This window comes from Rhodococcoides kyotonense (genome assembly GCF_001645385.1).
Lineage (GTDB): Bacteria > Actinomycetota > Actinomycetes > Mycobacteriales > Mycobacteriaceae > Rhodococcoides > Rhodococcoides kyotonensis_B.
Map to the genome: position 1 here is coordinate 1 of NZ_LVHI01000022.1, position 56,321 is coordinate 56,321.

At 64.6% G+C, this 56,321-nt stretch carries 56 protein-coding genes and 2 pseudogenes (1 of these 58 running past the window's edge); 17 read left to right on the forward strand and 41 right to left on the reverse strand.

Going from position 1 to position 56,321, the window contains the following annotated elements; genetic code table 11:
* Positions 1–293 precede the first annotated feature (293 nt).
* The 3 genes from A3K89_RS15640 to A3K89_RS15650 all read right to left on the reverse strand — a co-directional run bounded on the left by A3K89_RS15640 (position 294) and on the right by A3K89_RS15650 (position 1,288).
* Entirely contained in the window at positions 294–665 is a 372-nt protein-coding gene (locus A3K89_RS15640; RefSeq protein ID WP_367946710.1) for a histone-like nucleoid-structuring protein Lsr2, read from the reverse strand.
* Positions 666–771: 106 nt separating this feature from the next.
* On the reverse strand, positions 772–1,029 hold the full coding sequence (locus tag A3K89_RS15645) for a Txe/YoeB family addiction module toxin (RefSeq protein ID WP_017836491.1): 258 nt from the start codon (positions 1,027–1,029) through the stop codon (positions 772–774).
* A 1-nt stretch (position 1,030) separates the two neighbouring features.
* Complete coding sequence (locus A3K89_RS15650) at positions 1,031–1,288, reverse strand: type II toxin-antitoxin system Phd/YefM family antitoxin (RefSeq protein ID WP_068427642.1); 258 nt, start codon at positions 1,286–1,288, stop codon at positions 1,031–1,033.
* Positions 1,289–1,619: 331 nt separating this feature from the next.
* On the opposite strand from A3K89_RS15650, the gene A3K89_RS15655 reads away from it, so the two are divergent.
* Both A3K89_RS15655 and A3K89_RS25815 read left to right on the forward strand, forming a co-directional pair.
* On the forward strand, positions 1,620–3,368 hold the full coding sequence (locus tag A3K89_RS15655) for a hypothetical protein (RefSeq protein WP_068427644.1): 1,749 nt from the start codon (positions 1,620–1,622) through the stop codon (positions 3,366–3,368).
* 166 nt (positions 3,369–3,534) lie between these two features.
* Positions 3,535–4,260, forward strand: a complete 726-nt coding sequence (locus A3K89_RS25815; RefSeq protein ID WP_068427646.1) for an NYN domain-containing protein — start codon at positions 3,535–3,537, stop codon at positions 4,258–4,260.
* Positions 4,261–4,480: 220 nt separating this feature from the next.
* Here the strand turns inward: A3K89_RS25815 and A3K89_RS15665 are convergent, their stop codons facing one another.
* Positions 4,481–5,263 (reverse strand): ParA family protein, encoded by a 783-nt coding sequence (locus A3K89_RS15665; protein ID WP_068427649.1) that lies wholly within the window; start codon positions 5,261–5,263, stop codon positions 4,481–4,483.
* Positions 5,264–5,570: 307 nt separating this feature from the next.
* On the opposite strand from A3K89_RS15665, the gene A3K89_RS15670 reads away from it, so the two are divergent.
* A complete protein-coding gene (locus tag A3K89_RS15670) occupies positions 5,571–5,945 on the forward strand; it encodes a hypothetical protein (RefSeq protein ID WP_254303552.1) in 375 nt (124 codons plus the stop codon).
* A gap of 194 nt (positions 5,946–6,139) precedes the next feature.
* Positions 6,140–6,586 (forward strand): hypothetical protein, encoded by a 447-nt coding sequence (locus tag A3K89_RS15675; RefSeq protein ID WP_068427651.1) that lies wholly within the window; start codon positions 6,140–6,142, stop codon positions 6,584–6,586.
* 203 nt (positions 6,587–6,789) lie between these two features.
* On the opposite strand, the gene A3K89_RS15680 is transcribed toward A3K89_RS15675, so the two are convergent.
* From A3K89_RS15680 to A3K89_RS15700, 5 genes are read right to left on the reverse strand one after another with little or no spacing between them, the layout of a single operon-like run.
* Complete coding sequence (locus tag A3K89_RS15680) at positions 6,790–9,732, reverse strand: type I restriction endonuclease subunit R (RefSeq protein WP_068427653.1); 2,943 nt, start codon at positions 9,730–9,732, stop codon at positions 6,790–6,792.
* On the reverse strand, positions 9,732–10,877 hold the full coding sequence (locus A3K89_RS15685) for a restriction endonuclease subunit S (protein ID WP_068427654.1): 1,146 nt from the start codon (positions 10,875–10,877) through the stop codon (positions 9,732–9,734). Before A3K89_RS15685 ends, A3K89_RS15680 begins: the two co-directional genes overlap by 1 nt.
* A complete protein-coding gene (locus A3K89_RS15690; RefSeq protein ID WP_068427656.1) occupies positions 10,874–12,403 on the reverse strand; it encodes a type I restriction-modification system subunit M in 1,530 nt (509 codons plus the stop codon). Before A3K89_RS15690 ends, A3K89_RS15685 begins: the two co-directional genes overlap by 4 nt.
* Positions 12,400–13,167 carry an N-6 DNA methylase gene (locus A3K89_RS15695; protein WP_084423834.1) on the reverse strand — a complete coding sequence of 256 codons (768 nt, stop codon included), beginning with the start codon at positions 13,165–13,167 and terminating at the stop codon, positions 12,400–12,402. The genes A3K89_RS15690 and A3K89_RS15695 overlap by 4 nt, the downstream gene beginning before the upstream one ends.
* A 1-nt stretch (position 13,168) precedes the next feature.
* Positions 13,169–14,176, reverse strand: a complete 1,008-nt coding sequence (locus tag A3K89_RS15700; protein WP_024476678.1) for a zinc-binding alcohol dehydrogenase family protein — start codon at positions 14,174–14,176, stop codon at positions 13,169–13,171.
* 71 nt (positions 14,177–14,247) lie between these two features.
* Here A3K89_RS15700 and A3K89_RS15705 point away from each other — a divergent pair, with 71 nt between their 5' ends.
* Complete coding sequence (locus A3K89_RS15705; protein WP_024476679.1) at positions 14,248–14,598, forward strand: winged helix-turn-helix transcriptional regulator; 351 nt, start codon at positions 14,248–14,250, stop codon at positions 14,596–14,598.
* 734 nt (positions 14,599–15,332) lie between these two features.
* Positions 15,333–15,455 carry a hypothetical protein gene (locus A3K89_RS26605; RefSeq protein WP_005054939.1) on the forward strand — a complete coding sequence of 41 codons (123 nt, stop codon included), beginning with the start codon at positions 15,333–15,335 and terminating at the stop codon, positions 15,453–15,455.
* Positions 15,456–15,635: 180 nt separating this feature from the next.
* On the opposite strand, the gene A3K89_RS15710 is transcribed toward A3K89_RS26605, so the two are convergent.
* The 3 genes from A3K89_RS15710 to A3K89_RS25490 form a co-directional block, all read right to left on the reverse strand.
* Complete coding sequence (locus tag A3K89_RS15710) at positions 15,636–16,550, reverse strand: alpha/beta fold hydrolase (protein WP_024476680.1); 915 nt, start codon at positions 16,548–16,550, stop codon at positions 15,636–15,638.
* A gap of 16 nt (positions 16,551–16,566) precedes the next feature.
* On the reverse strand, positions 16,567–17,289 hold the full coding sequence (locus A3K89_RS15715) for an alpha/beta fold hydrolase (RefSeq protein WP_024476681.1): 723 nt from the start codon (positions 17,287–17,289) through the stop codon (positions 16,567–16,569).
* A 161-nt stretch (positions 17,290–17,450) separates the two neighbouring features.
* Positions 17,451–17,900: an IclR family transcriptional regulator gene (locus tag A3K89_RS25490; RefSeq protein ID WP_084423838.1), complete on the reverse strand. Its 450-nt coding sequence runs from the start codon at positions 17,898–17,900 to the stop codon at positions 17,451–17,453.
* Here A3K89_RS25490 and A3K89_RS26785 point away from each other — a divergent pair.
* Complete coding sequence (locus A3K89_RS26785) at positions 17,782–18,231, forward strand: aldo/keto reductase (RefSeq protein WP_024476682.1); 450 nt, start codon at positions 17,782–17,784, stop codon at positions 18,229–18,231. The two genes, A3K89_RS25490 and A3K89_RS26785, sit on opposite strands and share 119 nt — an antisense overlap.
* A gap of 49 nt (positions 18,232–18,280) precedes the next feature.
* Positions 18,281–18,463 carry a hypothetical protein gene (locus A3K89_RS26615; protein WP_168212703.1) on the forward strand — a complete coding sequence of 61 codons (183 nt, stop codon included), beginning with the start codon at positions 18,281–18,283 and terminating at the stop codon, positions 18,461–18,463.
* A 154-nt stretch (positions 18,464–18,617) separates the two neighbouring features.
* Here A3K89_RS26615 and A3K89_RS26730 read toward each other — a convergent pair whose 3' ends face one another.
* The 5 genes from A3K89_RS26730 to A3K89_RS15750 form a co-directional block, all read right to left on the reverse strand.
* Positions 18,618–19,196 (reverse strand): relaxase domain-containing protein, encoded by a 579-nt coding sequence (locus tag A3K89_RS26730; RefSeq protein WP_174524654.1) that lies wholly within the window; start codon positions 19,194–19,196, stop codon positions 18,618–18,620.
* Positions 19,088–19,405, reverse strand: coding sequence for a type II toxin-antitoxin system RelE/ParE family toxin (locus A3K89_RS15735; RefSeq protein WP_024476684.1), 318 nt, complete (start codon positions 19,403–19,405; stop codon positions 19,088–19,090). Before A3K89_RS15735 ends, A3K89_RS26730 begins: the two co-directional genes overlap by 109 nt.
* Positions 19,402–19,638 carry an addiction module protein gene (locus tag A3K89_RS15740; protein ID WP_024476685.1) on the reverse strand — a complete coding sequence of 79 codons (237 nt, stop codon included), beginning with the start codon at positions 19,636–19,638 and terminating at the stop codon, positions 19,402–19,404. The genes A3K89_RS15735 and A3K89_RS15740 overlap by 4 nt, the downstream gene beginning before the upstream one ends.
* 103 nt (positions 19,639–19,741) lie before the next feature.
* The gene (gene mobF, locus A3K89_RS15745) at positions 19,742–23,197 is read right to left on the reverse strand and encodes a MobF family relaxase (RefSeq protein WP_024476686.1); all 3,456 of its coding nucleotides are present in this window, start codon (positions 23,195–23,197) and stop codon (positions 19,742–19,744) included.
* 227 nt (positions 23,198–23,424) lie between these two features.
* Positions 23,425–24,009: a TetR family transcriptional regulator gene (locus A3K89_RS15750; protein WP_024476687.1), complete on the reverse strand. Its 585-nt coding sequence runs from the start codon at positions 24,007–24,009 to the stop codon at positions 23,425–23,427.
* A 174-nt stretch (positions 24,010–24,183) separates the two neighbouring features.
* On the opposite strand from A3K89_RS15750, the gene A3K89_RS15755 reads away from it, so the two are divergent.
* From A3K89_RS15755 to A3K89_RS15775, 6 genes are all read left to right on the forward strand, one after another.
* Positions 24,184–25,074: an MFS transporter gene (locus A3K89_RS15755; RefSeq protein WP_197425748.1), complete on the forward strand. Its 891-nt coding sequence runs from the start codon at positions 24,184–24,186 to the stop codon at positions 25,072–25,074.
* Positions 25,075–25,104: 30 nt separating this feature from the next.
* Positions 25,105–25,332: a hypothetical protein gene (locus A3K89_RS26400; RefSeq protein WP_197425747.1), complete on the forward strand. Its 228-nt coding sequence runs from the start codon at positions 25,105–25,107 to the stop codon at positions 25,330–25,332.
* A complete protein-coding gene (locus tag A3K89_RS15760; protein WP_024476688.1) occupies positions 25,329–26,018 on the forward strand; it encodes an NAD(P)-dependent oxidoreductase in 690 nt (229 codons plus the stop codon). The genes A3K89_RS26400 and A3K89_RS15760 overlap by 4 nt, the downstream gene beginning before the upstream one ends.
* Positions 26,011–26,922, forward strand: coding sequence for a helix-turn-helix transcriptional regulator (locus tag A3K89_RS15765; protein WP_217266265.1), 912 nt, complete (start codon positions 26,011–26,013; stop codon positions 26,920–26,922). Before A3K89_RS15760 ends, A3K89_RS15765 begins: the two co-directional genes overlap by 8 nt.
* A gap of 503 nt (positions 26,923–27,425) precedes the next feature.
* Entirely contained in the window at positions 27,426–28,157 is a 732-nt protein-coding gene (locus tag A3K89_RS15770) for a helix-turn-helix transcriptional regulator (protein ID WP_051317669.1), read from the forward strand.
* Between the two features lie 682 nt (positions 28,158–28,839).
* Positions 28,840–29,808 (forward strand): IS481 family transposase, encoded by a 969-nt coding sequence (locus A3K89_RS15775; RefSeq protein ID WP_101852925.1) that lies wholly within the window; start codon positions 28,840–28,842, stop codon positions 29,806–29,808.
* A 230-nt stretch (positions 29,809–30,038) separates the two neighbouring features.
* Here the strand turns inward: A3K89_RS15775 and A3K89_RS15780 are convergent, their stop codons facing one another.
* The 4 genes from A3K89_RS15780 to A3K89_RS15795 form a co-directional block, all read right to left on the reverse strand.
* Positions 30,039–31,646, reverse strand: coding sequence for a recombinase family protein (locus A3K89_RS15780; protein WP_024476692.1), 1,608 nt, complete (start codon positions 31,644–31,646; stop codon positions 30,039–30,041).
* A 43-nt stretch (positions 31,647–31,689) separates the two neighbouring features.
* Complete coding sequence (locus A3K89_RS15785) at positions 31,690–32,649, reverse strand: class I SAM-dependent DNA methyltransferase (RefSeq protein ID WP_254303548.1); 960 nt, start codon at positions 32,647–32,649, stop codon at positions 31,690–31,692.
* Positions 32,650–32,774: 125 nt separating this feature from the next.
* The gene (locus tag A3K89_RS15790; protein ID WP_068427662.1) at positions 32,775–34,724 is read right to left on the reverse strand and encodes an N-6 DNA methylase; all 1,950 of its coding nucleotides are present in this window, start codon (positions 34,722–34,724) and stop codon (positions 32,775–32,777) included.
* Positions 34,721–35,251: an NYN domain-containing protein gene (locus A3K89_RS15795; protein ID WP_068427664.1), complete on the reverse strand. Its 531-nt coding sequence runs from the start codon at positions 35,249–35,251 to the stop codon at positions 34,721–34,723. The genes A3K89_RS15790 and A3K89_RS15795 overlap by 4 nt, the downstream gene beginning before the upstream one ends.
* A 249-nt stretch (positions 35,252–35,500) precedes the next feature.
* Between A3K89_RS15795 and A3K89_RS25505 the strand changes: the two genes are divergently transcribed.
* Positions 35,501–36,277 carry a recombinase family protein gene (locus A3K89_RS25505; RefSeq protein ID WP_020171242.1) on the forward strand — a complete coding sequence of 259 codons (777 nt, stop codon included), beginning with the start codon at positions 35,501–35,503 and terminating at the stop codon, positions 36,275–36,277.
* 368 nt (positions 36,278–36,645) lie between these two features.
* Here the strand turns inward: A3K89_RS25505 and pcaDC are convergent, their stop codons facing one another.
* Genes pcaDC through pcaH form a run of 4 tightly spaced genes read right to left on the reverse strand, consistent with a single transcriptional unit; the run spans position 36,646 to position 40,425 of the window.
* Positions 36,646–37,845, reverse strand: a complete 1,200-nt coding sequence (pcaDC, locus tag A3K89_RS15805) for a bifunctional 3-oxoadipate enol-lactonase/4-carboxymuconolactone decarboxylase PcaDC (RefSeq protein WP_016895384.1) — start codon at positions 37,843–37,845, stop codon at positions 36,646–36,648.
* Positions 37,842–39,086 (reverse strand): lyase family protein, encoded by a 1,245-nt coding sequence (locus tag A3K89_RS15810; RefSeq protein WP_016895385.1) that lies wholly within the window; start codon positions 39,084–39,086, stop codon positions 37,842–37,844. Before A3K89_RS15810 ends, pcaDC begins: the two co-directional genes overlap by 4 nt.
* Before the next feature lie 5 nt (positions 39,087–39,091).
* Positions 39,092–39,661: a protocatechuate 3,4-dioxygenase subunit alpha gene (pcaG, locus tag A3K89_RS15815; RefSeq protein ID WP_006898355.1), complete on the reverse strand. Its 570-nt coding sequence runs from the start codon at positions 39,659–39,661 to the stop codon at positions 39,092–39,094.
* Positions 39,658–40,425: a protocatechuate 3,4-dioxygenase subunit beta gene (pcaH, locus tag A3K89_RS15820; protein WP_006898356.1), complete on the reverse strand. Its 768-nt coding sequence runs from the start codon at positions 40,423–40,425 to the stop codon at positions 39,658–39,660. Before pcaH ends, pcaG begins: the two co-directional genes overlap by 4 nt.
* Before the next feature lie 69 nt (positions 40,426–40,494).
* Between pcaH and A3K89_RS15825 the strand changes: the two genes are divergently transcribed.
* Positions 40,495–41,250: an IclR family transcriptional regulator gene (locus A3K89_RS15825; protein WP_016895386.1), complete on the forward strand. Its 756-nt coding sequence runs from the start codon at positions 40,495–40,497 to the stop codon at positions 41,248–41,250.
* Between the two features lie 383 nt (positions 41,251–41,633).
* The gene (locus A3K89_RS15830; protein WP_327037082.1) at positions 41,634–42,692 is read left to right on the forward strand and encodes an MFS transporter; all 1,059 of its coding nucleotides are present in this window, start codon (positions 41,634–41,636) and stop codon (positions 42,690–42,692) included.
* Between the two features lie 98 nt (positions 42,693–42,790).
* On the opposite strand, the pseudogene A3K89_RS15835 reads toward A3K89_RS15830, so the two are convergent.
* From A3K89_RS15835 to A3K89_RS15905, 16 genes and pseudogenes are all read right to left on the reverse strand, one after another.
* Positions 42,791–44,194 (reverse strand): annotated as a pseudogene (locus tag A3K89_RS15835) (IS1380 family transposase).
* A gap of 292 nt (positions 44,195–44,486) precedes the next feature.
* Positions 44,487–45,287 (reverse strand): IclR family transcriptional regulator, encoded by an 801-nt coding sequence (locus A3K89_RS15840; protein WP_068427666.1) that lies wholly within the window; start codon positions 45,285–45,287, stop codon positions 44,487–44,489.
* 46 nt (positions 45,288–45,333) lie between these two features.
* On the reverse strand, positions 45,334–46,083 hold the full coding sequence (locus A3K89_RS15845) for a class II aldolase/adducin family protein (protein ID WP_006897053.1): 750 nt from the start codon (positions 46,081–46,083) through the stop codon (positions 45,334–45,336).
* The gene (locus A3K89_RS15850) at positions 46,080–47,315 is read right to left on the reverse strand and encodes an NAD(P)/FAD-dependent oxidoreductase (protein WP_068427668.1); all 1,236 of its coding nucleotides are present in this window, start codon (positions 47,313–47,315) and stop codon (positions 46,080–46,082) included. Before A3K89_RS15850 ends, A3K89_RS15845 begins: the two co-directional genes overlap by 4 nt.
* Entirely contained in the window at positions 47,312–47,509 is a 198-nt protein-coding gene (locus A3K89_RS15855) for a ferredoxin (protein WP_006897055.1), read from the reverse strand. Before A3K89_RS15855 ends, A3K89_RS15850 begins: the two co-directional genes overlap by 4 nt.
* 48 nt (positions 47,510–47,557) lie before the next feature.
* Positions 47,558–47,863 carry a hypothetical protein gene (locus tag A3K89_RS15860; protein WP_006897056.1) on the reverse strand — a complete coding sequence of 102 codons (306 nt, stop codon included), beginning with the start codon at positions 47,861–47,863 and terminating at the stop codon, positions 47,558–47,560.
* Complete coding sequence (locus tag A3K89_RS15865; protein WP_006897057.1) at positions 47,860–48,471, reverse strand: 3-phenylpropionate/cinnamic acid dioxygenase subunit beta; 612 nt, start codon at positions 48,469–48,471, stop codon at positions 47,860–47,862. Before A3K89_RS15865 ends, A3K89_RS15860 begins: the two co-directional genes overlap by 4 nt.
* Positions 48,472–48,473: 2 nt before the next feature.
* Positions 48,474–49,937: an aromatic-ring-hydroxylating dioxygenase subunit alpha gene (locus A3K89_RS15870; protein WP_006897058.1), complete on the reverse strand. Its 1,464-nt coding sequence runs from the start codon at positions 49,935–49,937 to the stop codon at positions 48,474–48,476.
* 138 nt (positions 49,938–50,075) lie between these two features.
* A complete protein-coding gene (locus A3K89_RS15875) occupies positions 50,076–50,942 on the reverse strand; it encodes an aldo/keto reductase (RefSeq protein WP_006897059.1) in 867 nt (288 codons plus the stop codon).
* A gap of 75 nt (positions 50,943–51,017) precedes the next feature.
* A complete protein-coding gene (locus tag A3K89_RS26405) occupies positions 51,018–51,536 on the reverse strand; it encodes an MFS transporter (RefSeq protein WP_254303550.1) in 519 nt (172 codons plus the stop codon).
* Between the two features lie 145 nt (positions 51,537–51,681).
* Positions 51,682–52,152, reverse strand: a pseudogene (locus A3K89_RS26410) (MFS transporter); the annotation flags it as partial.
* 105 nt (positions 52,153–52,257) lie between these two features.
* On the reverse strand, positions 52,258–52,914 hold the full coding sequence (locus A3K89_RS15885; RefSeq protein ID WP_174551438.1) for an N-carbamoylsarcosine amidohydrolase: 657 nt from the start codon (positions 52,912–52,914) through the stop codon (positions 52,258–52,260).
* A 51-nt stretch (positions 52,915–52,965) separates the two neighbouring features.
* Entirely contained in the window at positions 52,966–53,766 is an 801-nt protein-coding gene (locus tag A3K89_RS15890) for an ABC transporter permease (protein WP_068427672.1), read from the reverse strand.
* Positions 53,763–54,554, reverse strand: a complete 792-nt coding sequence (locus tag A3K89_RS15895; protein WP_084423836.1) for an ABC transporter permease — start codon at positions 54,552–54,554, stop codon at positions 53,763–53,765. Before A3K89_RS15895 ends, A3K89_RS15890 begins: the two co-directional genes overlap by 4 nt.
* A complete protein-coding gene (locus A3K89_RS15900; RefSeq protein WP_254303551.1) occupies positions 54,554–55,381 on the reverse strand; it encodes an ABC transporter ATP-binding protein in 828 nt (275 codons plus the stop codon). Before A3K89_RS15900 ends, A3K89_RS15895 begins: the two co-directional genes overlap by 1 nt.
* Positions 55,378–56,321, reverse strand: the 3' portion of a protein-coding gene (locus A3K89_RS15905; protein ID WP_084423840.1) for an ABC transporter substrate-binding protein. Its footprint extends 61 nt past the window's final position; only the last 944 of its 1,005 coding nucleotides appear in the window; its start codon lies beyond the right edge, outside the window — the gene reads right to left on this strand; it ends in the stop codon at positions 55,378–55,380. The genes A3K89_RS15900 and A3K89_RS15905 overlap by 4 nt, the downstream gene beginning before the upstream one ends.

Here is a 56,321-nt window from a genome sequence, read left to right on the forward strand (position 1 = left end):
ACACCGCGGCCCGGCGCGGCCACCAAACAATCCGTCCCTGGCCGAGCTAGCATCGGCATCGCTACAGGTAGCTGCCTCGGAAACTGCGTTCAGGAACGCAGCCATCGGGGTGGGGTTCGAGTTCGCACTTCCTGCGACTCGCAACAGACGACTTGTCATAAGATAAGTTATCGGCGTTAACATATTTGCTCGCAGGAGCGTTTTTCTGGCGCGATATCCGCTCAGGGCAGGTTTTGGAAGCGGCTGCCCTGAGCGGGTTTGGCGATTACTTCTGGGGGCGCCGGGCTGTCGGCCTAGTTTGCCGCTGCGTATGCGTCGGCCACGTCCGCGGGAATCCGTCCGCGGTCGGAGACGTCGTAGCCATTGTTGCGGGCCCACTCGCGTATCGCTTTGGTGTTTCCGGACGGGGCCGCAGTTTTGCGGGCGGTCTTGGCCTTGCTTCCGGTCGCCCGATGGCCGGCCTGGATGTACGGCGCTACGGCCTCGCGGAATGCCTCGGCGTTGTCATCGCTGAGGTCGATGGCGTACTCCTTGCCTTCAAAGGCAAAAGAAATAGTGTTCGACGTCTCGCCCAGGTCGGTTCCGTCGAGATCGTCGATGAATCTCACCTGAAATTGCTGAGCCATTGCTTCCCCCTGTTGTGATGCCTGTACTTGCAGGGTCACAGTATGTATGAAGCGGATAAATGACGCGCAATAACATTCTTTGACGCTTCATGCCACAGGCCTTTTGGGGGCTGTATTCCGGTCGCATGCGGCGTGGGCAGCAAGGTCATCCGTAGTGGTAGCGGCAGGTGGCGATACGGACTTCGGTTTCGGTGACTTTGTAGACGAGTCGGTGCTCGTCGGTGATGCGTCTGGACCAGTATCCGGCGAAGTCGTATTTGAGGGGTTCGGGTTTGCCGATCCCTTCGTTGCCGTTGCGTGTGATGTCTTGCAGGAGCAGGTTGATGCGTTTGAGGATCTTGCGATCTTGTTGTTGCCACCAGAGGTAGTCCTGCCAGGCGTTGTCGTCCCAGACGAGTAGCACGTCAGTCGGCGTCGAGTAGATCGCGGGCTTGGCCGCGGCCGGACTCGAGCCGCTCCATCGCATCGAGCAGGCGGCGGGCGTTGGCTGGCGAGCGCATGAGGTGGGCGGTCTCGCGCAGGGACTCGTAGTCGTCGAGGGAGACCATGACCACCGGTTCGTGGCCGGCGCGGGTGATGATGACCTCTTCGCGGTCGTTGGTGACCCCGTCGAGGACCTCGGCGTAGCGCGCCCGGGAATCGGTGTAACTCATGGTTTTCATGTCGAACCTCCTGTACATAAAAGCGTACAGATTGGGGATGGGTGGGGCAACTAGCCCATGTTCGGCGGGGATCGTCGGTGCGCGTTCAGGCAACCCGACGAAAGTGCTGCGTACGTGGCCGCTGACTGTCCGCATTGGAGGGCGGTACGCCCGTCGTTAATCCGGTGGTCGCGGTGGTGGCCCGGCTCGTGTGGGGACTGGTTGGGAAGTACGGGTCGCGGATGTTGTGTCCGCCGCCAGCGTCTGTGTGATCGGTCTGGATCGGGGCGTGTGGCGGGGGCATTGCGCGGCTTGTGTGGGGCCAAGGTCATTCGAGTCAAGGAGTCATGTCATGGGGTTGTTGGAATGGTGGCGGGCGGGCCGGTCACGGCGTGAGGCCAAGCGGCAGTTCAGTGACGACGGGGTGTTGTTCGCCGTTGCTAAAGCCAAGGCTGAGGAGCTGCAGAAAGCTCGGAAGCTGCGGGTGGATGCGGGTCACAGCGTGCCCGGCCATGACGATGAAGGCCTGCAACAACTCGAAGCGTTGCTGGGATCCGGAGTTACCGAGGCCCGCAGTGCTGCTGTTGCCCCGCATGTGGCGTCGTTGAACGATCTAGCGGAGCAGCATCGCCGGCATGGTGATGCCGCCCAGGCCGCGGCGGAAAATGTCGAGTTGTTGCAGTCACGGGAGATGGTCGTAACCGTGGCGACCCCGAAACGGACCAAACGGCATGAGACGTTCGCGCAGTCACCGGATCTCAGTGGAGACACTCGCCCCGTTCCGGCGCTGCGGAGCGAGCACGAAGCGCTGTCGTCAAGGATCGACCAGGACCTTAAACGAGGTCAGGGGGGTCGGCATCGCTCGGGCGTGCTGCGGTGGATGAAGATCGCGGCATTCCTGCTGGTGTTCGTCGATGTGTTGGCGATCGCGATGATCCTCATCCCGGTTGAGAACACCACCCTTGATCCTGAGGCGTATGCCGACGGTGGGTGGATCATTCAGCTGCCCCGCCTGCTGACAGCGTTTGCGCTGTCGGCGTTGGTGGCTGGTGCGATCGCGGTGTGGTCACACCTGGTGGGAGAGATGACGTGGGCGGCGATCAACACGCCCGCGTTCGAGCCCGATGGTGGTGCGACGACATCGGCCAGTGAGAACCCGGACGAGGAAACCTCCCAGGATGTTTCTGCTCAGTCGTCGGAGCTGCCGGTGGTGGAGCGGTTGAAGTCGGTGGTTGTGGCCCATCCCGTGCTGGCACTTGGATGGGTCGGGGTGCTGGGGATGTCGGTCCTGACGGGGGTGACGATGTGCGCACGGCTTGGGCATGCGGTCACCAATGCCGTGGGCGTGGGTACCGCTGCCGGGGTGTGTCTTGCCGCACTGATCGGGGCGATGGCCGCTGCCGCCCCGGTGTGTGTGGCGGTGGTGAACTCTCGGGGCCCGTCACCGGAGGTGCTGCGGCGTAACGCGTTGGCCCAGGCGATCGCCGAGATCGATCGTCAGGTCGAGAGCGCGCACCAGAAATATACCGCTGAGACTTTGGCGATGGAATCGGTGTTGGACAAGGCTTACCGCAAGTTTCTCGATGCTGAGGATGCTGATCGGCGGGCAGCCTTGCCGGCGGCTCAGGCGATCCTGCGGCTAAGAACCGAGTACGGGTACGCCGGTGACCAGTACTCCGTGCTGCAGGTCGCGCCCCGCATCGACGCCACCTTGCTCCCGGAGGAGGGCGAGCCGCAAGATCCGGCCAAGCAGGATCCGGTCGAGCGGGTCAGGTCCCGGATCCTTGGTGGTGTTCCGCTGTTCGATACCGAAGCCCTGGCCCGGTGCCGGCACGTGATCGAGCAGATGGCTGCCCGCAAGGTGACCGACCTCGACGCCAAGAAACCCCACCAGCCAGCCCAACCCGAAACCGAAGCCGAAGCCCAGAGTGAGAGCGAGGGCGAGGGTGCCGCTGCACCCGAGGTCGACGGCATGCTCGCCCCGGACAGTCCAGCGATACCGGACCTGGACGGCCACAACAGCGACCGCACCTACCACGGTGATGGTGACCGCGGTGTCGATGAGGCCGACCTGCCAGACCGCGTCATCCACGCCGTCTAACCACACCACCGATCGTGTTGGGCCCCGGGCATCACAGTGATGCCCGGGGCCCAACACATACGCCCGGGACACCGGTGTGGGGATCGGTTGATACACGAAAGCCCTTACGAGGAACACACCTCCCCCAAGGGCATCCGTGAGATCCACTCGACGAGGAGGACATGAGATGCACATTCACTCCGATCAACCGACCTCTGCGGCCATGCCGACCGCGTCGCTGGGAACCGACGCGAAGCATCTGCTGACCTTAATCGCTTCGAATCAGACGCGCCCAGCTACGACCCGGCGTGAGGAGGCGCCAAGTGCAGGCTGGTACGACCGCCCCCGGACCCTGCATCTGGTGGACTTGGAGAATCTTCTCGCTGGACGGGTCGACGCGGGCTCGGTTACCGAGCTTTGGGCCGAGTACCAGTTCGTGACCGGGATGCGCGATGACGACCACGTGATCGTGTCAGTGGCTCAGCGTAACGCCGTCGCGTCGTTCTTCTCCCTGCCTTCAGCGATACAGCGGGTCATCGGATCTAACGCACCAGACGGCGCTGACCACGCGTTGCTCGACAGCATCGACATTGCCTGGACCGCACGCCGCTTCGGGCAGGTGATGGTTGCTACCGGGGACGGGATCTTCACCCCCATCGCTTCCCGCTTACGCGCTCAGGGATTACAGATGGTGCAGGTTATCGGTGGAGGCACGCCAGCAACCAGCCTCTACCGGCAGTGCACGACACAGCTGTACCTAACCAACGCCCAACATCGGGCCCGGCGCCGGCGCCCGATCCGATGCTGCTCAAGACTGTTGATTCCTGATCAGCAGTCTCGAGACTCCAAGTACTCGACGATTGCGATGTCGGTGATAGATGCGATGCTTATAGAGCGGTCGCCTGTCTCGTAGCGAAGCTTGTCGACAGCGCGGAGTAGCCGCGCTTTCGTTGATGGGCGCAGCCGGACATTGTGCTGCTCCGTCAGTCGCTCCTCCCCTCGCCCAGCTGGCTGGGTTGGCTGTGGGGAGGGAAGCGGCACGGCAGCGGCCGGTGTGGTGGCCGGGGTAGGCCGCTCTGGCAAGTCTGCTGCGGGGTGGGCAGCTCGTCGGATTGCGGGTTCACGCTGGACGCTCATGCTGCGTTTCCTTCGAATTCGATCGCCAGCTCGGAAAGTAGATCTGTGTAAGCCACCTGGAGAGCCAATGCCTTGCCGCCAGTAAACTTGTGGATCGGCGTGTGAGTGCTATGTGCGTCCTGTCGGGCGGTAAGTTCCGGAATGGCGGTCTTCGCGACCAGTTCTCCGTAAGTGCTACGCAACTCGCGTTCGCGGAATTGGTGCTCCCCGGTGGCCCGTTTACGGCTAAGGACGATTTTTTCCATTACGAGCCGGGGGTTCGGTCGTCTCTGAACATTGCGGATCGTTTCCTGAAGGTTCTCGATCCCCCGGACGCTGTCGATGGTCGGCTCGGTCACAGCAATGACCCCGTCGACTGCGCACAGCACGGCAAAGAGCAACTTCCCCAGTGACGGTGGACAATCGAAGAGGACCGCGTCGTAGGGCGAGAGGTCGAGCCCCTCGAATGCGATGTCGAGGCGGAAGATCAAATCGTTGGCGCCGTCTGATTCGATGTTGGCTAGTGCTTCGTTGGACGGGATGAGGTCAACCCTGTCCCATGGAGTTGCGATGACGGCGTCGGCCGCAGATCCCGAAGCTGTTCGGTTCATGAGGTCGAACGTGGTCATCATGCCGTCCGTGATTTCGACACCGAGTCCCGTGGTGGAGTTCCCTTGGGGATCGACGTCCACAATCAGAACGTTGCGCCCTTGAGCGCTCAGCGCACTAGCCAGCCCGAGCGTCGTTGCAGTTTTGCCGACGCCGCCCTTCTGATTACAGAGCGCTAACTTTCGGATCATGTAGGTTCCTCTCGAAGTGGATGCCAGCCAGAGGTAGCCGCTAGTTTGGCTGGCCATGTATGTGCACTGAGGTACTCGTTGGTAGCTAGTGCTGCATCTCTAGCTACGTTACCTCTCATAGTTATCTGTGCAACGGAAACTCGCAAAGCTCACGTAACTATACGTGCCAGGCTAGCTAGCAGTGCTAGCAATGCGCGCATTGCTACAGTAGCTAACTGCGGCTCGACTGACAGTCCTCCACCACGGCGAAGGCCACGGAAATGCGCATACCAGCACTAACCGCGATTGATTGGGTCTGGTGTCATTGATGATGGCGGTTGCCGGCAGCGTGATGGTGGGGGTGTGGACGTTCGCCGTGTTGATGGTCGTGCTGGTCAGAGCTGCCGTCCCGCCTCGGCACGCCGCGCAGAATCGCGAGGGCTTCTCGTGGTTCTGGGTGTTCTTCCCGATGGCGGTGCTCTTGGTGGCCGGGTCGCTCCACATGTGGCTACCGGGGATCAGTGCGGCCAGTGCCTGGACGATGTACATGTCGCTGGCGGACCGGGGCAGCGGCCTACAGTTTTTGAGTGACGAGCAGCTGTGGCAGCTCCAAGCTTTTCTGCTGGGGCGGTGGATCCTGCCAATCGCCGCGCTAGTCCTGGTGGGACTGTCAGTGTGGTCGTGGCGCCGCGGACACATCTGAGTAGCGACCTAGTGACGCCGTGGGGGAGTGAGACGGGGTGCGGATTGTCGGAACGCGACTTATCGGCACTTTGGACCCGGGGCGCGTGGCCCTGGGCTGGCGTATCATTTTGCGCACTGACCCGCTGTGTCGCCTCGGCGAGTTGTCCACGGCTAGTTAGCCGCATTCCACCGACGAATAGAGGGTCGTACCCCATGCAGAAATTCACTCGCGTAACGATCGCCGCGGCGGCAACTTGCACTCTCGCCTTCGCGGCCATCGCGCCAGCGAGCGCAGCGCCGCAGGACGTGCAGTTCTCGGCGACCGCAGACCGCAACGATGTGACGTTGCAGTTCGACAATCAGTCAGAGCAGAGCATTCAATGCGTCTGGGTTGCCAAGCGGGACACCGCACCGGAGTACGTGTACTCGTCCTTCATCAATGTCCAGCCGGGCACCCTGGGCACGAGCGCACAAGCCATGGCGGACGGCGACTACACCTTCACGTGGAAGTGCACGGCCCTTGTCCCCGAGTCCGAGCCGCAGGAATCCTGGGGCACTCCCGGGATGCTGGTACGAGTGACAGCGGATCCGTTCCACCTGGCGGTCAATCCCCCGCTCACCGGAGCGTTCGGATCCCTCGGATCTCTCTTCGGCAGCTAGTCCAGCATCAGGCTGGACGTGGCCGTTCCAGTGCCCTCGCAGTGACCCGCTGCGAGGGCACTTCGACTTGGGGGCCACGTTTTAGATCCGGCCGACCTTGACGATAGGTCGAGTAGGTTGTCCCAGGTGCTCTGGGCGGGGGTCGATTCTTCCCGTTTGACCTGCACATTTGACGTAATTTCACATTATCGGCGGACGCAGTCTCAGTAGTACTCGCGGACGTAGGAGTACGCCTTGTCGAAGACGTCAGCATCGCGGATCTTGAACTTGATGTAGAGCGTCCGCCGAAGCGCCTTCTGGACCTCTCGCTCTCCTTCGTGCGTGCCCTGCCAACCGGTGAACCTCGTAGCGCGCACGACTTCGTCGATCTCGTGGACGACGTTTTCGACGATGATCGGAGTCTCTTCTGTCTTGACCGCCTCGAATAGCTCGGTGAGAGCGGCTTTGCCCAGTTCCTCGGGAGGTAGTTTCTCGATCTCGTTCTCCGCCGCCACGGTGTCCTTGGCCAGCTCGAGGAGCTCACGCAGGAAGTCGAGATTCGCCTGCTGGAGGTCGGAGTACTTCTCACGCAAGGCGTTGAGCCGCTTGCCGAGCGCGACGAACTTCGGGTTGCCTCGATGCTTTGCGATTCGGGCGGTGATGGCCTTCGCGATCTCCTCGGCGTCGATGTCGCTTCTGTGTCCGCTGAGGTAGTCCTCGATGGTGTCGGCGTTGAGGACAATCGTCTCGGTCTTTGCCGGGATCTCGACCTGGATGTTGGAGTTGATGATCTCGAGAGTCTTTGGCCCGAGCGCGATCCACCGCAGCCGGCCAGTGTTGTCCGGCGGCTTCACCGACCGATAGACATCGGTGAGCCACACGAAGTCCGCACGGTAGGGGTTCACCACCGGACGAGGGCTCAGGGCCTCGAATAGTTGCGAAACGACGCTGTAGGCGCCCGCGAACTCGTCTTTCGTCTCATCGTCCGCCAGGGCCTGCTGCGCCGCGATGAGGCCCTCGTATCCGTGGATAGTGCGGTCCACACCGGGGAAGAACCCAAGGGCGTCACGCATGGCCGGTTCGATCTGGCCTTCGAGCTCATCGAGATTGGTGATGACCCGCCGGACACTCTTCTCATCGAAGTCCAGTGACTTCATCGTGTCGTCGAAGACACCGAGATAGTCGACGATGAGGCCGTGTGTCTTCCGCGGCGGGTACACGCGGTTCGTGCGACAGATGGCCTGGAGCAGCGTGTGCTCCTTAAGTGTCTTGTCCAAGTACTGGCAGTACAGGATCGGCGCGTCGAACCCGGTGAGCAGCTTCGCGGTGACGATCAGAATCTTGAGCGGGTCAGACGGGTCGTTGAACCGGTCGACGATCACCTTCTGCTCGTCCGGAGTCGGCTCCCACTTGGCCCACTCGGGATTGCTGTCCCGGCTCTTGGACATGACGATCGTCGAAATCTCAGGGTCGAGAATCTTGTCGAGGGCGGTCTTGTAGGCGACGCACGCTTCCTTGTCGTAGGCGACGACCTGTGCCTTAAAGCCCTCCGGCTCCACCTTGGTGGTGAAGTGCTCTGCGATGTCCTCGGCGATCATCCGGATCCGGTTCGGGGCCTTGATGAGCCGCTCAATACTTGCGGCCCGCTTGGACAGGTCTGCACGCTCCTTCTCGGACAGATCCTCCGAGTCGGCCAGCTCCGCGAACGCTGTGTCGATGGCATCCTGGTCGATCTTCATCGACGAGGGACGGACCTCGAAATGCAGCGGCAGGGTCGCGCCGTCACGGATCGAGTCCTGGAACGAATACTTCGACAGGTACCCGCCCTCGTCACCGGGATGCCCGAACAGGGCGAAAGTATTGCGGTCACGCTTATTGATCGGGGTACCGGTGAGTCCGAAGCGGAAAGCGTTCGGAAGTGCCGTGCGCAGCCGGGCACCGAGGTCGCCCTCCTGGGTGCGGTGTGCTTCGTCGACCAGAGCGATGATGTTGTGCCTGTCATCCCACACATCCGGCGGTGTGGCATCGACCTTAACGTCCTGGAACTTCTGGATCGTCGTGACGATGATCTTGCGTGCGCCGGCCCGCAACAGCTCCTGGAGCTCCACACGGGAGTCGGTGGACACTAGCCCGGCCACATCGGAGGCGTTGAACGTGCCGGTGATCTGGGTGTCCAGGTCGGTGCGGTCGACGATGATCAGGATCGTTGGGTTCTTGGCCTCGGGCAATGACTTGAGCTTGAGCGAGGCGAACAGCATGAGCAGTGACTTGCCCGACCCCTGGAAGTGCCAGATCAGGCCGGTCTTCACCGTGCCCTCACGAACCCGCTCAACGATGGCGTTCGCGCCCTGGAACTGTTGGAACCGGGCGATGACCTTGATCTTGCGATGTTTCTTGTCGGTGGCGAACGTGGTGAAGAAGCGGAGGAACTCCAGCACCGACACTGGGTTCAGCAGACCTCGTACAGCCTCCTGCACCGCCGCGATGCCCGACTTGGGGCGGTCACCGGCGGCGGTCTCGTCTCGCCAGGGACCCCACTTCTCAATGGGCATGCCCACCGACCCGTAGCGCAGCCCCCTGCCTTCGGTGGCGAACACGAAGACGTTCGGCACGAAAAACGGTGCGACGGTCTGCTCGTAGTCATCATGGATCTGAGCCGCCCCATCCATCCACGACTCGGAGGGCCGTGTCGGATTCTTCGCCTCCCCGACGACGAGGGGGAAGCCGTTGCACCAGATGACGAGATCGAACCGCTTGCTCACCTGGTTACGGCTGAACGTCACCTCGGTCGAGACGATCCACTCGTTCGCCGCCGGGTCGTCGAAGTCGAAGAACCGGATGGTGGCGTGCTCACCGTCCTCACCCAAGGGCAAAGACTTGCCCTCCAACAACCACGACATGAACTCCTCGTTCTGCGTGATCGGATGAGGGTTCTGCCGTGCCTCCCTGATGATGCCGTTGAGCGGATACAGCACCTGCTCTGCCTTCTCCGGATCGGCGGCGATGTCCGGGTTCAACCGGGTCAGCGCAGCACGCACCGACCCGGTGAGCAACACGTCCCCGGTCTCACGGTCCAGGTCAGTCCCAGCGATAAACGTCGCGCCGAGTTTGACGACCTCGTCCCTGACCAGGTCGCGAACGGTGTTGGCCTCGGTGAAGGTGGACATCACGAGTCTCCGAAAATCGAGGACAGGAGGGAAGTACGTAGCGCTCGCAGGTGATCTAATTCGGCCTTCTGCGCGTCAGTTGATTTATCTATTGTTTCGACTCTCTCGGCGGCGAACAGCTGGTCGACAATAGAAATATCGGGAAAGGGCTCAGATATTACGATTTTCTTCGATAGGTTTTTTTGTGCAGCCCCTGCTCCACGTTCGCGTAGCTCGGACTGCCGGGACCGTAACCAGAAGTACAAGAAACGAGAATCAGCCTTTTCTCGGTCCGCTACAAGCGCCAATACTGCCTGGTTGGTAGCCATAGGGGTGGCGAGTCGGCCCACCTGGCCTCGGGTCTTACCATCGCCGTACATAGCGACTACCGTTGCTCCTTCTGGGGCCAGCCACGCTGCAGAAGAACTCAGACCAGTATCTGATATTAACTCTTCGGTGCTGGTGATCCGACCGCCTACAACTTCTCCGGACTTTAACCACGGGATGTTGCCCAGGTAGTTCTCTTGGTTGGACCGACGCGGTGTGCCTCCACTCTTAGCAACAGACAGCACATCGCTTAGTTCTACGTACCCATCAGCACTCACATCCATTGCCAGAGCCTGGCATGGGATAGATGCTTCGATGATCAGACGAACGCTCTGTGAATGCCTCTCCACCGCCCATAGCAGGTCGACGATGCGCTTCTGCTGGTCTAGGGGCGGCAGGTCGAACTCGAACTTGGCAAGGTCACGCCAGTTCGTGCGTGGTGAGAGTGAACCTGCGGAGGTACCGACGGCTCTCTCGAAGAAGGGGTCCGACTGCACGATGAAGGGGAGCAGTTCGGGCAGGAGCTTCCCTGGGATCGCCTCGAAGGTCAGGATGTCCCCCGAACAAATGGCGTCGAACTCCGCGTATGCGACCTTGCGCTGGTACGCCCTTCGCTTGCCGAACAGGGTCTGGCCCGGCGTGACTCGGCGGGTGAAGGTCGTGCCAGCTTCGAGAGAGCCCCACCGGAGGATGGCGAGTTCGCCGGGGTCGAGATGTTCCATGGCGATGACGCGGTCGATTCCGTCCGACGCGGGATCGGAGGACTTGGTGTTGACATTCTTGACGACGTCACCGAACTTCACGCGCTTCCAGGTGGTTTTGTCTAGGTCGAGAATCATGCCTCCACCTCGTTTTCCTTCGCGGTCTCGACGGCGACCCGGAGCATGTCGAGAACGTCGTTGATCGTCTCGTCTGCGGACTGGGACGCCTCGCGCCATCTCGTGACGGCGTCAGTCACGTTCACGGTCTCGAAATCGCCGACAGTTGCGCCGTTGGTGGCGCTGCCGGGCACGTACAGCGGGATCGACAGGCTGTAGTCCATGGCTTTGATCGTGTCGAGATCCACCACTGCGGCGAACCCCTCGATGTCCGCAAAGCCTCTGTAGGCGTCGAGGATCTTCTTCTGATGTGCCACGCGGAGGAACGATTGGGCCTGCTCGCGTGACACCTCGTTGACCGCGTTGATGAACAGGATCTTGCCTGCGTGGTTTTCCGGCTTGTTGGTACGCAGCGTGATGACCACAGCCTCCATCGGACTGTTGTAGAACAGGCCCGCGCCCAGGCCGAGCACACATTCGACGAGGTTGGACTTGATGAGCTTCTTCCGCAACGCGGCTTCCTCGCGGCGGAACAGCACACCGTGTGGGAACAGGATTGCCGCACGCCCGGACTTGGAATCGAGGCTGGCCGCGATGTGCTGGAAGAAGGCGTAGTCGGCGCGGCCCTGCGGGGGAGTGCCCCAAATGTTCCGACCGTAGGGGTCGGAGGCGAACGCTCCCCGATTCCAGTCCTTGATGGAGTACGGCGGGTTCGCAAGCACCACGTCGAAACGCTGGAGCTTGCCGTCGGCGTCGAGGAGTTTGGGTTCAGCCAGGGTGTCGCCGTGCTCGATGCGACCGTCGACGATCCCGTGGAGGAATAGGTTCATCCGTGCGATGGCGGAGGTTCCGAAATTGCGCTCCTGACCATACAGCCGCAGGTTTCGCCATTCCTTCCCTTGACGTTTAAGTTCGGCGGCAGCGGAAATGAGCATCCCGCCGGTTCCGCAGGTCGGGTCATAGACCGACTCCCCAGATTCCGGTTCCAGCATCTGGGTCATCAGGTGGACCAGGGTGCGATTGGTGTAGAACTCCTGCGCGGTGTGGCCGGAGTCATCGGCGAACTTCTTGATCAGGTACTCGTACCCGTTGCCCAGTTCGTCCTCGGGCAGGTTGGCGATTGACAACGTGCGGGAGGAGAAGTGCTCGATCAGCTCGGAGATTGTCGAATCCGGGAGTAGGTTCTTGTTCCCCCAGTCGCCATCCCCGAAGACGCCCGGCAGGGTGTCCGGGTTAGCATTCTCGATCCTGCGCATAGCGGTGCGTAGGACGGTCCCGATATTCGTGGTGACCTGGCGGATGTCGCTCCAGTGGCAGCCGTCCGGCACGACGAATCGGTGGTTCTCCGGTAGTGCTGCCAACTCCTCGTCACCGTAGTCGGACATGGCCTCGGCGAACTCCTCGTCATAGACATCGGAGATCCGCTTGAGGAACACCAGCGGAAAGATGTACTGCTTGTAGTCCCCGGCGTCGATGAGTCCTCGCAGGATGATCGCGGCGTCCCACAGATAGCTCTCCAGCTCACGCTGGGTGATGCGGGTGCTCATGCCGAAACCTCCTTGTCGATGTCGTCGGGGGACAGACCCCACTGGGCGAGCTGATCTTCTAGTTCGGCGCGTGTCTGGGCAGCCCGCTCATGCGCCGCTTCGAGTCTCGCCAGGGCATCGGCCAGCGAGACCTCATCGCGGCCCATGTCGGCCTGGACGTACAGCGGGATGTTGAGGTTGTAGTTGTTGGCCTTGATCTCGTCGATGGTGGCGACCTTGGCGAGGTTCTCCACGTCTTCGTAGTCGCGGTAGGCGGTGAGGATCGTCTCGGCGTGTTTCGCCTCGAAGGTGTTCTGGTTCCGGCCCCGTCGGTAGAGTTTCTCGCCATTGATGAACAGCACTTGGTCTCGCTGTTTCTCGTCCTTCTGATTGCGCAGGACGAGGATGCACGCCGCTAGTCCGGTGCCGTAAAAGAGGTTCGGTCCTAGACCGATGACGGCTTCCACCTTCCGAGAGTTCAGGACGTGGGTGCGGATCTTGGCTTCAGTCCCCTGGCGGAACAGTGCGCCCTGCGGGAGGACGACGGCGATCCGGCCCGCATCAGGTGTTGCGGACGTGATCATGTGCTGCACCCACGCCCAGTCCGCGTATCCCGTCGGCGGGACACCGCCGAGCTTGTTGCGCCCCCACTTGTCGTCTGCCCACTGATCGTGGCCCCACTTCTTCAGTGAGAACGGCGGGTTGGCGACGACGCAGTCGAACTGGGCTAGCCGAGGTTCTGCAAACGCACTCGCCTGTGAACATGCGCGTGCGCGCGGTTTCAGTCTACTCCCATCTGTGGACGGTGACCTTGCCGACTGTGCGGCCGTTCTCGACCAACTCGTGCGCCTCGCGGAGTGTGGTCGGTGAGATCGGCGCGAGTGTCGTTGTGGCCGTGGTGCGTATGCGGCCCTGATCTACAAGGTCAGCGACAGTGTTCAGGAGCTGGTGCTGTTCAATCATGTCCGGGGTCTGCCTGAGCGGGCGGGTGAACATCAGTTCCCAGTGCCAAGCGATGCTCTTGCCCTTGAGCGGGAACACGTCGCGCGGACCGTCGTCAATGGCGACAATATGCCCGAACGCTCGAACGATCCGCGCATAGGTTTCGATCTGCCCCGCGGAATGCGCGGTGAACAGCCAGTCCACGCCATCCTGCGCGACGGCGAGCACCTGCTCAGCCAGGTCGTCGCGGTGGTTCACCACATGCTCCGCGCCCAGGTTGCGCACCCAGGCGGAGCGTTCATCGTCGGAGGCGGTGGCGATCACGGTGACGTTCGGCAGGAGCGCGTCGGCCAGTGCCAGCATGATCGATCCGACTCCGCCGGTCGCGCCGATCACCAGCAGGGTGCCGGTCGAGTCCTCGGTAAGGGCGAGCCGCTCGAACAGGGTCTCCCAGGCGGTGATCGCCGTCAGCGGCAGCGCAGCAGCGTCGGCAAACGACAGCACCTGCGGCTTGCGCCCCGTAATCCGCTCATCCACAACATGCAGGCGCTGGTTCGTACCTGGCCGGTCGATGCTGCCCGCGTAGTACACCTCGTCACCCGGAGCGAACAGCGTCACCGCTGAGCCGACCTCGCGCACCGTACCGGCGGCGTCGAAGCCGAGCACCTTGAACCCGTTCGCAGGAGCGCCTTCCCGCAGTTTCACATCGACCGGGTTCACCGAGACCGCCTCGACCTCGACCAACAAGTCATGCGGTCCAAGTTCGGGCACCTCGACCTCGCGGGCGGTCAGCGCCTCGGGGTCGGTGGCGGGGAGGTTCTTCTCGTATCCGATCGCAGTCGTAGCCGTCATGCCAATTATGGTTCCCCAGACCTACTGGTTACCGTCAAGGCAACCTAGTACCCATCGGATACCATGAACGTATGAGTCAGACCGTGGATGAGTGCGACCGGAACGACGTGTACGCGGCCATGTGTCCGTGCCGCGACATGCTCGACCTGCTCGCCAACAAGTGGAGCGCCCTGGCCATCGGTGCGCTCGAAGACGGGCCGCAACGCAACGGGCAACTCAAACGACGCTTGGAAGGCGTCAGCCCCAAGGTGCTGTCCCAGACCCTCAAGCGTCTCGAAGACCACGGCCTGCTCACTCGCACCGTCTACCCCGAGGTTCCCGCTCGCGTGGAGTACGAACTTACTGACCTCGGACACAGCGCAGCCGCCCCGTTGAAGCATCTGCGCGACTGGGTTGAACACAACGTCGGAACCGACCAGTAGCGACCCCCTCGGCGCTACATCGAGCCAGGAGTCCCGGCCTCCGCGTAATACCGCGTCAACACAGACGAGGCGTCGCGGTCGCCGTCACCGGACACGACAGAGTTCAGCAGGTACCGGTACCCGTCACCGGTCGTCATCACCCTAATTGATAACGTCACACCTAGAAGGTGCGAAGTAACCGACGCGCGAGCACAGGAGCGCTTCTGTCATTTCGAAGGCGAGACTTCGCGCGATTGGGATTCGCCGGGCCATCCTTCTTCTCTTTCGTCGAACGTCACCGCAACACCGTGTCGCTGGGGTTCGTGAAATCTTCTTCCGGAAGCGAAACCCAGGTACTGCGCCATGAGGAACTCGCCGCAGCGATGCACAGGCGTTCGACAGTTCGGTCGCACGAACCGATCGTTTGTTAACGGACGGCACTGTACGTCGATCGAAAGTCGCGCCGACACCCCCTGCGAATTCGCGTCGCGGGATAGTTTGCCAGGATCCGGCGATCAGCGTGGTGCGCATCAAGGAGGTGCGCAGCGGCCTCAGCACGAGGAGCCTGCCCGCGAGGCCGACCACCCCGCCCCTAGGAACGGTAGGAGTGCGACGTCGGGGCGAGCTGGGGGCCACCCCCCGAGACCGAAAGTAGCACCGCAGCGACGATAAGCGCCACGCCAACCAGGGTGGTCGTCAGCTCCCCGACCAACGAACCGATCCATCCGCGTTCCTGGAGGTCTCGGAACATCCTTATGCTCAGCCCGAACGTTCCGTTCGAGCTGCGAACCGATCGTCTCGATGCGTCGTGGCAGACGCCTCAGCTGTCCACCGATGACCTGGAGTTGCACGCGGCCGTCGGCGAACATCTCCCTTGAGTCCATCGCCAGACGTATGAAATGAGGAGTTCGAGCAAGGGCCCGATCGACCAAGTCGTAGTCGGCAACGAGCTGGCACAGCGTTCCCTCGAGTGACACGAAGGAAACGACTGGCGTTCTCCTCCGCTGTTGGGGACGTCGGGTCGGCTGAAATAATGGCCGGGACGATACGGTGGCGAGTCAGAGCGCCGTGATCCACCGCGCGATCTCGTCAGCGAGCTCGTCGCTATTGTCTTCGACCATCAGCATGTGGCCGTTCCCAGCGAGAACAGGCAGTTCGGACGACCAGAAGGTGACGGCGGCGCCCTGATCGGTGAGCCAGGCCACGATGTCCTGATCCAGCTGCGAGGGGTGGTCGGTATCGGCTCCACCCGTGAAGACGAGAATCGGCTTGTTCGTGAACGCGTCGGTCGGCCCGATCCTCATTTGGCTCCCACCGATGTTCTGACGCTGATAAAGCATCCGGGCCGGGATCGGCCGAAGGGTGCGGCGGAACACCTCGATGCACTCGCGGGGGAACCGCCGGCTGGGTCCGATGGCCTTGTCGTTCACGAAGGCGCTTGTGGGTTCCCAGAAACCCATCTTCGGGATGGTCCAGTCGATGGCCGCTCCACGGATGGAGACCTCCTGGTCGGACTCCCTCACGATCTCGGGCACCGCCTGTACATTTCCAGGCGGGCCCGGAGCGACGGCTACGAGCCCGTCGATGAGATCGCCATGCGTCTCTAGGAGGCGGAAGCCAATCGGACCTGCCATCGAGTGCACGACCAGCACGACGTTCCGGCCGAGACCAGAGAGGAACACGCCCATCCCTCGGCACACGCTCTCATAGTCCAGCCGCGCAGACGCCGCACGATCATCGACGTGTTGGGCCGCCTCATAGGACAACCCCAGCCAGTCCACCACCAGCACACCGTAGCCAAGCGATACCAATCGTGCCGCCCAGCCCTGTCGGCCGTCGGGCGTCTCGAGATAGCACTCCTTCGAGACACCACCCCCGTGCACGAGGACGATCCACCGAGCAGGCGCACCCGACGGCGCCAGTTCGGTGTACGAGATCGGCGCGACGTCGTCTGGGCGTGAAATCGAATCCATAGCTTCCCCAGGCCTGTTAGGCAATGACGGCGTCGAGGGCCCGTGCGAGCCTCTCCGGATGCGTGAGCATCACCAAATGGCTTCCGTCGATCTCGATCGTGCGCGGACTATCAAGCCGCCCGGCCGCGGCCTGGTAGATCTCAGCGGGAACGGCCTGGTCCTGAGCGAGGAACACATAACTTGACGGGATGCTGCTCGCCCAGAACTGGTCGAGGCGGATCGGCTCATTGGACCAGCCTGCCGGCGTTGGGACGAGCCTCGGCTCGAGCGCGGCGAGCTGCTGCTGCTCGAACGGGGACATGTCCTGCATAGACGCGGCCCAGAGCTCAGGCGGCATGACGATGGTGTTGTCGTCGGACTGACTCGCAAGCGCCTTCATCGCTGCGACCAACGGATCGGGGAGCACGTCGTTAATGGTCTCGCCGTCGCGCAGCACCCAGGCGTCGACGAAGACGACCCGGCCGATGCGCTCGGGCATCGCCTCAGCGACGAGTTGGATGAGCGGACCTCCGCCGCTATGACCGACGAGCACGATGTCGAGCTGGGTGAGCTCTCTTACCTGATCGATCAGATCGCGCGCCATCATGCTCATCGTGACGCCGGAGCGGTCCACGTCACCGTCTTCGAGACCGCGCAGCGTCGGCGCGATCACCTCGTGCCCCATTCTGCGCAATTCGTCGGCGACGCCGTCCCACGCCCAGCCGCCTACCCATCCGCCGTGCACCAGTACGATCTGCATTGATCATCCTCTTCGCATATTTATCTGCTGAGCAGAACTTGTTCCTAACTAGAAGACACAATAGCTTGCGCGGCGCCAACAGTCCAGCATGGCTCGAGCTCTCTTCAGAACGCGCCGAACGACCCCTGCACCAGGTCGCAGGGGAAAGAGACGACGAGCCTTCAGGAGGTCAGGTCGGCCAGACGTACGGCTGCCTCATCGAGGAGTGCGACGAGGGTCTTCACCTTGCGGGGAGGCAAGCGGAACACCGGGGCAGATGCGTTGATCGCCAACCGCAGCCCGCTCGCCGAGGGAACGGCCACGGCCACCGAGGCCACGCCCTCCTCGCTCTCCTCCCGGTTCGTTGCATAGCCCTGCTTCGCGACAAGATCCAGTTGTGCGAGGAGCTCGGTCTTGGTACGGATCGACTGCGGAGTCACCTGTGAGAGTTGCTCGTCGGGGTAGAGACGGTCCAATTGTTCTCGCGGGAGCTGCGCCAGGAGAACCTTTCCCGTGGAGGTGCAATGGGCCGGCATCTCCTTGCCCAACCGTGAAGCGACTCGCACCGCCGTCGTCGGTTCCGCGACCGGGGTCGTGCCCGACGTGAACCAGATCCAGCTCAGCCCCGACATCGCCCGTACCGTTCCTCGACGCGCGCACGAGGTGCTCGGTATCGTGACCGAGAGCTGGAGCCCGCTCGGCCGCGGGCCCGAGCTGCGGGAGAACCCGACGATCGTGCAGATCGCGGCGGACGTCGGACGAACGGCGGCACAGGTGGTGCTCCGCTGGCACGTGCAGCAGGGCCTCGTGCCGGTGCCGAGATCGTCAGACCCCAAACGCCTGGTCGAGAACCTCTCGGTCTTCGACTTCCGCCTTAGCACCGACCAGATGGCCACGCTTGCGTCCCTCGACAACGGCGAAGCCGCCGCGCGGGACTCTGACCTGCCCGAGAACGGTCATTAGTCCACCAAGAACACCAAAATCGTCACCGATCTGGTAAATTCAGCGCGCTCTGGAGACGCAGCAGAACGCCTCGCGCGGCTCCTGGACATTCGACTACACGCAGGACCGGCTCTCCGCCATCATGCGCTGCACACACGACCGCTGCCTCGAGACCGCCGACGAATACGGCTCGCCAGGCTTGCCCGGTGGACTTCGGCGACTGCGCGAAGCAACTGACCGGCGGCGAAGGTGATGGCTCGAACGTAGGCGCGATCTGCCTTGCTCGCCTCACCTTCGGCTCGCTCGACAGCCGCGTCCAAACCATCGCGAAGTCGCGTGCACTGCAGATGGCGGCGAGGGAGAGAGTAAGTTCTGCAGTGTGCCCGATCGGGAACAGGGGGTGGGCTTTAGTACCCCTGCCCGAATTCGCGAAGTCTGGGCCACAGATCGCCGCCGACGACGCCGAAGACCCCTACGTCCGCCAGCATGCCGCCGAAGCCCTGCTTGAGATCAACGAAGACCGGAAAGTCAACGGCCGCTACCTCGCCGTCAAGACCCGACAGAACCTCGCCCGCCTCACCGACTTCGCCGAACACACCCGTCGGTTTCCCTGCCTCTTCCGCCTCGATCAACGCCACCTGTGCACCCCTATCAGCGGGAGCGAGGGTCTCGGGAAGCTTCTCAAGCCGACGGGCAACTCGCTCGGCAGTGCTTGCGAATCGGCGGTACGGACGACCCAACTGTTCGCTCGTGTTGGGGTCCTGGCCGTGCCCCATGAGACGGCGGAGCTGCTCCTCGCTGACCTCACCACCGGGTTCGACGGCGCCAGAAATGTACGCGAGACCCGATCCGAGCCATGAGCCCGGCGGCGTGCTGTTCAGTCGTTCAGCCGGTGGAGCCAGTAGCCGGGTTCGCGGCGCTCGTGGGCGTAGGCGAGGATCAGGATCGTGTCCGGCTCCACCGTGTAGACGATGCGGTACGGGTATCCGCGAACGGCCTTGCTGCGGATCACGGTGCCATCGTCAGCGGTCGTGAATGGTGGGGCGGCGTTCGGCCATTGGTCGAGGTCTTTCCGGGCTTGCCTTGCTCGGTCGATGAGCGCAAGGCCGATCCCTGGCTCCTGGTCTTCGTACCAGCGCACGGCGGCGTCGAACTCCGCGACGGCCTCGGGGTGCTCTCGCTGGGCCAAGGTCATGCGGTGAGCAAGGCGCGCAAACGCTCGTAGTGCTCGTCGGCATCCACCAGATCGACCGCACCCTCACGCACCTCGGCCAGTCGCCGGGTAGCCTCGGCACGCCAGGCTGCATCGACCTCGCTCTCGTCGTCTGCATCATGGAGGCTTTCGAGCAGGGCGTTAGCGACGACCGCGCGCTGATCGGCGTCGAGCGCGAGGCCGTCTCGGATCAGAGTTGCGGTGTCGGGTGTCATGTATTCAAGTGTACGTCGAACGGCCGACAATCGCGCTGGGCGTCTGTGGCTCGGGTTGCGGGGCTGCTGTGAACGTCACGCCGACGCGACGTGCTGCTGATGCTCATAGGCCGCGTGCTGGCCCGTCATGTCGCGGGTCGTTGCGCCGCGGGTCGCGTTCGGTCGGCTCGCGGAGTTGCCGTTCGCGTTCGGCGAGTGCTTGCTGCCTTGCTTCGTGCTCGGCGCGGGTGGTTTCGATCCGTGCGGCGGCGTCGCGGATCGGTAGCGCGCGGAGGTAGTCGGCCTCGGCTCGGAGCGCGGTGGCTTGCTGGTGCGCCTGTCCTGCTTGCTGTGCTGGGTTCGGCAGTCGCATCCCGACCCGGTGGCGCATCACCGCCTGCGGCCCGTACTCGCTGACCAGCAACGCCCGGCGTTCCTGCTCGTGCCGCTGCCGCAACTCGTCACGGTCGGCTCGCGCGGCCTCGACGTGCTGGGCGGCGTCGATCACGCGGGGATCGGCCTCGGCGCGACGCTCGGCCTGTCGTGCCGCCCACTCGGGCAGGGTGTCGGTGGTGCGGGGTGGTTCGCCCCATGTTTCGCGCACCCGTGCCCGAACCGTCCGGGTGTGCTCGCTCGTCTGGCGGTGCTCCGCGCGGGCCTTGCGCCTGCCGAGCCTGCCGACGGTGGCGAGTCGGCTGCTTGCGGCGGCCTCGCGCTCGACAGCATCGAGATAGGTGGTGCCGTCTGCCTCGGCCTGCACCGTCAACGGTTCCGCGATTTCGGCACGGATGCGCGCCGCCTCGTCCTCGGCGTGGCGGAGCACGTCGGCGTGCTCGTCGTCCTCGGTCTTGTGTGTTGCGCGCTGGGCGTCGAACCTGGCAGCGGTCTGCTCCCAGCGTTCCGCCGCACGTTCGGCTCGTTCGGCTTCGGCGGTGAGGCGGGCGAGTTCTTCGGTGATGAGCTGCACGGGGCCATCGCTGACGAGGCCTTGCACGGCGTCGATGGCTTGGGCGGTGGCGTGGTCGAGGCCACGGTCTGCCGGGTCGCGTTCCATCGCCTCAACGAACCGCGCCCGCGCATCCGCCATATCAGCGGCGACGACGTGGAGTTGGTTCTGTTGGCGGCCTCTCGTCATGCCGACGTAGACGCCTGCCGCGCTCGTCGCCTCCGACAAGGCCGTGTGGGAGGCATCGACGGTTGCGCCTTGGACGCCGTAGGCGGTCGCGGCATACGACAGGTGCGCCCACTCGCTCACGTACTCGGCGGGGAGGGCGACGGTGCGGCTGTGCTTGCCTCCGCCGCTGACTTCGCGGGCGTAGACGCTGCCCTCGTCGGTCACATGCTGCACGATCCATTGCTGCCGGTTTGCCACGCCGAGGTCGCTGCTGTTCTTCCGGGTCTGGATCAGGTCGCCAGCGCCGATGCTCAGCCCGTCGCTGCCGGTCGTCGTCATAGTGTCGTCGACCTCGCCGCGCTCGACCCGCCCGGCGCGGATGTGCTCGTTCAGCTCGGTGGCCTCGTCGTTGGTGGCGACGGTGATCGCTTCGCCGTCGTGGGCGTGGGCGGTGATGTGCTCGCGGGCCGCTTCCTCGTCGGCATGCAAGGTCACGAGGCCCATCGTGGCGAGTCGGTCGAACACGTCGCCGGGGTGCTCCCGGTCACGCATGACCAACGTCAACGCCGCATACTCGGCATCGGTGAACCTGTGGAGTTCGGTCATGTCGTAGGTACGGCCACGAATCTGGGCGGCCATGTCGAGCACCCCGCCGCGCCCGACCGCCGGGAGCTGCGCCCGGTCGCCCACGAACGCGACCGACGCGCCTGCCTCGGCGGTGACGGTCAGCAGAGCGAGGGCGGTGTCCTGGTCGAGCATCCCCGCTTCGTCCACGATCACCCGCTCACCCCGCGACAGCACGGCGTCGTTTGGTGGGCCGGTGTAGATGTTCCCGGTTGCAGGGTCGGTGTCGCCGGGTGCGAGGCGTGTCCATACGCCGTCCTCGTTCCACCGCCACCCATGCGCATACACGAGCGCCGCGACGGAGGTTGCGGGCACGCCGAGTTCTTCGTGGGCGACCTGCGCCGCACGCAACGTCGGCGCAACCACCCGCGAGGATCGCCCGTGCTCGGCTGCAACCTCGATGGCGACGCCGAGCATGGTGGTCTTGCCTGCGCCCGCCGCGCCCTCGACAATCACGAGCGGGTTGGTCGAGGCGACGGCAGCGGCGGCCACGGTCTGCCCGGTGTCGAGTCCGGCGGCTTGCGCAGCGTCGGTCACGTCGGGGTGCTTCGGCTCCCGTTCCGGCGTCGCGGCGGTGAGTTGGTCGCGGAGTGCGGTCTCGGCGGCGACGACGCCAAGGCTGGTGAGGTGGGCGACGTGCTCGGGTTGCACCATGCCCGGCGGCAGCACCGAGAAACAATCCGAGGCGGCGAGTCCGGTGGCGAGGTCGATGAACTCGCGCAACTCCGCCGGGGTCGCTTGCACGCCTGCCTCGGTGGTGATGCGGGTGACGTGCTCTCGCACGGTGTGCGGTGTCCAGGTCGATGCAGCCGCCGCGCAGCGATCCAGCGCACGACTGGCGACCTGTTGCACGCTGAGGTCATCCAGCGATGCCGGCGCAACGGTGTCGGGGTGCTGCAAGCTCTCGGGGTGGTAGCCGGCGTCTCGGAGTTCCTGCTGCCACCACTGCTCGTTCTTCAAGTCCGCCGGTTTCTTGCCGGGCCGCTGGAACGCCCACGCCGCGTCCTGCATCCGAGCGGTCAACACCGGGCCGGGCGTCTCGCCGGGATGCTTCGCTTGCCACTCGGCCTCCATGCGTTCCAGGTTGCGTCTGATCTGCGCCGACCGCTTCGACATGACGGCGTTGAACGGCTCCAACTCCACAACCTCACCGCTTACGGGGTCGAGGGTCAGGCCATGCTCGGAGAGCGTGGCGGCGAGCTGGGGGTGCGCGGCGATCACCGCCGTACCGAGAGCACGGATCGCGCCCTGCTGCTGGAACAACGCCGCCGTGGTCAGCGCCCGCCACTTCCCGCCCGCCCACACCCTCGTGCCAATCTGGAAATGGATATGCCGGTGCGGATCACCCGCACGACTCGTCTTGTGCGTGATCGCGACGGTCTGCATGTGCTCGACCGGCAGCACCTCCTGCGCGCCGCGCGGCCCCGCCAACGTGACCGAATGCTGACCAAGGAAGTGCTGAATCTCCCGCGCCGCATCCCGCTGCGTCGCGTCCAACGCCTCGGACACGTCCGGGTGGAGTGCGGCGGCGACCGACAGGCTCTTCGGCGCGTTGATCGTCATCTCCGCGAACAACGGCGACCCCCGACGCACCTTGCCCGGCTTGCGCGGGGTACCCATCGACTCCCCGGTGTCCGGGTTCACCCAATCGACCCAGGCTTCGTACTCATCCGCCGACAGCGACCGAGCAGCGGTGACCTCGCCGGTCGCGTCGATCACGGCGTACTCGGCCACGGCCTGGTCTGCGCCGAGGTAGTACTCGTCAGCGCGGGAGCGGTCGGCCTCGACATAGGCGCGCGCGGCAGCACCGCTGCCGTGGAACAGCTTCACTCCACCCTTCACTCTGGCCTCCCTCACGAGTCGTCTCGTGAGAGAGGTGCGCACTACGGCCCCGCCGTAAAATACGTGCCTCACTGAGATAGGGGGCAGATGACTGATGGAGCCGAGCGTCAGCGCGAGAGCGTCGCACAGAGTGTCGCTGGCAAGAGTTGGCGTCACAAAGTTCGAGGGAACTTTCGGAGTTCGGTTCGATGAAGTGACTAGTCTTCTCGGCGAACTTCGTGACCTGATTACTGCCCGATGAGTCTTCGGGCAGCGGTGACGACGGAGGCACGGCGGCGTGCGTGTTCGGCGTCGCTCTCGGCTCCGGTGATCATGCGGGCGACCTGCGGTACCGCTGACCACCATCCGGCGAGTGAGAGCACGAGGAACATCAGGTGGTCGGCGTCGAGGTCGCTCGTTACTGTGCCCTTGGCCTGTCCGTCGGTCATGGCGGCGACTTTGTATCCGTAGTATTCGCGCCGCTCGGCCTCGTCGGGTACTTCGGTGTCGAAGACGAGCCCTTCCCAGCGCATGAGCCTGCCGAGTTCGGGGTGCTCGCGGTGGTAGTCGTAGACGCGCCCGGCGTAGTCGCCCACGTCCTCGGTTGCGAATGATTCGACGGGCACGTCGCGGGCTACCTTCGCCAGTTCCTCGCGCAGTACGGTGGCGAAAAGTCTGTCCTTGCCCCCGAAGTGCGTGTAGACGCGCTCCTTGTTCACCCCGGCGGCCTTGGCGATGCGCTCGATGGTCGTGCCGTGCGGCCCGTGCGCGGCGAACTCGGCCACCGCCGCGTCGAGGATGCGGCGCTTCCTGCCCTCAACATCCCAGCCCATCGTTCCCACCTCCCGTCTCGTGCGGTAAACCCAACGCTCACGTTGCGTCTTCGCGGTTAGCCTACTACAGTCAAATCCAACGGAAACGTTGGATTTGGAGTGGTGGTGTCTGCGAACTCGACGGAACAGATAGCGGGAGCAGGCGAGGCGCGCGAGCACCCGGCAGGGAACGGCGTGGTCGTGCTGCTCGTGGTCACGGCGCTGCTGGTGCTCACGCAGTTGTACGCGGCAATCCCGCTGATCGCCCCGATCGGTGCGGAACTCGGCTCTGATGTGACGTTCGCGCTCTCGACGGTGTTCAGCGTGTGCTATGCGGTCGGGTTCCTGATCTGGGGGCCGTTGGCCGATCAGTACGGGCGGAAGCGGATCATGCTCATCGGCCTGGTGTATCTCACCGTCGCGACCATCGCCTGCGGCTTCGCCTCCACGGTGCCGATGCTTGCTGCGCTGCGCGGGGTGCAGGGGGTGATGGCGTCGAGTTTCGCGCCGGTTGCGCTCGCGTATCTGGCCGAAGCGACCCCGCTGAAGCGTCGGGCAACGGCGATCGGGGCCATGTCGACGGCATTCCTCGTTGCCGGGATCGCAGGCCAAGTACTCGCCTCCGCGCTCAGCCTGACGTTGGGCTGGCAGTGGGTGTTCATCCTCTCCGGCATCATGCTCGGCCTCGGCATGATCGGCGTCGCCGTGCTCGTCACCGAGCCGCACAGTCGCAGAGACGATGCGAGCCTGGTGCGTCGCTTCGCCGTAGTCGGGAGGGTCGCCACACGCCCCTCGGTGCTGCTACTGAGCCTCGCGCACCTAACGCTGCTGTTGTCGTTCGTCGGCATGTACACCGGCCTCGGCCCGCACCTGACCGACCTCTGCCTGGACTCATCGCAGGTGATCTGGCTCCGCCTCGTCGGGCTGCCGGGCATGTTCGCCTCCCTCTTCGCGGGCGCTATTGCGAAGCGTCTCGGCGGCGCGGGGGTTGCACGTGCCGGGTTCGCCCTCGCCGCGATTGGGCTGCTGATCGAAGCCGCACTCTCGGCATCCCTCGCGGGCACGGCGCTGGCGAGTCTCGTGTGAGTCACTGGGGTCGCGCTCGCGGTGCCCGCGATGATCACCCTGTTCGGCGAGACCGCCGCCCCGAACCGGGCCGGTGGGATGGCGCTCAACGGATTCGTGCTGTTCCTCGGTGCCAGCGTCGGCCCACTCACTGCCTACCTGGGCTTGGACTTCCCGATCCTGCTCGTCAGTCTCGCCGCGCTCATGGTGCTCGCCGTCGCCAGCCTCACCGGGTTCGCCCGACTCACCCGCACGCCCGCTTCGGAGGTACCTGTATGACTCGCATCCTGATTCTCGGCGCGACCGGGCGCACCGGAGCCGCCATCCTCGCTCATCTCCCCGCAGGCATCGAGGCGACCGCTGCGCTGCGCGATCCGGCAGACACCACGCGGCTCGCCAAGACTGCTGCATCGCTGACCTCCACGGTCGTGAACATCGCTGAGAACGCCAGTCTCACGCAAGCAATGCACGGCATCGACGTCGTCATGAACGCGATCCGACTGCGTGAGGACATCGCCCCGACCGAACTCGTGGCCGTACATGATCGACTCATCGAGGCAAGCACCAAGGCCAACGGCGCTCCGGCCCGGATCGTCACGGTCGGCGGAGCAGGAGCACTCCGACTCCCTGGAGACAGACGGTTCTGGCAAGACCCCCGGTTCCCAGAACCCACACTGCCGCGCGGGAGAGCACACGCCATGCTGCGCGACCACCTCGAAGCGGGCAACGCAGGATCAGAATGGGCGTATCTGATCCCGCCGCCCGTCTACGAACCGGAGGGGCCGACGACAGCACGCTGGGAACGAGTCTCCCCTTCCACAGACGAGACTGCGTTCACCCGACAAGCGATCAGTTATGCCGACTTCGGAGCGGCAGTCGCGGAGACTTCCACCAAGGACGACACTCGCACGCAACTCATCGCATGGCCCAGTGAACTGACAGAAAAGCACCCGATGAGTGGATAGGCGCATCTCCCCGCCGTTGTCGGCTCGGACACGGACGACGCATCGACCTGTGGGCCTGGCGGCGTACAACGTTGTCCGGCTCGTTGTGATCCGTGACGGCACGGCCATCGTGTTCAGCGAGTTCGGACAGCAACCCGTCAGCTTTGGCGACGCGGTGCTGCTGGGGCCGAGCGTGCTGTTCGGCGTCGAACCCGAGGGGCGGGTCACCTATACGACGGTCTACATCGACACCGACATGGCGCTGGATCAGTTCTTCTGGCAACACTCCGCGATCTTGCACGACCGCCTCGACGCCCACGACTTCGCGGGAAAGGTGTACACCGAACCTGCCCAGGTACTGCACCTGGGCCGGGATCGAGCCGGGCGGTTGTTGCCGTGGCTGGACGAGCTGGTCGCCCTCACCGTCGAGGGCAAGTACCTGGAACGGTTCCATCGGATGCAGGCGCTCTGGTTCCTCATCACCGATGTGATCGCGCCGTGCATCCGCGTCTCGACGGTGCGGCTGACCCGGCTGCAACGTGCCCGCGCTCGCCCGTTCTCCGCTCGAAGTCGGGTGCCTGAACCGTTGCGTCGTGAGGCGATGCTGGTGCGCGACGCGCTGCACAGCCGGATCACGCACCCGTGGACGCTCGCGGAACTGGCAGCCCTGGTGCGGCTCTCTCCGAAGCACCTGGTGCGCGTGTTCACGGACACGTTCGGGAAGACCCCGACCGCCTACCTGGTGATGCTCCGCGTGCAAGAGATGGCGCGGCTCCTACGCGAGACGAACATCACCGTCACCGCCACCGGGCAGCGGGTGGGGTGGCGGAGCCGGTCGCGCGCGGTAGAAGCATCCACAGCGCACACCGGAGTGACACCGAGCCGCTACCGAGACATGCGCCCGCTCATGACCGACCTCCCATGACCGAGCCGGTCGCGCTGCCCGGCAAAGTGCCGGAGTGACCGGGAAACGCCCGGCCTGCTCGTCTCCTGCTTCGCCGCGACCGCCGGTGCTTGGTAGGCCGGTTCTTCCCCCTGGTTGCTCGGGGGTGGTCAGAGAAGGGAGGTCGTCATGTCGCTGCTACTCGAACGCCCGGCGACCACGCCGACCGGTCATGAGCCTACAAGGACGCCGCAGTCGCCGCACCCCGCGATAGTGCAGCCGGTCGAGCCGTGGAGTTGCGTCTATGTCACCAGCATCCGTCACCGTCGCATATTGGCGGCGACCGCCTATGACTGTGTGCGCTTCGTGGTCGTGCGCGACGGCTCGATCATCCTCACCGATGCCGATGCCGATGCCGATGCGGGCGGGTCGGCGTCGGTGGGTGATGTGGTGCTGGTCGCCCCGAACGTCGAGTTCGGGTACGAACCCGAGGGCACCGTCACGGTGAGGACAGTGGCAGTGGATACCGATTACTGGTCGAGCAGTTGTTCTGGCAGCACCTCGACGTGCTCGCGGACGGCGAAGCCGCACGCGACCTCGCAACTCACCTGTATCCCGATCCGGTGCAGGTGCTGCGCGTCGGAGAATCGCAGGCCGAACGGCTCGGGCCGATCCTCGATGAACTCGCCACACTCACCGGCGAAGACCAATCGCCGCGCGGCTACTTCCGTGCGTATGCGCTGCTGTTCACGGTGCTCGCCGCCATCGCGCCGCTGGTTCGTCACGCGCCGGTGGAGGTGCCGCCGCTGACCTCTCGGCAGCGGGCCGTGCGGGTCGCGCCTCCCCGGTGGCGGGAGTTCAAGCCGGTGCGCCGCGAGATTATGCGCACGGCGGCGCTCATGCAGAGCAACATCGCCAGGCAGTGGCCGCTCACCGAACTGGACGCGCACGCCTGCCTGTCGCCGAGTCAGCTCAATCGGGTGTTCAAGGACTCGTTCGGGGTGACGCCGCCGGTGTACCTGTCGATCCTGCGCGTACAGGAGATGGCGCGCCTGATCCGCGAAACCGATCTGCTCATCGGCACGATCACCGAACGGGTCGGCTGGTGCCACCACTGCGGGCAAGCCTCGCGCATCTTCCGCCGCTACATGGGCGTGACCCCCATCGAGTACCGGCGCTACGGCCCACCGTCCGCGAGCCGGGCGGGGCCGGGCGTCGGCATCGCCACCGCACGCGCCGACGACTCCCGTGGGAACGGGTGCGCACCTACCTACTGACACCTGCCCACACGACCGGAGGAACCCGACGATGAGCACCGCCACCACGCGACCGCGATACGCTCCGGCGCGCCTGCATGTCGGGGTGGGGGTGACGGTTCCGGCAAATTGCCGGAACCGTGCGACCAGGGCTTTTACTCCCGGCCGGGGTGGTTCCGTCGAATCGGCGGCACCACACTCGCGGGGCGACGGTCGGGGAAAATTTCCCACACCGTCCAGCCTGCGACCTCGGCCCGCTGTGCTGCTCGTTGTGGTTCTCGTGACGGTGGTGGCAAATTGGCACCACCGTCCGACCAGGAGTTTCGCCGTTGCCCCCGCGAACCAAGCCGCATCCGCTGCGACCTCACCGCGACCGTTCACGGTGGTGTCGAATCGCCACCACCGTCGGACCTGCGCTTTCGCTCCGCTCGGCTGGCCGTCACGGGCGCGAACGGTGCCGCAAAATTTGCGGCACCGTTGAGCCGGTTCACGAGGGTACCGAATCGGCACCCCCGTGACATACCCCGTTTGGGGTCGGTCGCAGGTAGCTCCCTGTGGATAAGTCTGCATATAGTACCTCAACTCGATGCCAGGTACTAGATGTACCCGGCCATGAGGTTGGTGGCGTTTCCGGTCTTGTGAAAGGGGAGAACCTCCGGGCTTAGTGGAGATGTCTGACGTCTTCACGAACTCGGAGGTTCTCGTGTCCCACCGTAATGCCCGCTTGACCGTGCACGGCAGGCTGCTCATCGTCCATCGTGCCGGTGCCGGGTGGAAGCAGGCGCATATCGCCGCGGCAATGGGCGTGTCCCGACGCTGCGTGAAGCGGTGGCTGGACCGCTACCGCGCCGAGGGTGAAGCCGGTCTCTACGATCGCTCCTCGCGGCCTCACCACGTCGCCAACCGCACCCCCGATGCCAGGGCCGCGGCGGTGGTCGCGATCCGGAAGAAGGAACGAGTCGGCCGTGACGAGGTCGCGGCCCGCACCGGGGTGCCGGCGCGGACGGTGTCGCGCATCATCGCCCGGTCCGGGCTGCCTCGTCTGGTCGATCTGGACCCGATGACCGGGGAGCGGATCCGCGCGTCGAAGACCACAGCGGTCCGCTATGAACGCGAGCAGCCCGGCGAGCTGGTGCACATGGACGTGAAGAAGCTCGGTCGCATCCCCGACGGCGGCGGGTGGAAGGCGCACGGCAGAGCGATGGGCTCCACAGCCGCCCGGAAACAGACCGTCGTCGGCTACGACTACGTGCACTCCGTCGTCGACGACCACTCCCGGCTCGCATACTCCGAGGTCCTCCCCGACGAGAAGGGCCCGACCTGCGCCGCGTTCCTCGAACGCGCCATCGGCTACTTCGCCGCGCACGGCATCCCCCGCATCGAGCGGCTGATCACCGACAACGCCTGGGCCTACCGATGGTCGCTGCGCGGCGTCTGCGGCGCGCACGGCATCCGGCAGAAGTTCATCAAACCGCACTGCCCGTGGCAGAACGGCAAGGTGGAGAGGTTCAACCGGACCCTGCAAACCGAATGGGCCTACCGGCAACCGTTCACCTCGAACGACGACCGCACCGCAGCACTTGACCCCTGGCTCGAGCACTACAACACTGGACGACGCCACTCAGCCCTCGGAGGCAACCCCCCGATCAGCCGACTGCAACCAACGTCCTGACCCCGTACAACTAGATGTTGTGGTTTGCCTGTCGTACCTGTCTACATGGATACCTCGACGCAGACCACCACAACCACGCCCGAACCAGCCTCGACCGATGCCCCCGAACCACTCGGCGCACGCCTCGCGCGGGAGAGCCGCGCAGCGCAGGGCCTGCCTCCGGTCATCGCTGACCCACGGGTGCGTGAGCAACTGCAAGCCCTCTGCGGCCTGCCGAAGGCGCGGGGGCGTTAGGCGCGCCAGACGAACTCGACCCGATGTGCGAGAATCCCCGCCCGGTACACCTCACGGCGGGCATGAAACGCTTCGACGGTCTCATTGCGCCGCCTCGCCGGTGTCGCGCCGTTCATCCCCCTGGGCAGGGCGTGAACGAGGACGGCTTCAAGGACGAGACTGGCGGCCTGGTGCTGCCACATCGGGGTACGGTCGGCCCACTCCTGTGCGACGGTCGTCATATCAATCGACGGGCCAGTGTGCTCCGGCACCGTGGCGGCGTACTCGCGGCGGGTGCGTTCGATGCGTTCGGCGATCCGTGAGCGTTGCCGCACCCACATCGACTTGTCGATCAACCCGTCGTAGTAGTCATCATCGAGCCGGGCGAGGCGTTCCCGGTCGGCATCGAGCGTCGCGGCAAGCCCCACTCGTGCGGCCTGATCCGCGCCCGGAGACTGGCGCTTGGCGGGGTTGAGGGTGATCTGCTCGAACGTCGCGAGCACGGCTTCCTCCACGAGTTTGGTGAGGTCGCCGGAACGGATCGAGCGGTTGCACCCGCCCGGCACCTGTTGCACACACTGATACACCTGGCCGCGATGCAGCATGGCGCGTCCGCAGGTCGAGCAGCGGATCAGACCCGAGAACGGATACAGCCGTTTCGCCGCCCCACTGCCGGGCTGATGGAAGTTTCGGGCCTGCTTGCGGGCATCGAGCACATCGGAGACCTGCTGCCAGGTGTCCTCGTCCAAGATCGCGGGCCACGCGGCGGTCGTCTGCATCAGGGAGGTTTTCGACCGGGTGCCGTCCGGCAACAACGGTCGATACTCCCGTACCCCCTTGATCGAGGGGTTGCGCAGCACCAGTTTGAGTGTCCGATCCGACCACCGGCACCCGTGCGTCGTACGGATACCCCGCCGGTTCCAGTCGGTGAGAATCCGGTACAACGTCTCTCCGGCCAGCACCCGCCGCGCGGCTTCCCGCACCAACTCGGCAGCCTCGGGGTCGATCACGAGCGTGTGGTTCTCGGCGCGGTAGCCGAACGGCACCTGCCCACCATGCCAAGTGCCCTCGATGGCCTGCTGCTTCGCCGCCCGAGCGACACGGCGGGCGGTGTCGGCTGAGGACTTGTTCGCCATCGCGACCAGCACCCGCGCCATCGCCACATCAGAATCCGTATCCAACCTCAGCGAGCCGGTCACGGAGCGGACGCTGAAGCCGTTGAGTACCTTGGCGTCGATCAGGTCTTCCAAGTCTCTCGGGTCGCGCACCGCCCGATCCAGGTCGTAGGCGATCATCACCCCGGCGCGCTGCTCGCTGAGGTGCTTCAACATCGCGCGGAACTCCGGGCGCACCACGCGCCGCACCCGCTCACCCGTCGGGAGTGTGATCGTGCGCTGCTTGAACGCCGACGTGTCGTTCTCCCGGTACACCTGGGCGACTTCCCACCCGTGCGCTGCCGCATACGCCCGGCAGTCAGCTTCCTGCCGGTCAACACCGCGCTCGGTGCCCTCGGGATCATCACTGATCCGCACATACACCACCGCCCGCAACGACGGCGACGCCTGCGCCGTCGCCTGGTCGTTCGGCTCATTGCCTGCGGTTCGTTCCTGCTGATCGTGGCTCATCTCAGCCACCGCCTTCCTAGCTCTCATCGAGAGGTAGGTGCGTTTACAGAACCTCGGCTAGCCGGCTACTGGTGAAGAAAGCCGGTTCGCGGAGGGTGTCGCCTTTGGCGATATTGAAGTCGTCGATGCCGTGCAAGAGCAGGTTCATCTTGGCGATTGCCGAGGTGGTGAGTACCTTCTCCTGGCCGTACAACTTGCCGAGGAGGGTCTTGGCGTTGCCACCGGTCTCCTCGACGTGGTTGATGACCTCGATGAGCATGCCGCCGGTCCCGCAGGCGGGATCGTAGATGCTCTCGCCTTCCTGCGGGTCGAGGATGTTCACCAGTAGCGCCACCACGGAGCGCGGGGTGTAGTACTCACCGGCCTTCTTGTTGGACTGATCGGCGAACCGCTTGATGAGGTACTCGTAGGCGTTGCCGAACACGTCAGGAGAGACGGCGGCGTTCGACAGGGTCTTGGATGAGAAGTGCTCGATGAGGTCTGCGAGTTTGGCGTCGGGCAGCTTCTCCTTGTTGGTCCAACTCGCGGAGCCGAACACCCCGTAGAGGGTGCCAGGGTTGGCGTTCTCGATCTCACGGAACGCTGCCTGGAGGGCCGCGCCGATGTTCTCGGTACGCTCGCGGACAGCTTCCCAGCTGTGGCCGTCGGGGATGACGAAGCGATGATTCTCGTCGAACTCGGCGAAGTCGAAATCGCCGCCGGACTCTGCGAGGGCCTGAGCGAACTCTTCGGCGTAGACGTCGGAGATTCGCTTGAAGAACATCAGCGGGAAGATGTACGCCTTGAAATCCGCCTGATCGATGCTCCCTCGGAGGATGTCCGCAGCCCTGGCCAGATAGTTCTCCAATTCGGACAATGAAATGGGCACCGCCAGCTCGGCGTATGACCTAGCCAATTCCAAGGCTTCGTCTTCGGTCATGGTGGGCGTAACCGTCCTAAATGATTGGCGGGCGAGGGCATTTGGCACCGCGCTAGCGGGCTGAACGCGGGGGCTGATGAGCACTAGATAAGAGAGCCTTGTCAGTAACGTATCCGGTGGGTCAGACCCCGATGGAGTCCTGTCCGGCATTTCACCCTCGTGGGGCAGGTGTCTGTCGAACCTGCCCCACGAGGGTTGGCCGTTATCTCTTAGGTTGCCGTGGTGTCGAGTTCGATATTGAAGCGGACGGCGTCCAGCAGACTGGACGAGAGGTTCTCGCTCGCCGCGGTGATGGTCTCCGCAGCGTCCCGGAGTCGTTCGACTTCCGCGAGTGCGGCGATTAGGCGCTTCTGGTCGTCCATCGGGACCAGGGGGATCTCGAGGTCGGTGAGCTTCGCCCGCTGGATGGTGGTGCCGACCAGGAACCTCCTGTTCCAGGATCCGCTGAGCATCGCTGCCAGGTAGTGGGGATCCACGACGTCGGGCTTGAGCACTCTTATCCTGTCGACGACTGGTGACAGGTAATGTCCACCGTCTTCGTCGACTAGGGCGCCGATATCAGTTTGTGTGAGGACCAGGACGTCTGAGGGCTTGGACAGATTCTCGACGTTCTTGACCAGATCTGGATTGGCCCGGTCGGGGAGTTCCCCGGAGGTGATCGCCCGTGCGCCCACGATGGTGGCCTTGAGTTCATCGCTGGGATTCCGCATTGCACGGCCTCTGCTCCGTTCGATGACGCCTTCGCGGATGAGTTCCTTGACGGTTAGGGGTCGCGAGGGGGCGTCTTGGGCAAACGTGATCCGCCCGGAAGCATTTGTCAGGGCCTGGGTGGCGTCGCGCATCGCCGTGGTCGCGGTGGCGTAAGCGGCCTGAACGTCATCGGCGGAGCGTTCATTGGTAGCGAGCCAGCGTTGTGGGGTCAGTTGGGCCTCGTCGTCCACGATGTCTTCTACCGGCACCCGGACATGGGGAACCTCTGCCAGTGCGGACCCGTCCGACAGCCACCGGGCCACACGCTTCTCTGCGTCGTCGACGTCTGAGGCGTCGATGAACAGCACGTCAGAGTGTTCGTTGTTCGGCCGGCGTAGCACCCATAGTGCGAGGGGTATGGAGGTGTAGGCGGCCATCCCACCGGGCAGGCCGACGATGGTCTCGACGCAGCCTTGCCGCAGGATCTCGGCACGGATCTGCCCCTCGACGCCCCCGCGGAAGAGCGGACCGTGGGGCGTGATGATGAAAGCGCGGCCGGTGTCGGCCAGGTGCGTGATGGCGTGCTGTATCCAGGCTGTGTCAGCGTTGCTGGCCGGCGGTGCGCCGAAGTTGAAGAACCGGGGGTCGGTCAGTCGGGAGTCGAGGTCCATCCGCATCGCGAACGGGGGCTCGGCGATGACGACGTCGGCGCGCAGCCCCGGATCGGGGTCGGTGCGCAGGATGTCGCCCTCCGCTAGATGGAGCGGTACCCGGTGTAGGGCCGCTCGGGCCTCCGCGATCGCAAGGGCTTGATCGTTGATGTCGTGGCCGATGTAGCTATCGAAATTGCTGGTGTCGCGGAGCGCGATCAAGGCGGACGCGATACCGCAGGCGGGGTCGTACACCACACCACCGGGATGGTTCGCGGCCACTGAGGCAAGCAGGTGGCTGGTGCGTGAGCTGATGATGTCCGACCAACTGCCCCTTCGGCCTTCGGCGTGGGCGGTGCGCTCGAGGACGTAGTCCACGACCGAGGCCAGAGCGGACTCGTCGACCGACTCGACGACCTCCCGAACCTGCTTGATTCGGTGCTGGTCGTCGCCCTGCGGAGCTGTCAGGCGCGACAGCTCGAGGGACGCCGGGGCGTCGTCTCCCATTACTCGCTCGGCGGCAACGGCGAGCACGATCATGGCGGACTGCTCGGGCGAGTACTGGCCGCGGAGTGTGTTCATCGCGGCCCAGACCTTCGCCTCTATCGACACGCGTTCGACGGCGTAATGCTTCTTGGTGAGCCAGGCCTGCACCTCGGGCAGGGCGTACAGCGGCTTGCTCTTCGTGCCGGCGACCTGCTTGGGGAAGTCGGCGTGCCGACGGCGCCAGTTGCTGACCGCTGCGCGGGAGACCCCGGCGAGGTCGGCGATGTCGCTCGCGGCGACGAGGGACGCAGGGGAGGGGGACGGGCTGCTCATGCTGCACCTTCGAGGTTGATCTGGCGGGGGGTAAAGGTCACTGTCTGGGAGGCGGCCATCTGAAGTCTCTTGGCCAGTGAGGTTCGGTGTGCCACGACGGTGACCTTGACGCCGTGGCCGCCGAGGGTGGCGACCGTTTTTGTGAAGATCCCGTCTCCGGAAACGAGGACAACTTCGTCGAACCGGACTGCGACGTTCTCGTTATTCAGGACGTCCAGTAGGGCGTGGTCCGCGCCGTCGATTCCGGTTCCGACGACCATCCGGGCGGAGGTCCACACGGGCCCGACGTGGATTGCGCCCGCCTTGCTCACTCCGATGATCACCTGCTCCTGATGTCTCAGTCCGAGTGTGGAGTCGAGCACCCTCTGCACCCATCTCGCTTCGGCGAGTGTCCGGATCGCCCCTCCGGAGATGTTCTCGATGTCGATCAGGATCAGGCGCCTTCCTCGCAGTGACGGTGGGCGCATCTTGAGCTGGGTGGTGGCGGTTTCGGCGGTCCGGACGTGCTGTGCGCTTGTTCTGTTCATGGTTATCACCGTAGACCCTGTTTCGTCCGAGCGCAAGTGTTAATCGAGAAACAGCGTGCGCATCAGGCGACTGTGAATCGGGGCCGGCGCCCACGAGCGGCCCGTTCGTGTCGTTGGGGTACACCCGTGCGGGACGATGCGCCGCCGGCAGTCGCTGCTGTGTCACAGGGTCTAGTTTGATACTTATGAAACGTTCTCCCGGGGGGTCTAGGATCTATTGATACAGATTCCGGGCGAAAGGGTCCCCTCATGGCTGATCGGATCGGGACGTTGCTGAATCGTTCGGGTGGCGAGGAGGTGCTCATCGTCAGCCGCGGGAAGGTGCGGACTCGGTTCCGTCGTCGGGATGAGTTGGGTTGGAACTTTCGGGTGGAGTCGACGGACTCGGAGAACGTCATCGAGGTAACGCCAAAGCCGAAGCCAGATCCGAAGCCGGCTCGCCGATCTTCGCATGCGCGTGGGCAGCGGGTGGCGTACGTGCGGGTGTCAGCCGCGGATCAGAACGAGGCGCGTCAGCTCGAGGCGGTGGGGGAGTGCGACCGGGTCTATATCGAGAAACAGTCGGCACGCTCGCGCGCTGATCGCGTAAAGCTCGAAGAGTGCATCAGGTATCTGCGGGACGGTGATGAGCTGGTTGTCGCGTCGATGGACCGACTCGCTCGTTCCCTGGTTGATCTCAAGCAGATCGTCGGCGAGGTCACCGCGAAGGGTGCGAGTGTGCGGTTCGTCCACGAGCGGGCCACCTACGCTGCCGGTGCCCAGGATCCTCGAGCCGACCTGATGCTCTCGCTGCTCGGGGCGTTCGCAGAGTTCGAGCGGGCCATCATTCGCGAACGCCAGGCCGAGGGTATCGCCATCGCCAAGGCGAAGGGCAAGTACAAGGGACGCAAACGCGTCCTGACTGAGGAGCAGATCGACAAGGCCCTTGCCCGTATCGAGGCGGGGGAGGGGCCGTCAGCTATCGCCCGGGATCTCGGGGTGGGTCGATCCACGCTCTACCGCGCACTCCAGCGAGTAAGGAAGTAGGCGCCGCCGACACGTCGCGTTAGCCCGCCCACTGCGCGACGAAGCTGGTGCGACACCCTTACATGACACCGAAGTCGTAGCCCTTGCGTCGAGATGCCGCGTTCGGAGATCCCCGCTACGGCATGGACGACGAGGGTTCGAGCACGCGTCAGTGAGTTCCGGTTGGAATGAGCTCCACCGTCTCGTTCGGCGCGACCTAGTGCGCGCCCGGGTGACCACCACTCGCCAGTGAGACCGCCGCGAAACGTCCGTAGACCACCGCCACCGCCACTTACCCGCGAAAGTCACAATCACAACCCTGCATAGCCACAGGATTTCACGCCAGCCACCACACCGGGCTCCTGCCACGAGGATTGTGCAGCAGTCTCCTAGTAAGCGGGGTGGTCCAGCTCGTCGAGCACGCGCTGGGCGATGCGGTAGGCCGCGTTGGCATCGGGCACGCCGCAGTAGATCGCCGTCTGGAGCAGCAACTCTTTGATCTCGTCGTTGGTCAGCCCATTGGTACGCGCGGCCCGCACGTGCATGGCCAGCTCCTCGTGATGGCCGCGGGCCACCAGGGCGGTCAGCGTGATGAGTGAGCGGCTGCGCCGGTCAAGACCCGGACGCGTCCACACCGACCCCCAGGCGTACTGGGTGATGAAATCCTGGAAGTCGGCGGTCAGATCGGTGATCGCCGCGGTCGCGCGGTCGACATGGGCGTCGCCCAGGACCGCCCGGCGCACCGCCATGCCGGCGTCGCGCACCCCGGCGACGGTCGTGGGAGCGGCAACCGCCTGCCCCGCGTTCGCGTGATCGCGGATGAGTTGGCCGACCTCGGACGGTTGCTCGGCCGGGGGCAGGTGCGCGACGCCGTCGAGGACGACGAGCCGCCCGTTCCGGACTCCGGAGGCGATAGCCGCGAGATCGGCCGGCGGAGTGGGGACGTCGAGCAGACCCGACACCGCCAGCACTCGCGGTTCGATCTCGCCGAGGCGGTCACGGACGTCGAAGCCCGCCAGCGCCTCGCACACCAGCGCATAGCCCTCGTCGTCGGCGTCCCGCAGGTCGTGCAGCAGGGCTGCGCCGATCTCCGGCTCCCGCTCCAGGAATCCGGGTGCGAACCAACGCTGGGCCGACCCTTCGATCATCGACGGGGTGCCCGACGCGCGCACGGACGTGGCCCGTGTCCGCCAGGCATCCGGCTCGCCGATCCGTGCGCCCGTCGACAGCAGGACAGCGGAGTCGATGCGCGCGGGTGCGTCCAGCAGCAGCTGCAGCCCGACGGCGCCTCCCACCGAGTCGCCCGCGTAGGTGAAAGTGCTGGCGAACGTGTCGCGCTGGGCCACCACGTCGTCGACCATCTCGAGGACACCGGCGGCCAGCTCGGCCATCGTGAACGGCTCGGCCGAACCGACATTGGATCCGTGCCCGGGCAGGTCCCACGCGAGGACCTCGAAGCGATCGGTGAGGCCGGCGGCGCAGCGCGCCCACAGTGACTGAGCCGACGTGCCCAACGAGGGCCCGAGGACGAGCAGGGGCATGGCGGGTGAACCGCCGAGCTGGACGGCTGTGATGCGAGGGACGGTCACTCGTTCTCCTCCAAGAAGGTCTGGGCCCGCTCCACGGCGCCCACGATGAGGTCCTCGGAGAACCCGCGGTAGGTGGTCGGGTCGGAATCGGCGGTCTTGTCCAGCAGCCCGGCGATCGTGCGGCGCTCGGCCAGCACGCTGTCGGTCGACCGGTCGAGCGTCGCGCGCATGCGCTCGGCGTCCACGTGCAGACCTTGCAGCAGCTCGGTGGTCTGGGACGCGGCGACGACGCTGCGTCGACCGAGCATGTGCAGGGTCGACCACTCGACGTGCCACGCGCCGTCCGGGCGCTGGTCGCCCGCGGTGGCGGAGGCGAGGTGCATCGTCGCGGCCAGAGCGGGGGCTCCCAGGGCTGCGCGGCGCACCAGTACGGAAAGAATCGGGTTGTTCTTGTGCGGCATCGTCGACGAGCCACCGCGGCCCTCGGCCGTCGGCTCGGCCAGCTCGCCGATCTCGGTCCGCGCCAGCGTCGCGACATCGGTCGCGACGTGTCCCCAGGCGTCCGTGCACGAGACCAGCGCGTCGGACGTCCGGGTGACCGTCGCCCGCGAGGTGTGCCACGGGCGGAGTTCCCGTAGCCCCAGGGCCGCGGCGGTGCTGGCGACCAGGTCGGCGCTGGTCCCCTGGGGATCCTCGTGCCCCCGCAGGTTCGCCAGCTCGGTGGCCGCCGACAGAGTGCCGACCGCCCCGCCGAGCTGCACCGGCAGGAGGGAGCGGGCGTCCTGGACCAGATCGGCGGCGTCGACCAGGCCGTCGAGCCAGCCTGCGGCGACGGCGCCGAACGTCGTGGGGACGGCGTGCTGGGTCAGGGTGCGACCGACCATCGGCGTGTCGGCGTGCTGCGCGGCGAGGCGTGAGAGCGCGGTCACCTGGGCGCGCAGCTCGTCGATCAGGCGATCGAGCGCATCGCGCAGCGCGAGCATGAGGGCGGTATCGAGGACGTCCTGGCTGGTGAGCCCGCGGTGCAGCCAGGTGGCGGCGGGCTGCGGCGCCCGCGAGCGGAGCAGGCCGACGAGCGGGACGACGGGGTTGCCGCTGCCCTCGGCTGCCGCCGCGATGTGCGGCAGGTCGTCGACGGTGACGAGCGGGGCGAGGTCGGTGGCGGCGGCGGACGGCGCGAGCCCGGAGGCCACGAGAGCGTCCAGCCACGCGGACTCCACCCTGACCATGGCGGCGAGCAACGCCTCAGCACTCATCAGGTCGCCGGCGCGCTCGTCGCCGGGCCAGAACAGGTCGGTCATGGCGTTCAGTGTGCCGCCCCGTGGCCCGGGAACGTCAGGAAGACGGTCTCGCCCTGGCCCTGCAGACGGATGTCGAACGCATGTCCCTGCGCATCGGCCTCCGCGACCAGCGTCGCGCGACGGTCCGGCTCGAGGCTGCTGAGAAGGGGGTCCGCAGCGAGGGCGGCCTCGTGTCCCGGCAGATATGCGCGTGTGAAGAGCCGATCGAGCAGGCCACGCGCGAACACCGTGAGCGCGAAGAACGGTGCGCCCCCGTCGACCCCACCCGGCGCGATCGTCGAGAACGAGTAGTGGCCGGCGTTGTCGGTCGACGACCGGCCCCAGCCCGTGAACGTCCAACCGTCGCGGCGCAACGAGCCCGGCTGCTGGACGATCGCGCCGGACGCGTCCGCCTGCCAGAGCTCGACCAGCGCGTCGGGGACCGGCGCACCAGAACCGTCGAGCACGCGGCCGTGGAACCGGATCGCACCCGGGCTGCTCGCAGGCACCAGTTCGGAGTCGCCGTCATAGGGGAGTGCGTAGTGGAAGAACGGGCCCACCGTCTGGCCGGGCGTGGGGTGCAGGCGGGGGCTCATGCGTGGTCCTTGTCGTCGTTGTTCTCGGTCCAGGTGCGGTGGGCTCCGGTGAGCACGATGTCCCACCGGTAGCCGGTCGACCACTCGGGTCGCGTCAGGTCATGGTCGTAGCGGGCGACGAGGCGGTCACGGGAGCCCTGGTCGGTGATCGACTGGTAGATCGGGTCCAGCGCGAACAGGGGATCGCCCGGGAAGTACATCTGCGTGACGATGCGCTGCGTGAACTCGGTGCCAAACAGGGAGAAGTGCACGTGGGCGGGACGCCACGCATTGCGGTGGTTCCGCCACGGGTACGGACCCGGTTTGATCGTCTGGAATGAGTAGCTACCGTCCGCACCGGTCAGGCACCGCCCGGCGCCGGTGAAGTTCGGGTCGAGCGGCGCAGGGTGCTGATCACGCTGGTGGATGTAGCGTCCTCCGGCGTTGGCCTGCCAGATCTCGACCAGCTGGCCCGCGACCGGGCGTCCGTCGCCGTCCACGACCCGGCCGGAGATCGTGATGCGCTCGCCGATCGGCTCGCCCGAGCGCTGAATCGTCAGATCGGCCTCGAGTGGATCGACGTCCCGGTGGCTGAAGCACGGAGACCACAACTCGACGCCTTCCGGATCGACCTGGTGCAGATCCTTGGTCGGATGCCGCAGGAGGCTGCTGCGGTACGGGGAGTAGTCGAGGCGGGGCCTGATAGCGGACGGGTCGGTGCCGGCGGACAGGTCGGCGATCTCGGCGCTGATCTCGGCTTGGGTCGATAGGTCAGGAGTGCTCACCAGCCCGACGGTAGGTGGCCGGGGCGTACGCTTCGAGCTATATCGTTCACTGAGTGAAAGAGGGCGACGATGGCCGGCAACACCTCCGACCCGGGAGCCAGTGTCGCCTCGCGCCTGCTGACCGTTCTCGGCGCCTTTGACGATGAGCACCGGGCGATGACGCTGAGCCAGATTGCGCGTCGGGCGGGTCTACCGCTGCCGACCACTCACCGATTGGTGGCCGAACTGGCCACCTGGGGCGGCTTGGTGCGGCGGCCGACCGGCGAGTACGTGGTGGGTCGCCGGATCTGGGAGCTCGCACTACTGGCGCCGACCCAGACCGGCCTGCGCCAGATCGCTGAGCCGTTCCTCCACGACGTGTACGGCGCGACGCTGGCCACCGTGCACCTCGCGGTGCGCGAGGGCGCCGAGGTGTTGTACCTCGACCGGCTGTCCGGCACGGCGTCCGTCCCGATCGTCAGCACCGTCGGCTCCCGACTGCCGCTGCACTGCACGGCGGTTGGGAAGGTGCTGCTCGCGCACGCGCCCGACGACGTGCTCGCCGAGACGCTCGGCTCGTTGACCCGGATGACGCCGTTCACGGTGACCCAGCCCGGGCTCCTGCGACAGCAGCTGGCTCGGGTGCGGCGCCATGGGTATGCGACAACGGTCGAGGAGATGTCCCTCGGGGCGTGCTCGGTGGCCGTCCCCGTGCTTCGAGACACCGCGGTCGTCGCATCCCTGGGTCTTGTGGTTCCCCGCTTGACGAGGGACAGGACCCGCCTCGCCGGAGTCCTCCAGGCCGCGGCGTTCGGTATCGGCCGGGAACTGGCGTCAGGCGGGTGATGGGAAGGAGATCTGACGCGGGCTAGAGGGACACAGGGGCCGACGCTGACCCATCTAGACCGATGTCCGGCGAAGTCGTACTTGAGGCATGAGAATTCAAAAAATCGAACCCCACGGAATCCGGGGCACACCAATGTGCCCATCAAACCCGGGGCACACCAATGTGCCCATCAAACCCGGGGCACTTCAGAAGCGGTATTGCTCGCACCACAGCCTTGACCTGGAAGGGCAGGAATGCCAGCCATGAACTTTTTACCGCCCTGCCCACGGGTGCGTAAGCGCAGCGTGCCGGAGATGGATGCGGCATCGGATGCCCCGGTGGCAGGTCACAGCGCGTGAGACATCCGGGCCGTGGATTCGCCGCTTTGGCTGTGGCCGTACTGGTGACTGTCTTAACAAACATGCCGGTGTTTCTCCTTGGGGCGCTGGCCACGGAGATCACCGCAACAATCCGCGTCCCGGCCTACGGGATCGGCCTGGCGGTAGGGGTCTACTGGGCTGCGGCCGCCCTCACCTCCGCGTGCACCGGTGTGATTGGTCGTGTGCTCAGCGAGAAAGGCATGGGCATCGCCGCCTTGCTTCTGGCGGTCGTGAGCCTGACCGGCAGCGCGTCCTGGATCTCTGCGTGGCCGTGGCTAATTGTATGGGCATCCCTGGGGGGACTCGGGAACGGTCTCGGGCACCCTTCCTCCAACCACTTGCTCGTCACGCACATCCCAGCCGCCTCGTGCGGGCTGGCCTTCGGGGTGAAACAGGCCGCGGTCCCTGTGACGGGGTTGGTCGCCGGCGTTTCGATCCCGTTGGTTGCGTTGACTCTGGGATGGTCCATGGCCTTCCTGCTGATGGCTGTACTGGGCATGCTCGTACTGGTCCCCGTGGCCCGGACCCGGACCATGCCGGTCGTTATGGGTACGACCCGGCCGGCGGGGCAATGGGATACCCAGATGCGTTCGGCGTTGGTGCTGATGGCCGCGATGACGATGTTCGCGGGCGGTGCCGTTACGTCCGCCGTGGCCTTTGCCGTGATCGGCGCGCTGGAGCGGGGGATTGCAGTCGGCCCGGCTGGTGTGATTCTGGCCGTCGGCAGCGCCTTAGGAGCCGCGACCCGTATCGTCATTGGCGGAGTCGTCGATCGAGGCGGCGTGTCAGCACTTTCTCTGATCCAGACAGCACTCATCGTCTGCGCCGTCGGGCTTTCACTCATGGCGATCCCCACCACCTGGAGCTACGTGGTAGGTGTCCTGCTAGCGGTGGGCCTGGGGTGGGGGTGGCCAGGTCTGGTGCACTTCCTCATCTCGCACATGGCGCCTGGGGCCACCGCAGCGGCCACCGGCATTGTCCAGACCGGCACGTACATCGGCAATACCATCGGCCCCGTGCTCACCGGGGTGGCCCTTAGCCCCGCTGATTCACGGGCCGGTGTGACTGCTGCTGTCGGGTGACGGCGGGATCGATTTCGTGGGTGGGCGTGCGTGTGTGCCGGCTGGCGCTGCCGGTGGGCGGGTCCCCGGGTGGTGATGTCGTGGGCGGGCATGTGAGGTCAGGCTGGTTTGGGGATCGCGGCGATCGTGTTGAACACAGCGACGATCGCGACGGCCCAGGGCCATGTTTCCGGGATCTTCACTTTTCGCCGTCGGCCGCTGCGGACCAGCCGGGCTGCCACGTGAAGGAAGCGGTAGCGCAGTGCCTTGGGCTCGCACAACGCCAGGACTGCGGCCTCGCCGGTGCAAGCGAGCATCCGCGTCCAGGCAACGAGGTCCGCTGCGATCATCACCGCGACGAGCCAGGCCTGGTTGAGCGCGAACCCCCGCGAAGGTAGCCGCCCGAGCCCGGTGTCCTTGGCGTGGCGTATCCGGTCCTCGACCCGGGCGTGAGCCCGATGCCTGGCCTCGAGGAATTGCAGCTGACCCGTGGCGGTGGTGTTGGTGACAAAAGCCTGGTAGCGCCATCCATCGATCTCCTCGAACATCGACAACTGAGCACCCGGATGGGGCCGCTCGCGGCGCACGATCACCCGCATCCCGTCTGGCCACTTGGCGAGCATCCGTTGGGAGAGGAATCCGGTCAGCTCCGCGATGTCGGCCCCGTCACGAATGTCCCCGTTGGGGTTGAGCGCTGGTCCCCACGCGGCTTCGGGGCAGGTCGCGATGGCCCGGCGAATCGGGGCAGTGATGGAGAAGCCGACCGAGTACTCCACCTGTCGACCACGGACGCGGTTCTGCTCGGTGATCCAGTCGATCAGGTCGTGGGAGGCGCCGGCACCGTCGGAGCGGATCAGCAGATCACGCCGATGACTGGCGGGGATCTGCGCGATTGCCTGGCCCAGGACGTCGATGTGGTCGGCGGCGGTGTTGGACCCGGCGTTGCCTGGGCGCAAGCTCGCGGCGAGGAACTCTTCTGTGTTGTCGCACCACACGCCGATCGGGTGGTACCCGAACGTGCGCTTATACGTCGGCGCAGCAAGCTCCTTCTCGCTGTGAGTGACCACAATGGTGGCGTCCACATCGAGCACGACCGTCGATCCCAGATCCCGCCCCGCACACGCCGATGCGGGCACTCCGCCGGGCAGGTGGGACCACACGTGCCGCCGCGTGCGAGCCCGCGCCACCTAGATCTTCTTGCGCTTGCCGGCAGTGACCTCATCGAGCGTGCGCCACACCGTCGGCGCCGACGCCACTGGGCCCAGGGCGCCGGACTGGTGGCGCAGGACGCCGATGTCGGAGATGGACTCGCCGCCATCGGCGAGCATCACCGCGGTATCGATCAACACCCGGCCGCGATCGTGGATCGGGATGAACCGGCGGCGAGCCATGGCCCCTGACAGCTCGGCGGTCAGACCGACCTGATCAGCCAGAAGTCGAGGCACGATAGCCCCGGCATGCGAGACCACCCCGACACCATCTGCAGTAACGGACAGACCGGCCGACCACGAAGTACGCTTCACCTACCGAGTGCTTTCTGCTGGAGAACATGGAACCTTAGACAAGTCCCAGTTTCCCCTGTTCAGGAAGCACTTCGGTCTATTTTCGCCCAGCGATCCGCAGATTCCCATGAATCACCCGGGTTAGCCTCGGTAACTCGACACTGACCTGGGCGATGCTCGCCACTATGGCAACCGTCGCCGTGGTCATTTCCTTCTTCTTCGGGCGCCGACTGCGGAGAATCGACTCTCTGGAATCGCCGCTGGCCTGAGGTGGTCCTGTCCACAGCACCACCGTCACCGGCCGTCGAGATCCTTAAACGAGCAAGTTCTGGATTTCTTTGGCGGCTGTCTGGAGCATAGCTCCGAGTTCTGTGCGGAGTTGTTCAGTCATGCGGTGAGCGGGCACGGATACATTGATCCCGTAGTATCCTCCGCTCGGGCTGGTGATGGGAACAGCGACTGACATGACGCCGTCTTCGCTTTCTTCCTGGCTCGTTGAGTACCCGGTTTGCCGAATCGTTTCGAGGGCACGCTCCAGATCGGAACGGGAAATGATAGATCCCTTGGTGAGACCCGGGAGCTCCTCATACGGGTACAGGGCATGCAGTTGTTCCGTGGTGAGTAGGCTCAGCATTGCTTTGCCCGTTGCAGTGCAGTTGGCAGGAAGCATCGCACCGTGACGTGAGGCAACGCGGACGGCGCGTTGGCTTTCGATGGCCTCCAGAAAGTGTGCGTTCGAGCCTTTGAGCTCGGCAAAGTGCACCGTCTCTCCGGTTGCCTCGAATAACCTTTCCATTGCTGGACGAATTAGCGTTCCGATGTCGACGTGGCGCCGTATGGCGAAGGCGATGGAGCTGAGTGCTTGTCCGGGTTCGTACGCTTTGGTCTGAGGGTTCTGCCGTACGAAACCTCGGTAGAGGAGCATCCCCATGAGGCGATGGGCCGTAGATGACGCCACTCCGAGGTACTTGCTGGCATCGGTGAGCCGGATGCTCGGCCGAGTCTCGAAGAGCAGCAACAATCGGAGTGCGTTGTCGACGGATTCGATGGGGTACTGCGGAGGAGGGCCGTATCTGGAGTCGTCCTCCGCCCGTGATGCGGACATGAGCTTCATGTTACTGACCGGGGGTTCAGTCTCTGTCCGGCTAGGGCGCAGGCCATCAACGAGGCTCACCAAGTCGTGCGAGTTCATGTCTCCAAGCAGTCTCTGTGTTGAATGCTCCTCCGAGGTCGGGCAGTTCGGCCATATCGGCGTCGGGCAGATCGACGAGGTGCCCACCAGCCGAAGTCACTTGCAGTGCCAACCCGGACAGGCCGTCCACGCTGATGGCCTGGAGAACTGCTTGCTCGACGGTTTCGGCCGCGCTGGTGAGGCCGTGGCCCCGCAGCACCACAACGGGCCTTGTTCCCATAGCATCGGCCATTTCGGTGGCGAGCCGACGGTCGCGGATGAGTACTCCGCGGGGATAGACGGGCACCCCGTTGGCGGCGAGGCGGGCTCCGGGAATGTCGTACGCCCCTACGATGGGGCGTACTGCAAGCCCTGCCAGGTCGGCGGCAACCACTCGCGGGGGATGGGCGTGAACGACAGCCCGGATGTCTGGGCGGCGCCGGAAGAGCTCGGTGTGCAGCGGCAGTTCGTTGGGGACCGTGTACCCGCCCGCGAGCTCGCCGTCGGCGGCGGGATTGCCGTCGAGGTCCACCATGCGGATGTCTTCGGCTTGCGTATACGCCAGTCCGCGTTCGTACGGGCCGCGACAGCGCACCAGCAATGTGCTGTCGGTAATTTTCAGGCTGATGTGACCCAAGATTCCATCTGCCAGGCCCCGATGGGCCAAGACCCGGCAGGCGAGGGCGATACGTTCCCGGCTGACGCTCTCGGTCTGGGGCAGCAAGTTTCCGGGTGTCATGACGCCCTCCTCGGCGGTGGCTCCAACTGGGGTTCGAGCTTGGCGTGCAGATCCTGCACCGTGATGCCCCTGGCCATGCCCAGACGGCAGGCAATGAGGGCTTTGGGCCAGTTCACGATGGCTGCGCCCCGGACGGTGGTGCCGTCGATGGTGTAGAGGGCGACGAATTTGCCGTGGACCTGCGGGTGTCCGATGAGGACGTGGTCGACATTGCCTCCGACGCGTCCCACGACCTGGATCTTCCAGTCGTGCTGGTCGCTCCACACGTATTCAATGGGCGTGTAGGCGCGCGGCTGTTCCGGATGGATGATGTTGTAGGCCACGCAGGCGGCCTGTTCCACCGCGTTAGTCCAGTGCTCGGTCCTGACGTCCTCGCCGTGCTTCTGGTGGCGCCAGCGGGCTACGTCGCCGACGGCGTACACGTTCGCAGCGTCGAGGGCTTGACAGTACTCGTTGAGCACGACCCCGTTGTCCACCAGCAGGCCGGATGCGCTAAGCCAGGAGTCATTGGGGATGACGCCAATACCGATCAGCACGGTGGCCGCCTGAACGCTCTCACCGTTGGTCAGGTGGAGGGAGAAGTTGCCCTCCTCGCCTTCGATAGCTTCCACTCCGGTGCCGAACATGGTGTCGACCCCGTTGTCCTGGTGAAGGTCTGCGAACCACTGGCCGATCTCAGGGTTAAAGAGGCGGCTCATGGGCACGGGCACCGGGTCGATGACGGTGACCTCCAATCCCAGGCCGCGGGCGGTGGCTGCCGCTTCGGCGCCGATGAACCCTGCCCCGATAACGGCCAGCGCCCCACCCCGGAGAAGGTCCCCACGTAGTTCGCGGGCGTCCTCAAGGGTGCGCAGCACGTGAATCCCTGGAGACTGGCCCCAGGGAGAGGGCCGGGGTGATGCTCCGGTGGCAATGACGAGGTTGTCGTAGCGAAGGGGGTCATGCCCTTCAAGCTTCAGCAGGTTCTCGGCGACGTCCAGATCGACAGCGCGGTGCCCCAGCAAGAGTTGGATGTCCTCGGCATCGGCCTGCTCCTGTGTCAGCAGCCGGATAGAGTCCTCGTCGGCGGATCCCGCAAGAACGGATTTCGACAATGGCGGCTTATCGTAGGGAAGTTCGGTCTCTTCTCCCACGAGGATGATCTCCCCCTTATAGCCTTCCAGCCGGAGGGACTGCGCGGTGCGCACCCCGGCAATGGAGGACCCGACGACGACGACGGTGCCCGGGCTCATGCGTCCTCTACCACCAGTGCGGAGACCGGGCAGCTGCGCGCGGCTTCGGTGACGCGGGCGCGGTCGGCTTCGGGGACTTCGGTCTGGAGCAGCACGACGATCCCGTCGTCGTCCAGGTCGAAGTAGTCAGAGGCTCCGACGACGCAGTTCGCGTATCCCTGACAGGCCTGCAGATCGGCTTTTACAACGGGCATGGTCGAACTCCTTAGCTTGAGACGGTGGTGCTCTGGCGGTTGGGGTGTTTATTCGTCTTCGGCCACGAGCGGCCCGAAAGGGTGTCCGATCATGGCCGAGAACGTGGCCGGGGCCTGCCAGGTCAGGGACTCCAGTTCCAGCGGACAGAGCGTTACCCACTGGCCCGAACGAGGAGATTGAATCATCAGCCGCGAACCGTTGCGGGTCTCGATGCGGGTGACCTGGACCTCCGAGAACTCGTTAGCGATCACGATCGGCTTGCCGGTGACGTGCTCTTCGAGCCGGCGGCGTTCCTCGGTGGCCTGGATCGCCGCGAGGCGGTCTTCCTCCTCGCCTTCCCATTCCAGTTTCACAGGAAGATCGCCAGGTTCTGCATGCGGATGACCGACTCGTCGACCATGATGGTGCGACGGGCCAGCTCCCACCCGGACCCGGATGAGGTACGGCGGAGGAGATCCTCGCGTCCTGCCGAGACAGTGGAGGACTCCCCGACGTCACCACGGCTGCGGAAGAGAAGAACCGCCGAGTCCACGATGATCTCTTGCGGGTCGGGGGTGCGGAAGGTGCGCACGTTGGTGATGTAGTGGCGCAGCCGTGATGGGGGGTCTTCGGTCCACGCGTGCTCGGTGGCGAAGCGTGCCACGCGGCGACTGAGCGAGTACTTGTTCTCGTCCCAGTGCGCCATCCCCGGTGAGGTGGAGTATCCGGCGCCCAGGGCAGTGGTGACGCGGACGGGCATGAGATAGTGCACGTCATCGGCGATCCGGGAGAGCCACTCGTCGTAGTCCTGGGCGTCCAACAGGTACGCCTCATCGACCAGCCAACGATGCGCCTCCAGGTGAAGTTCATCGTTGAAAGGCAGGGTCTGCCCCGTCCGCTGAGTACGCGGGGCGTGGGCTCCCAGCGCCGATTGTTCGGACAGCGTCAAGTTCTCGTTCTCGTGTGCCGTTCCAACACTCATGATCAGACCTCCTCGTGAAGGGTTGCTGCGGGCGCGGTCTCTGCGCTGCCGCAGGCCGGGCGGGCGGGCCCCGATCCGGCGGCCGGTGGCGCTTGCACCGGGTCCGAGCCCACGTGCACCTGCGCTGCGGCTTCTACCGGACGTTCGAGGTGATCGGCCCACCGGCGCAACAACTCCCGCTGGTTGTACTCGCTGTAGCCGACACGGGTGGCGCCGGGTCCCGAGTATTCCTCGGGGGACAGGGCCTCGACGACGTTCTCGCCGTTCTCGAGCATGCCCATCCGGCTGTTGAGCAGCAGACGCCGTGCCATGGAGCCGGCGGCAGTATTGGTGAGGGACACCCAGTTCTCGACGTCGTCCTGCTCGAACATGCCGCCACTGCCGAAGCACATGAGATACGCCTTGTAGGAAAGCGCTTTGTACTCCTCCGGCGCGTTCTTGTCGACGGCGAACCACGAGAGGACTTCCGTCTCGTTCTCGCTGATCGGCTGCCACACGCGGATAGAGATGAAGGGGAGCACCTCGTCGGAGCCCTCTTCGACCCGCGGCCAGTTATGGACGAAGCTCATGTTCGGGAACAGTGAGGCCGCCGAGATCATGAACCCGTCCTTGCCGACCACGTCGAGCTGCTCCTGGGTCCACTGCTCCTTCATCCGGGCGATCATCTCGTCCGGGTAGCCCACGTAGCGCAGGCGCTCCTCCAGGCCACCTTCGGGCAGCTTGTAAGTGGTGCCGCCACCGTTGCCAGCCCAGTACGTGGTGCCGTCCTTGCGCTTCTCCGCCTTGGGCTCGCGGAAGAGGCCGATCTCCACCACCGAGGTGTGGGTCTGGGGCGTGTGGTACATGTCCCCGGCGAAGTTCTCGGCCCCGATCTTCCAGTTCGCCTTGACCCGCCAACGCTGAGGGCCACGCAGCTCGATGCCGTCCGCGCTCTGCTTCGTGTAGTAGTCCAGGTAGAACTTGAAGTCCCCCAGGAACTCCTCCAGGGGCTCGGCATCCGGGTCCATGCTGATGAAGATCAGACCGTTGTACGTGGCCAGCGAGGGAGCAGGCAACAAGGTCTGGCCCTTCTTCTTGAAGCCTTCCTCCCCGCCGTATGCCTCCTTGTGAAACGGCAGGCCAACGAGGCGCCCGTCATTGCGGTAAGACCAACCGTGGTACGGGCAACGGAAGTGGGAGGCATTGCCCATCTCCGCCCGGCACACCTGCATGCCCCGGTGGAGGCACATGTTGAACAGGGCCCGGACCTGGCCCTGTTCGTCCCGAGAGATAATGAACGAGTCCTCGAGGACCCTGCGGACCACGTAGTCACCAGCCTCGGGGACCTCCGACTCGTGGGCGACGAACAGCCAGCTGCGGCTGAAGAGACGTTCCTTCTCGAGTTCGAAGAGCTCTTTGTCGTTGTAGATATGTGCAGGGATCATGCCCCGCCGTACGTCCTCGAGGACGCCGTGATGGTCTGCCATGGGAGAGCTCCTTCTCGATCATCGATCAGTCAGTCTGTAGAGCAGAGGTCCACTCTGTCGTGAAGAGGTTTCCGCATTTTGTGATCTACGTCAACCCCTCCCACTCTTCGTGCCAGGTACGGGTGGGTGCGGCAAGGGTCAGTGGCCGTTTTCGGGGGAGTCGGAGTCGCGGGCGGCGTTCTCTCCGCGGTCCAGCCTCGCCAGGGCGGCCATTTCCTCGGCAGTCAGGGAGAAATCGAACACCGAGATGTTCTCGACCAGCCATGCGGGTTTGGCGGCCTGCGGGATCGGGACGATTCCTTGCTGGACGTGCCAGCGGAGCAGAACCTGCGCCGGACTCTTTGCTGTCCGTTGCGCGATCTGCACCACGATGGGGTGGTCACGCAGTCCCGATTCGCGACCAATAGGGCTCCAGGCCTCGGTAATGATGCCCAGGTCCTGGTGCACTGCCCGCGGGGGTAGCCGTGCGAGATCGGGGCTGAGCTGGATCTGGTTCACGTCAGGAACCACGCCGGTCGCGGCAATGACCTTCTCCAAATGGTCCGGCTTGAAATTGGAGACACCGATCGCTTTGACACGGCCTTCGTCCAAGAGCTTGACGAGGCCTCTCCATGCCTCGGTGTACTGGTCCAAGGCCGGCACGGGCCAGTGGCACATGAACATGTCCAGGTAGTCCAGGCCCAAGGCTTGGAGACTGCGGTCGTAGGCCCTCTGCACACCGTCGACGCTGTGGGACTCCTTGTTGAACTTGCTGGAGACGAACAGCTCTTCACGCGCAACGCCGGCAGTGCGGACACCGCGTCCCACCGCGTCTTCATTGCGGTACTGGAACGCGGTGTCGACGAGCCGGTAGCCGCTTTGAATGGCGTAGCGGACGGCCGTCTCGCACTCTTCCCCCACCAGTGGCCAGGTGCCCAGGCCCAGATGCGGAATGCTATGCCCGTGCCGCAGTCGGAGCCTCGGGACCGTTGCGGGGTCATCGCTCGGATGGGTTTTCGTCGTCATGGACAGCCTCTCGTCGAAACGTCTTGCTTTCTTGTCACCGGAGGCAAATAGCGCGAGCCTCGGGGTCTGTGTCGGTCAGTCGACATCTTTGTTGGATCTCCAGGTGGTTGCAGCTGGGGTGATGATGAGCAGGCCCGCGGCCAGCAGGGCCGCGGTCACCGGAACGAGGGTGACCAGCCCGGCCATGCCCAGCGGTGAGAGGAAGAGCGCCGTGGCGCGGAAAGTGCCCGTCAATGCGAGGGCGTCTCCGCGTTCTTCTGGGTGCACCTTCTCCGCTGCGATGGCCGGACCGACGGTCTGCAGGACCCCGGCACCGATGCCGGAGATGGCCAGGGCAATGGCCACCGGGGCGGTCAGACCGGCGAACGGTCCCACTGCGGCCAGTCCCAGTCCTGTCATGATCATCCCGATGACCAGAGACGCCCTGACGCCGCGGCTGCGGACCCACCCGCTGACGGTACTGCCGACGAGAACGGCGGCGTTGGCGATAGACAGGAGGATGCCGATGACTGCAGCCGGTTGGCCTGCCAGGGATAGGGCCAAAGGGACGTAGGAGTCCAGAAGGCTTTTCCAAACCCCTGCGCCCGTGTTCATCCAGCAGGCAGCGTTGACACCGGGTCGTCGCCACAGACGGACGTCCCTGCCGGTGAGCGACGAAGGCCTGGCCGCGAAACCTGATCAACAAGGCCGCGGGGACGACGGCGACGGAACCTGCGACGATCCCCATTATGAGTGGCAGTTGCACCGAGGCCTCCCAGAGGTATCCGGCCACCGTGGGGCCGAGAAGCGCACCGATTCCCGCCGCCAGATTGACGTCCCGGAGGCCACTGACCGGTGCGGCGGATGTGCGAACGGCGTGGGTCTGGCTGCTGGTCCAGAAGAACGCCCGGGCTATTCCCTGGACCAACTGGGACGCGACAAAAAACACGACCGCGGGAGAAATCGCGAGCAGTGCGCACGAGATCGCGATCATCAGCCCGGATCCCACGAGGAAGGACCTGTCCGGAATCCGGCGCATCAACGCGCCCATGTACAGGCGGGTGATCAGCTGTGCGATGGCAGCCACGGCGACCAGCAGCCCGATCTCACTGGGGGTGTAGCCCGCATGCACACCCAATAGAGGGACGACAACGGACAAAGTGCCCAGCGCGAAGCTGAACAAGATGATGGCCAGCGCGCTCAAGGCCCTGTCATAGTTGACGGAGTCCATGTGCCTTCCCGAGGTGGTAACTCTTTCGCATAGACGTTCTCAGCGATCCACCGATCGATGCACTGGCCGATGAGCTTTCGTCACCGGTGTCCGTACACGGCGTCTCTACTGGCGGACGTGCTGGAGGTAGGCGCTGGCGTCCTCCAGGTTCACGACGTCACCGTATTTGCTGTCGATGTCGAAGAGGCTTGCCAGGTGTGGCAGCTCTGCCCTGTCTCCCACGCCCTCCTCCACGACGACTGTGTGGAACCCGTAGGAGCACGCGTCCACAGCGGTGGCGCGGACGCATCCGCTGGTCGTGCCTCCGAGGAGGATCACCGTGTCCACGCCCCGGGAGATCAGGCGGGCTGCTAGATCGGTGCCGAAGAAACAGGAGGCATACTTTTTGACCAGCAGCATCTCGTTCTCGCGACGACCCAGTCGCTCGTCCAGCTCCACCCACTCGCTTCCCTCCACCAGCCAGCTGTTGGAAGGGATCTTGCGGATCCACTTGCCGGCCTCCTGAAGGTCCGCATCGTAGGCGATCGTCGAGAAGATCACGGGCACGTCGGCATCGCGGGCGTCTGCAAGCAGTTGTTGGGTGGCCTGCAACTGAGAGTCGAGTTCGCCGGCCAGGGGGGATCTGGTGTCGGTGAACCCCCGGATCAGGTCGATGACCAGCAGCGCTGGTCGCTGCCCGAAGCCGGTCCGGCCGCCCAGGCCTTTGGCTCGGAAATCTGCTCGTAGACGTTCGTATTCTTCTACGGCATTACTAATAGACATGATTATCCCTTCTGGGAATTGGTCGGGTGGCTTAGTTTGTGCGTTACGCGATTAGGCCTTTTCGCTGAGTCGGCGTTCGGCGGCCCAAAGGATCATATTGCCGATAAGGGCAATGGCTGCGAGGAGCACGATGATTCCGTACATGGACGGCAGGTCCAGTCGACCGTAGGCGCGTAGGGCCAGGAGCCCGAGGCCTGCCCGAGCAGCGAAGAACTCTGCGATGATGACGTTAATGAAGGCGATGCTGAAGCCAATCCGGATCCCCACCATCAACGCTGGGGCCATGGCTGGCACATAGATTTTGGTCACAGTCTGCAACGGGTTCAGATTCAGTGATCTCGCGAGCTTCGGTAGGACGGGGGTGATGGCTCGAACACCCGCAGTCGTGGAGACCATGATGGGGAACACCGCGGCCAGGGCCGCCATCGCCGATTGGGCGCCGACTCCAACTCCGAATATTTGCAAAAGGAGGGGGAAAAAGACAATGCGCGGAACGGCGAAAGCTCCCGCAACGATGGGGTCGAAAACGGCGCCCAAAAACTTGCTTCTTCCGATTGCGTAGCCCAGCGGGAATCCGATGGCTGCTGCGATGAGGAAGCCGATGGCTACTGCTTCCAGTGTGGCGCTCAAGTGCCGGTAAATAGATCCGTCGGCAAAAAGTTCCGCAAGAGCAGCAAAAGAGGCGGCCGGAGATGAGACCAGGTCCGAAAGGAGCGACAGCACCGTCCACAGGATGAGCAGGCCCAAGATTACTGCCGCACGCCACAGGTTATCCTTGACGGTCGTCGCATTCTTGGCTCCGGAGGGTGTGGCGGTGCTCGGCGCGGCGGCGGTACTCACGTCCGTGCTCATAGCAAGTCCTTTCTGATCCGCTTCTCCGACCACGTGAGGATGCCATTGACGATCACGCTCAGCACGATCACGATGGTGATGTAGGCCCACATGTCCGCGGTGTTTAGTTCGCGGTAGGAGAAGCCAGCACGGAACCCGATTCCCTGAGCCGCAAGGATGAACTCCATGGCGATCGTGCCGATCACCGCGTATATGAACCCAAGCTTCACGCCGGGGAAGACCAGAGGAGTCGCAGCCGGAAGCAATACCTTCAGGTAGTACTGAGACTGAGAAGCGTTCACTGACTTCGCGAGCTTGTGCAGGATCGGCTTGATCGAACCCAGTGCAACCATTGTCGTGAGCGCTATGGGAATAAGTGACATGGTCGCTGCGATGACAACTATGGGACCTGCGTTCAGCCCCATGATCGCCAGGAGCACGGGATAGAACAGCAGTGTGGGCATCGCGTATCCCGTGACCAAGAATGGCTCCAGGACGCGCCCAACCGCAGGGAGCCGCCACAGAAGTACGCCCAGTGGAATGCCGCCGACGAGCCCGATGACAAATGCCATTAGGATGGTCGTCAGCGTGCGCGCCGTGTCCGCGCCGAACTCGCCGGTCGGAACAATCGCAACCAATCGTTCGAGGATCTCCGACGGTGGCACCATCAGGCTGCGATCTATCAGCCCCGCCCTTGTTAGCGCTTCCAGTACGACGACTAAACCGATGATAATAAACCAACGAATAAGCCGGGGTCGGCGCCAAGCGGGATCCGGTCGGAGCTGCGGTGAGACCTCTTTAGTGACCATCACGCTGACTGCACCCCTGGCCCCAGCGTCTTCTCGGCTTCCACCTTGACCAGTTCCCACAGGTGATCCTGGAGTTCACGAAACCGTGGCAGCGCATGGGTGCCCTCGGGTCGGGGGCGCGGGAGATCGATCTTGACGACCTCCTTGACCACTGACGGCCTGGCAGACATGACCCAAACCTCATCCGACAGGTAGACCGCTTCCTGTATGTCGTGGGTGATGAATAGGACACGGTTGCGTGTCTTCTCCCAGATGTTGAGCAGTTCCCGGCCGACAAACTGACGAGTCTGCTGATCGAGAGCCCCGAAGGGCTCGTCCATCAGTAGCACCCGGGGCTCCAAGGCCAAGGCTCGAGCGATGGCCACCCGTTGCTTCATCCCTCCAGAGAGCTGTCCAGGACGGTGATTCTCGAACTGCCGCAGCCCGACGAGATCGATCATGGTTCGGGCCCTGTCATGGCGCTCAGCCTTCGACATCCCCTTGACCTCGAGCCCGAACGCAACATTGTCCAGAACGCTGCGCCAATGCAACGTCGAGTCTTCCTGGAAGACCATCGCGGTATCGCGCCGGGGTCCCGTCACGGGCTCGCCATCGATGCTAACCGTCCCCTGCGTCGGCTTAAGGAGACCACCGACCATGTCCAGAAGGGTGCTTTTCCCGCAGCCGCTGGGGCCAATCACGGAGACGAACTTATGCTCGGGGATGGTGCCGCTCACGTTCGCGATAGCTTGCGTCACCCCGGCAGCACCTTGGAAAGTCATACCGATGTTGTCAAAAACGACGTCGTGTTCCTGCTCGGTCGAAGGCACTGTGGATGCTTGGTTCATGACAGGAAGTCCCGCAAAACAATATTGTCCATGTCCGGCTCCTTGGTGATCTGGCCCTGCTCCTTGCCGGCTTCCACGACCGCTTCGAGCTGTGCGTCGGTGAAATCGAGACTGAAAAAGTTTTGGGAGTTCCTCAGCGCCTCAAGGGCCACTTCCGGTTTGGTGTCGATGGCCTTGCCGTATACTTCGGCGGCCGCCTCCACGTCGCTGGAAATCATGTCCATCGCCTTCTGTAGGGCCCGGCCCCATCCACGAAGAGCGTCGGTGTTCTCGTCCATGAACGCCCCCGTGGCCACCAGACAGGTGTCTGACCAGTCTGTAACGTAATCGCGGGACCTCCAGATCACCTTCCCGCCGCTCTCGTTGGAAATCTGCTCGGACAGCGGTGAGGCGGTCCACGCCACGTCGACGACTCCCTGGGACACCGCGGTCCACGAATCGGCGGCCGAACCCACGCTGAGCAGCTGAACGTCCGTTCCTGGCACTAGTCCTGCTTCGCTCAGTGTCCGCTCGGCAAAGTATGAAGAGTTCGACCCCGGGGTGCTCACGGCAACTGTTCGGCCTCTCACGTCCTCGATGGTGTTGATCGGAGAATCGGGGAGAGCAATGAAGTCGACGGACGCGGCGGTGTAGACATTGCCGATAATCCGGACATCCATACCGCTTTCCGCGGCAATGAAGACAGGTAGGGTCGAAGAGGTGCCGAACCCGATTCCCGAGTTGATGCCGCGCACCGTGTCCAGTCCGCCAGGGAACTGGACATTCTCCAGGTTCAATCCCTCTTCTTCGTAGAAACCCTCGGACTGGGCGATGAAGAACGGTGCGGAATGAATAAGGCTCGCTAGGCCGGTCACGGCGACGTCCCCGGAGTAGCCTCCTGCGCCGTTGCCTCCACTTTTCTGTCCGCACGCCGCTATGGAGCCCAGAGCGACAACGCCTC

Excerpts from the sequence above, each read along its gene's own strand:
- A3K89_RS15650 (WP_068427642.1), bottom strand. The coding sequence starts at position 1,288 with ATGAAAACCATGAGTTACACCGATTCCCGGGCGCGCTACGCCGAGGTC.
- A3K89_RS15655 (WP_068427644.1), top strand. The coding sequence starts at position 1,620 with ATGGGGTTGTTGGAATGGTGGCGGGCGGGCCGGTCACGGCGTGAGGCC.
- A3K89_RS25815 (WP_068427646.1), top strand. The coding sequence starts at position 3,535 with ATGCACATTCACTCCGATCAACCGACCTCTGCGGCCATGCCGACCGCG.
- A3K89_RS15665 (WP_068427649.1), bottom strand. The coding sequence starts at position 5,263 with ATGATCCGAAAGTTAGCGCTCTGTAATCAGAAGGGCGGCGTCGGCAAA.
- A3K89_RS15670 (WP_254303552.1), top strand. The coding sequence starts at position 5,571 with ATGATGGCGGTTGCCGGCAGCGTGATGGTGGGGGTGTGGACGTTCGCC.
- A3K89_RS15675 (WP_068427651.1), top strand. The coding sequence starts at position 6,140 with ATGCAGAAATTCACTCGCGTAACGATCGCCGCGGCGGCAACTTGCACT.
- A3K89_RS15680 (WP_068427653.1), bottom strand. The coding sequence starts at position 9,732 with ATGTCCACCTTCACCGAGGCCAACACCGTTCGCGACCTGGTCAGGGAC.
- A3K89_RS15685 (WP_068427654.1), bottom strand. The coding sequence starts at position 10,877 with ATGATTCTCGACCTAGACAAAACCACCTGGAAGCGCGTGAAGTTCGGT.
- A3K89_RS15690 (WP_068427656.1), bottom strand. The coding sequence starts at position 12,403 with ATGAGCACCCGCATCACCCAGCGTGAGCTGGAGAGCTATCTGTGGGAC.
- A3K89_RS15700 (WP_024476678.1), bottom strand. The coding sequence starts at position 14,176 with ATGACGGCTACGACTGCGATCGGATACGAGAAGAACCTCCCCGCCACC.
- A3K89_RS15705 (WP_024476679.1), top strand. The coding sequence starts at position 14,248 with ATGAGTCAGACCGTGGATGAGTGCGACCGGAACGACGTGTACGCGGCC.
- A3K89_RS26605 (WP_005054939.1), top strand. The coding sequence starts at position 15,333 with ATGCTCAGCCCGAACGTTCCGTTCGAGCTGCGAACCGATCGTCTCGAT.
- A3K89_RS15710 (WP_024476680.1), bottom strand. The coding sequence starts at position 16,550 with ATGGATTCGATTTCACGCCCAGACGACGTCGCGCCGATCTCGTACACC.
- A3K89_RS15715 (WP_024476681.1), bottom strand. The coding sequence starts at position 17,289 with ATGCAGATCGTACTGGTGCACGGCGGATGGGTAGGCGGCTGGGCGTGG.
- A3K89_RS25490 (WP_084423838.1), bottom strand. The coding sequence starts at position 17,900 with ATGTCGGGGCTGAGCTGGATCTGGTTCACGTCGGGCACGACCCCGGTC.
- A3K89_RS15735 (WP_024476684.1), bottom strand. The coding sequence starts at position 19,405 with ATGACCTTGGCCCAGCGAGAGCACCCCGAGGCCGTCGCGGAGTTCGAC.
- A3K89_RS15740 (WP_024476685.1), bottom strand. The coding sequence starts at position 19,638 with ATGACACCCGACACCGCAACTCTGATCCGAGACGGCCTCGCGCTCGAC.
- A3K89_RS15750 (WP_024476687.1), bottom strand. The coding sequence starts at position 24,009 with ATGGGCTGGGATGTTGAGGGCAGGAAGCGCCGCATCCTCGACGCGGCG.
- A3K89_RS26400 (WP_197425747.1), top strand. The coding sequence starts at position 25,105 with ATGATCACCCTGTTCGGCGAGACCGCCGCCCCGAACCGGGCCGGTGGG.
- A3K89_RS15760 (WP_024476688.1), top strand. The coding sequence starts at position 25,329 with ATGACTCGCATCCTGATTCTCGGCGCGACCGGGCGCACCGGAGCCGCC.
- A3K89_RS15780 (WP_024476692.1), bottom strand. The coding sequence starts at position 31,646 with ATGAGCCACGATCAGCAGGAACGAACCGCAGGCAATGAGCCGAACGAC.
- A3K89_RS15790 (WP_068427662.1), bottom strand. The coding sequence starts at position 34,724 with ATGAGCAGCCCGTCCCCCTCCCCTGCGTCCCTCGTCGCCGCGAGCGAC.
- A3K89_RS15795 (WP_068427664.1), bottom strand. The coding sequence starts at position 35,251 with ATGAACAGAACAAGCGCACAGCACGTCCGGACCGCCGAAACCGCCACC.
- A3K89_RS25505 (WP_020171242.1), top strand. The coding sequence starts at position 35,501 with ATGGCTGATCGGATCGGGACGTTGCTGAATCGTTCGGGTGGCGAGGAG.
- A3K89_RS15810 (WP_016895385.1), bottom strand. The coding sequence starts at position 39,086 with ATGACCGACCTGTTCTGGCCCGGCGACGAGCGCGCCGGCGACCTGATG.
- pcaG (WP_006898355.1), bottom strand. The coding sequence starts at position 39,661 with ATGAGCCCCCGCCTGCACCCCACGCCCGGCCAGACGGTGGGCCCGTTC.
- A3K89_RS15825 (WP_016895386.1), top strand. The coding sequence starts at position 40,495 with ATGGCCGGCAACACCTCCGACCCGGGAGCCAGTGTCGCCTCGCGCCTG.
- A3K89_RS15840 (WP_068427666.1), bottom strand. The coding sequence starts at position 45,287 with ATGAAGCTCATGTCCGCATCACGGGCGGAGGACGACTCCAGATACGGC.
- A3K89_RS15845 (WP_006897053.1), bottom strand. The coding sequence starts at position 46,083 with ATGACACCCGGAAACTTGCTGCCCCAGACCGAGAGCGTCAGCCGGGAA.
- A3K89_RS15850 (WP_068427668.1), bottom strand. The coding sequence starts at position 47,315 with ATGAGCCCGGGCACCGTCGTCGTCGTCGGGTCCTCCATTGCCGGGGTG.
- A3K89_RS15855 (WP_006897055.1), bottom strand. The coding sequence starts at position 47,509 with ATGCCCGTTGTAAAAGCCGATCTGCAGGCCTGTCAGGGATACGCGAAC.
- A3K89_RS15865 (WP_006897057.1), bottom strand. The coding sequence starts at position 48,471 with ATGAGTGTTGGAACGGCACACGAGAACGAGAACTTGACGCTGTCCGAA.
- A3K89_RS15870 (WP_006897058.1), bottom strand. The coding sequence starts at position 49,937 with ATGGCAGACCATCACGGCGTCCTCGAGGACGTACGGCGGGGCATGATC.
- A3K89_RS15875 (WP_006897059.1), bottom strand. The coding sequence starts at position 50,942 with ATGACGACGAAAACCCATCCGAGCGATGACCCCGCAACGGTCCCGAGG.
- A3K89_RS26405 (WP_254303550.1), bottom strand. The coding sequence starts at position 51,536 with ATGAACACGGGCGCAGGGGTTTGGAAAAGCCTTCTGGACTCCTACGTC.
- A3K89_RS15885 (WP_174551438.1), bottom strand. The coding sequence starts at position 52,914 with ATGTCTATTAGTAATGCCGTAGAAGAATACGAACGTCTACGAGCAGAT.
- A3K89_RS15890 (WP_068427672.1), bottom strand. The coding sequence starts at position 53,766 with ATGAGCACGGACGTGAGTACCGCCGCCGCGCCGAGCACCGCCACACCC.
- A3K89_RS15895 (WP_084423836.1), bottom strand. The coding sequence starts at position 54,554 with ATGGTCACTAAAGAGGTCTCACCGCAGCTCCGACCGGATCCCGCTTGG.
- A3K89_RS15900 (WP_254303551.1), bottom strand. The coding sequence starts at position 55,381 with ATGAACCAAGCATCCACAGTGCCTTCGACCGAGCAGGAACACGACGTC.